General features: G+C 58.6%; 44 protein-coding genes and 1 tRNA gene (1 of these 45 running past the window's edge). 12 read left to right on the top strand and 33 right to left on the bottom strand.

Going from position 1 to position 57,671, the window contains the following annotated elements:
• The 11 genes from VIM98_RS01470 to nfi all read right to left on the bottom strand — a co-directional run.
• Positions 1 to 1,470, bottom strand: partial view of a protease pro-enzyme activation domain-containing protein gene (locus VIM98_RS01470; protein ID WP_331991313.1) — the 5' portion only. The gene continues 1,131 nt to the left of window position 1, outside the view; 1,470 of the gene's 2,601 nt are visible here — the first part of the coding sequence; the start codon lies at positions 1,468 to 1,470; its stop codon lies beyond the left edge, outside the window.
• Positions 1,471 to 1,764: 294 nt separating this feature from the next.
• A complete protein-coding gene (locus VIM98_RS01465) occupies positions 1,765 to 2,775 on the bottom strand; it encodes a FecR family protein (protein WP_331991312.1) in 1,011 nt (336 codons plus the stop codon).
• Positions 2,776 to 2,777: 2 nt separating this feature from the next.
• The gene (locus VIM98_RS01460; protein ID WP_331991311.1) at positions 2,778 to 3,362 is read right to left on the bottom strand and encodes an RNA polymerase sigma factor; all 585 of its coding nucleotides are present in this window, start codon (positions 3,360 to 3,362) and stop codon (positions 2,778 to 2,780) included.
• A gap of 161 nt (positions 3,363 to 3,523) precedes the next feature.
• Positions 3,524 to 4,450, bottom strand: coding sequence for a multidrug resistance efflux transporter family protein (locus VIM98_RS01455; protein WP_331991310.1), 927 nt, complete (start codon positions 4,448 to 4,450; stop codon positions 3,524 to 3,526).
• A gap of 102 nt (positions 4,451 to 4,552) precedes the next feature.
• A complete protein-coding gene (locus VIM98_RS01450) occupies positions 4,553 to 4,714 on the bottom strand; it encodes a hypothetical protein (protein ID WP_331991309.1) in 162 nt (53 codons plus the stop codon).
• 130 nt (positions 4,715 to 4,844) lie between these two features.
• A complete protein-coding gene (locus VIM98_RS01445) occupies positions 4,845 to 6,227 on the bottom strand; it encodes an FAD-containing oxidoreductase (RefSeq protein ID WP_331991308.1) in 1,383 nt (460 codons plus the stop codon).
• Positions 6,224 to 6,688, bottom strand: a complete 465-nt coding sequence (locus VIM98_RS01440; protein WP_331991307.1) for a DUF4126 domain-containing protein — start codon at positions 6,686 to 6,688, stop codon at positions 6,224 to 6,226. The genes VIM98_RS01445 and VIM98_RS01440 overlap by 4 nt, the downstream gene beginning before the upstream one ends.
• Positions 6,689 to 6,858: 170 nt before the next feature.
• The gene (locus VIM98_RS01435) at positions 6,859 to 7,371 is read right to left on the bottom strand and encodes a DUF6496 domain-containing protein (protein ID WP_331991306.1); all 513 of its coding nucleotides are present in this window, start codon (positions 7,369 to 7,371) and stop codon (positions 6,859 to 6,861) included.
• 167 nt (positions 7,372 to 7,538) lie between these two features.
• Complete coding sequence (locus VIM98_RS01430; protein ID WP_331991305.1) at positions 7,539 to 9,173, bottom strand: N-acetylmuramoyl-L-alanine amidase; 1,635 nt, start codon at positions 9,171 to 9,173, stop codon at positions 7,539 to 7,541.
• 152 nt (positions 9,174 to 9,325) lie between these two features.
• Positions 9,326 to 11,170, bottom strand: a complete 1,845-nt coding sequence (locus tag VIM98_RS01425; RefSeq protein ID WP_331991327.1) for an ABC transporter ATP-binding protein — start codon at positions 11,168 to 11,170, stop codon at positions 9,326 to 9,328.
• A gap of 49 nt (positions 11,171 to 11,219) precedes the next feature.
• Entirely contained in the window at positions 11,220 to 11,906 is a 687-nt protein-coding gene (gene nfi / locus VIM98_RS01420) for a deoxyribonuclease V (protein WP_331991304.1), read from the bottom strand.
• Positions 11,907 to 12,002: 96 nt separating this feature from the next.
• Between nfi and VIM98_RS01415 the strand changes: the two genes are divergently transcribed.
• Both VIM98_RS01415 and VIM98_RS01410 read left to right on the top strand, forming a co-directional pair.
• Positions 12,003 to 14,447: a mechanosensitive ion channel family protein gene (locus VIM98_RS01415; protein ID WP_331991303.1), complete on the top strand. Its 2,445-nt coding sequence runs from the start codon at positions 12,003 to 12,005 to the stop codon at positions 14,445 to 14,447.
• A gap of 25 nt (positions 14,448 to 14,472) precedes the next feature.
• Complete coding sequence (locus tag VIM98_RS01410; RefSeq protein ID WP_331991302.1) at positions 14,473 to 14,889, top strand: VOC family protein; 417 nt, start codon at positions 14,473 to 14,475, stop codon at positions 14,887 to 14,889.
• An 86-nt stretch (positions 14,890 to 14,975) separates the two neighbouring features.
• Here the strand turns inward: VIM98_RS01410 and VIM98_RS01405 are convergent, their stop codons facing one another.
• Both VIM98_RS01405 and VIM98_RS01400 read right to left on the bottom strand, forming a co-directional pair.
• On the bottom strand, positions 14,976 to 16,634 hold the full coding sequence (locus tag VIM98_RS01405; RefSeq protein ID WP_331991301.1) for a serine hydrolase: 1,659 nt from the start codon (positions 16,632 to 16,634) through the stop codon (positions 14,976 to 14,978).
• A gap of 78 nt (positions 16,635 to 16,712) precedes the next feature.
• Entirely contained in the window at positions 16,713 to 17,696 is a 984-nt protein-coding gene (locus tag VIM98_RS01400) for a hypothetical protein (RefSeq protein ID WP_331991300.1), read from the bottom strand.
• A gap of 122 nt (positions 17,697 to 17,818) precedes the next feature.
• On the opposite strand from VIM98_RS01400, the gene VIM98_RS01395 reads away from it, so the two are divergent.
• The 5 genes from VIM98_RS01395 to msrA are packed head-to-tail and all read left to right on the top strand — an operon-like array spanning position 17,819 to position 20,513.
• A complete protein-coding gene (locus tag VIM98_RS01395; RefSeq protein WP_331991299.1) occupies positions 17,819 to 18,670 on the top strand; it encodes a DUF72 domain-containing protein in 852 nt (283 codons plus the stop codon).
• A gap of 17 nt (positions 18,671 to 18,687) precedes the next feature.
• A complete protein-coding gene (locus VIM98_RS01390) occupies positions 18,688 to 19,113 on the top strand; it encodes a ribonuclease domain-containing protein (RefSeq protein WP_331991298.1) in 426 nt (141 codons plus the stop codon).
• Positions 19,110 to 19,544 (top strand): barstar family protein, encoded by a 435-nt coding sequence (locus VIM98_RS01385; protein WP_331991297.1) that lies wholly within the window; start codon positions 19,110 to 19,112, stop codon positions 19,542 to 19,544. The genes VIM98_RS01390 and VIM98_RS01385 overlap by 4 nt, the downstream gene beginning before the upstream one ends.
• Positions 19,541 to 19,762: an RNA-binding S4 domain-containing protein gene (locus VIM98_RS01380; protein WP_331991296.1), complete on the top strand. Its 222-nt coding sequence runs from the start codon at positions 19,541 to 19,543 to the stop codon at positions 19,760 to 19,762. Before VIM98_RS01385 ends, VIM98_RS01380 begins: the two co-directional genes overlap by 4 nt.
• A gap of 52 nt (positions 19,763 to 19,814) precedes the next feature.
• Positions 19,815 to 20,513, top strand: a complete 699-nt coding sequence (gene msrA / locus VIM98_RS01375; protein ID WP_331991295.1) for a peptide-methionine (S)-S-oxide reductase MsrA — start codon at positions 19,815 to 19,817, stop codon at positions 20,511 to 20,513.
• An 85-nt stretch (positions 20,514 to 20,598) separates the two neighbouring features.
• On the opposite strand, the gene VIM98_RS01370 is transcribed toward msrA, so the two are convergent.
• Complete coding sequence (locus tag VIM98_RS01370) at positions 20,599 to 21,759, bottom strand: acyl-CoA dehydrogenase family protein (RefSeq protein WP_331991294.1); 1,161 nt, start codon at positions 21,757 to 21,759, stop codon at positions 20,599 to 20,601.
• A gap of 141 nt (positions 21,760 to 21,900) precedes the next feature.
• On the opposite strand from VIM98_RS01370, the gene VIM98_RS01365 reads away from it, so the two are divergent.
• The 3 genes from VIM98_RS01365 to metH all read left to right on the top strand — a co-directional run bounded on the left by VIM98_RS01365 (position 21,901) and on the right by metH (position 26,788).
• A complete protein-coding gene (locus tag VIM98_RS01365) occupies positions 21,901 to 22,836 on the top strand; it encodes a metalloregulator ArsR/SmtB family transcription factor (protein WP_331991293.1) in 936 nt (311 codons plus the stop codon).
• A gap of 3 nt (positions 22,837 to 22,839) precedes the next feature.
• Positions 22,840 to 23,913 carry a homocysteine S-methyltransferase family protein gene (locus VIM98_RS01360; RefSeq protein ID WP_331991292.1) on the top strand — a complete coding sequence of 358 codons (1,074 nt, stop codon included), beginning with the start codon at positions 22,840 to 22,842 and terminating at the stop codon, positions 23,911 to 23,913.
• A gap of 190 nt (positions 23,914 to 24,103) precedes the next feature.
• Positions 24,104 to 26,788 carry a methionine synthase gene (gene metH, locus VIM98_RS01355; protein WP_331991291.1) on the top strand — a complete coding sequence of 895 codons (2,685 nt, stop codon included), beginning with the start codon at positions 24,104 to 24,106 and terminating at the stop codon, positions 26,786 to 26,788.
• A gap of 7 nt (positions 26,789 to 26,795) precedes the next feature.
• Here metH and VIM98_RS01350 read toward each other — a convergent pair whose 3' ends face one another.
• Positions 26,796 to 27,140: a lipid-A-disaccharide synthase N-terminal domain-containing protein gene (locus VIM98_RS01350; RefSeq protein ID WP_331991290.1), complete on the bottom strand. Its 345-nt coding sequence runs from the start codon at positions 27,138 to 27,140 to the stop codon at positions 26,796 to 26,798.
• Between the two features lie 136 nt (positions 27,141 to 27,276).
• Here VIM98_RS01350 and VIM98_RS01345 point away from each other — a divergent pair.
• Positions 27,277 to 27,351 (top strand) — tRNA-Val (locus VIM98_RS01345).
• Between the two features lie 812 nt (positions 27,352 to 28,163).
• Here the strand turns inward: VIM98_RS01345 and VIM98_RS01340 are convergent.
• Positions 28,164 to 28,400, bottom strand: a complete 237-nt coding sequence (locus VIM98_RS01340) for a helix-turn-helix transcriptional regulator (RefSeq protein ID WP_331991289.1) — start codon at positions 28,398 to 28,400, stop codon at positions 28,164 to 28,166.
• 234 nt (positions 28,401 to 28,634) lie between these two features.
• Between VIM98_RS01340 and VIM98_RS01335 the strand changes: the two genes are divergently transcribed.
• On the top strand, positions 28,635 to 29,069 hold the full coding sequence (locus VIM98_RS01335; protein ID WP_331991288.1) for a hypothetical protein: 435 nt from the start codon (positions 28,635 to 28,637) through the stop codon (positions 29,067 to 29,069).
• Positions 29,070 to 29,125: 56 nt separating this feature from the next.
• Here VIM98_RS01335 and VIM98_RS01330 read toward each other — a convergent pair whose 3' ends face one another.
• From VIM98_RS01330 to VIM98_RS01250, 17 genes are all read right to left on the bottom strand, one after another.
• On the bottom strand, positions 29,126 to 29,473 hold the full coding sequence (locus VIM98_RS01330) for a hypothetical protein (RefSeq protein WP_331991287.1): 348 nt from the start codon (positions 29,471 to 29,473) through the stop codon (positions 29,126 to 29,128).
• Between the two features lie 345 nt (positions 29,474 to 29,818).
• Positions 29,819 to 31,294, bottom strand: a complete 1,476-nt coding sequence (locus tag VIM98_RS01325) for a DEAD/DEAH box helicase (protein WP_331991286.1) — start codon at positions 31,292 to 31,294, stop codon at positions 29,819 to 29,821.
• A gap of 41 nt (positions 31,295 to 31,335) precedes the next feature.
• Positions 31,336 to 31,611: a hypothetical protein gene (locus VIM98_RS01320; RefSeq protein ID WP_331991285.1), complete on the bottom strand. Its 276-nt coding sequence runs from the start codon at positions 31,609 to 31,611 to the stop codon at positions 31,336 to 31,338.
• Between the two features lie 5 nt (positions 31,612 to 31,616).
• Positions 31,617 to 31,982, bottom strand: coding sequence for a hypothetical protein (locus tag VIM98_RS01315; protein WP_331991284.1), 366 nt, complete (start codon positions 31,980 to 31,982; stop codon positions 31,617 to 31,619).
• Between the two features lie 620 nt (positions 31,983 to 32,602).
• Entirely contained in the window at positions 32,603 to 33,577 is a 975-nt protein-coding gene (locus VIM98_RS01310; RefSeq protein ID WP_331991283.1) for a site-specific integrase, read from the bottom strand.
• 559 nt (positions 33,578 to 34,136) lie between these two features.
• On the bottom strand, positions 34,137 to 35,486 hold the full coding sequence (locus VIM98_RS01305) for an alpha-L-fucosidase (protein WP_331991282.1): 1,350 nt from the start codon (positions 35,484 to 35,486) through the stop codon (positions 34,137 to 34,139).
• A 303-nt stretch (positions 35,487 to 35,789) separates the two neighbouring features.
• Positions 35,790 to 37,379, bottom strand: coding sequence for a hypothetical protein (locus VIM98_RS01300; protein WP_331991281.1), 1,590 nt, complete (start codon positions 37,377 to 37,379; stop codon positions 35,790 to 35,792).
• Between the two features lie 35 nt (positions 37,380 to 37,414).
• Positions 37,415 to 37,900: a DUF3574 domain-containing protein gene (locus VIM98_RS01295; protein ID WP_331991280.1), complete on the bottom strand. Its 486-nt coding sequence runs from the start codon at positions 37,898 to 37,900 to the stop codon at positions 37,415 to 37,417.
• Positions 37,901 to 38,030: 130 nt separating this feature from the next.
• Complete coding sequence (locus tag VIM98_RS01290) at positions 38,031 to 39,047, bottom strand: PstS family phosphate ABC transporter substrate-binding protein (protein WP_331991279.1); 1,017 nt, start codon at positions 39,045 to 39,047, stop codon at positions 38,031 to 38,033.
• Positions 39,048 to 39,289: 242 nt separating this feature from the next.
• On the bottom strand, positions 39,290 to 40,615 hold the full coding sequence (locus VIM98_RS01285; RefSeq protein WP_331991278.1) for a PstS family phosphate ABC transporter substrate-binding protein: 1,326 nt from the start codon (positions 40,613 to 40,615) through the stop codon (positions 39,290 to 39,292).
• 242 nt (positions 40,616 to 40,857) lie between these two features.
• Positions 40,858 to 41,232: a hypothetical protein gene (locus tag VIM98_RS01280; RefSeq protein WP_331991277.1), complete on the bottom strand. Its 375-nt coding sequence runs from the start codon at positions 41,230 to 41,232 to the stop codon at positions 40,858 to 40,860.
• 169 nt (positions 41,233 to 41,401) lie between these two features.
• Complete coding sequence (locus VIM98_RS01275) at positions 41,402 to 53,527, bottom strand: filamentous haemagglutinin family protein (protein WP_331991276.1); 12,126 nt, start codon at positions 53,525 to 53,527, stop codon at positions 41,402 to 41,404.
• A 226-nt stretch (positions 53,528 to 53,753) separates the two neighbouring features.
• Positions 53,754 to 54,086: a hypothetical protein gene (locus VIM98_RS01270; protein ID WP_331991275.1), complete on the bottom strand. Its 333-nt coding sequence runs from the start codon at positions 54,084 to 54,086 to the stop codon at positions 53,754 to 53,756.
• Positions 54,087 to 54,115: 29 nt separating this feature from the next.
• On the bottom strand, positions 54,116 to 54,736 hold the full coding sequence (locus tag VIM98_RS01265; protein WP_331991274.1) for an OmpH family outer membrane protein: 621 nt from the start codon (positions 54,734 to 54,736) through the stop codon (positions 54,116 to 54,118).
• Positions 54,733 to 55,341, bottom strand: a complete 609-nt coding sequence (locus tag VIM98_RS01260) for a hypothetical protein (protein ID WP_331991273.1) — start codon at positions 55,339 to 55,341, stop codon at positions 54,733 to 54,735. Before VIM98_RS01260 ends, VIM98_RS01265 begins: the two co-directional genes overlap by 4 nt.
• A gap of 11 nt (positions 55,342 to 55,352) precedes the next feature.
• The gene (locus tag VIM98_RS01255) at positions 55,353 to 57,104 is read right to left on the bottom strand and encodes a putative porin (RefSeq protein ID WP_331991272.1); all 1,752 of its coding nucleotides are present in this window, start codon (positions 57,102 to 57,104) and stop codon (positions 55,353 to 55,355) included.
• 54 nt (positions 57,105 to 57,158) lie between these two features.
• On the bottom strand, positions 57,159 to 57,671 hold a 513-nt coding region (locus tag VIM98_RS01250), incomplete at its 5' end, for a TonB C-terminal domain-containing protein (protein ID WP_331991271.1).

The following is a 57,671-nucleotide window of genomic DNA, read 5'->3' as shown; positions in this document are numbered from 1 at the left end:
CTGCCAGGCCGGAGCGGTTTCGAACAAGCTAAGACCACCGCCCGTCGCCCATAGACGCTCGTTCGAGCTCGAGCTCGATGTGATATGCGCCAAGCCCTCGTTCCACACCGTCTCGCCCGACCATGTGGTGGTACCGGTCGTCGAGAGCGTGGTGCCACCCACCGAGATCACGTTGGGCGACGAAGCCGGCTCGCTGACGCTGTAATGAGTCAGATCGATCTTCACCGTGCCGCTGGAATTGGCGATATAGCCAGGCGAGCCCGTCGAAGCATCGGTCGACCACTGGTAGACGCCTGCGTCGCCCGAGGCGATCGAGAAGGTCTGCCCCTGGGCGACGGCCTGGGCAAAGACCTGGTCGTCGGAGGACTGGATACCCGAATTGTGTGCTGCCGTTTCATCTTCGCCGAGCGAAACGTTGATCACCTTGGCGACATTGTCGGTCACCGCCTTGTTGTAGGCGGCGGTGATATTGGCGTCCGTCAGGCCGCTGTCGCTGCTGTTGCCGTTGATGGCAGCGTAGAAAATCAGCTGCTTGACGCCACCGGAAACACCGATGATGTCCTGGCTGTCCAGAGCCCATTCACCATCGTCGCCATCGTTGGCGAGCGTGCCGGTGCTGCCTTTGACCGTCAGCGTATTGACGGTGGGCAGGCCATGCGCGGTGGTGAACGTTTTCAGATCGGCAATGGTCTGGGTCATGTCACCCCAGGTAATAATGCCGACCACGGTATTCGACGCGGTCGGCGTACTGCCTGCATTGTAGATCGACGCGAAATCGGTCGGCTGATGGCCGACCTGTCCGGCCGCGGCAAAGGTCTTGACCTCATCCGGGTTCAGGCGATGCGACATGACGTGCGGGCGGTTGTAATCCTGCAGGCCCAACACCGCATTGACGACGCCGCCCAGCGAAGCAGGCACCATCGCCTCGGCGTCATTGGCAAAATGCTGCTCGCCCTTGAACTGGAACGTCTTCAGCGTGGTGTTGAACGCGGCGCTCGCGCTCATCGCCGTGCCATCGGCCGAAACGAACAGGTTGTTCGGCGAGACTTCGATATTCGTAAAGCCGTACTTCTGCAAATGCGCGACCACCGCCTGCACCTGCGCGTCCGTCGGGGCATACTTCGCCTTGAACTGCTCAGGGGTCAGGAACTTGTGATAGTTCGCGCTGCCGGGCATGTTCACGTCCTGCAGGAAATTCTGCAGGTCCTCGACATTGCGCTGGTTCAAGCTGACGCTTACATGCAGCTGGCGGCTTGCCTCGAGGGGCATGATCTGCGTGGCATCGATCGTCGGATGCCCGGTCATGACCAGCGTGGAAACATTCGTGTTGCTGTTCTTTTGCAAACCCGCATGGGTATGGGTCTGCACCCACGAATCGGCGGCGTGCGCCGAAGCGGCGAACATGGCCAGCGACAGCGCCGCCGGCAGTAACGCCTTGCGATACCCCGACTTACGAAGACTGCTCGACATCAGTGAACTCCTGTTTGGATTTTTTTGAGACGAACAAGACCATTGCAACCCTCGAAGGGCCACATGCGTCGGTCGTTTTTTGTCGCAGCCAGTGCGACCCCTCCACTCGCAAAAGATCTGCGACGCCCTCACCCATTCATCGCTTCATGCCTGCGTCCCCTGCCCTCCCTGGCCGCAAGCACAATCAGCTGTCGCCATGGGTAAGACGGTTTCGCGAGGGAAACACCTACCCGTGAAAACAAAAAAGGCGGCACATCGGCCGCCTTACGCGAAAATTGCGAAGCAATGCAGGTTTTACCTGCTGCTACGCAGCACTATACGACCGTCTTTTTGACGTTCGGCACGAATCTGCCAACCGGCCTGCAAAGCCAGAATCAGATTCTCTTGATCGCCCGTGCGAAAGGCACCGCTGATGCGCACGCTGCGCAAGGAGGGATCGCCAATACTCACTTGCGTGGCGCTATAGCGATTCATTTCCGCCAATAGATCCGGCAAGCGCCAATCGTGCGCATACAACTTGCCTTCGGTCCACCCCTTTGCCAATTCGTTATCCGCAGGCTGTACCGCGGCGATGCGCCCGGTGCGATCATAGGCCACCTGCTGCCCGGCGATGAGCGACACGGTCTGCGGCGCGGTATCGGGCACTTGAGTCGCCACATCCACCTTGCCCTTGAGCAGAATCACGCCTGTGGTTTCGCCGTCGACTCGCACCTGGAACTGGGTGCCCACAGCGGTCACCGTCCCCTCTCCGGCATGCACCACGAACGGCCAGGCTTTATTACCCTGCACCTGGAACTGAGCCTGGCCATGCAGCAGGTCGATACGGCGCGTATGAGTGTCGTAGCGCTCGACGATTTCGGTATCGGTATTGAGCAGAATGCTGGAGCCATCGCTTAGCTGCACGGTACGTTGCTGGCCTGCCAGCGCAGCATAGTGCGTGCCCACAGGCGACGACGGTGTGGAAAAGCGTGGCAACGCCACCACCGCCAGCACCGCCGCCAGGCCGAGTGCCGCGGCCGGGAACAACCAGCGGCGGCGCAAGAACCAAGGCTCGGCCGGTGTGCGCTGCAAGGCACGGCGCGCGGCTTCGGCGACCGCGGCGTCCTTGACCGCTTCGCCGCTTTGCGTCCATAGGTATTCGACCTCGCGGTAGGCGGCGGCATGGGCCGGATCGGCGGCCCGCCAGCGCTCGAAATCCTCACGCACCACGCGAGGGCAGTCCGGTTCCAGCAGACGCACGAACCAGCGCTCGGCGTCGTCCTGCGCGCCTGAGCCGGGATGCTGGTCGAAAATTCGCTCTGCCATGTTCACTCAAACGTGCGCGCTGGGGAATCGCCTACCTTCCGCTTCAGCAGAACCAGTGCGGTAGCGAGATGCTTTTCGACCATTTTGACCGAAATACCGCAACGTTCGGCGATTTGCGCGCGGCTCAAGCCATGTACACGCTTGAGCAGATAAACCCGCTGGCATTTGGGCGGCAATTCCAGGATGGCCTGGCTCAGCCGCGCCACCTGCTGTTCGTAAGCGACGCGCTCCTCCGGAGAAAGCTCGGTATCGACGATATCCTGACCGTCGAGCGTGACATGATCTTTGCTGTAATGCGTAAGCGAGACGCGGAACTGGTCATGAGCCACGTTGACCGCGATCCGATACAGGAGTTGCTTCCACGCCGAGGCGGGTTCGGACTCCCGGTAACGCAGCAGCTTGGTCATGCTTTCCTGCGCCGCGTCCTCGGCATCTTGCTCGTTAGCGGTCCGGCGGCGTAGGAAGGTCACCAAGTTATGGTATTGATCCCGCAGGAAGCCGTCAAAGCCGCGAATGTCTGCGCGCGGCTCGGCTGTCGCCAACTGCGGCAACCGAAGATTGGATGCGCTATCACGCTTGCTAGTCATGCCCCGAACGACACCCCATACCCCAAGGTTCAGCCGCCGCATCATGGCACAAAACCCATAGATTCCGGCAAGGTAGGCGGCAATCGCCAGTTTAAAACATTGTGCGATATCGATATGCCGGGAAGCTTGAGGAAGCTCATCCGCCGCTTACTTACCTCGATTCAAGCACCGCGATCGCTGCGCAGCTCGCTTACTTCACGCTCGTGTCCCGCCGCCTCGCGACCGCTGATCCAGCCGAACAACGCAATGCCTACGACGATCGCCGCCGCACCGACGAGCGCCAGGCCATGCGGCCACGCCTCGCCCAAAAAGGTCGCGCCGATTATTGTGGCGAACAGCAGCTCGGCCGCCTGCATCGCCTCGACCCCGGCCAGCGCCGTAGGCTGGTTGCGCACCATATCGGTGGCGGCAAAGAACAGCACCGTGGCAATCGTGCCCGAGAACAGGGCTACGCCGCCCGCCAGCCATACCTCACGCCAACTGGGCGGCCCTAACGTGCACCACGCGATGACCGCAAACAGCAACCACAACGGCCAACTACACAGCGTCATGCCGAAAACCCGCTGCACAGCGTTGAGGTGCGTACCCGTACGCTCCAGGTGCAGGAGCAGCATGCGATTGCCCAGGGGATAAGCGAACGCCGAGAGCACCACCGCTCCGACTGCCAGCCAGTCGCTGGCACGCAGGACACCGCCGGCATGCGCCCATTGCAAGGCAAATACCCCGACAACGATCAGTGCGCCAATGGCCAAGCTTGGCCAAGCGAGATAGCGCCGCTCGTCGCTATAGATCAGCGGCGCCAATAGCGGACCGGCAAGCACAGTGGTCTGGAAACTGCCGGCAATCAGCCATGAGGGACCGCTTTGCGCGGCCCAGGTCAATGGCACACCGAACAGCACGAAACCGACCGAACTCCAGAGCAGCCAGCTACGCGGATGATGCTTCAGCTCGCGCGGCAGTTCGCCCAGGCCACCGCGCCAGGGCAGTACGACCGCCAGCAAGGGCAACGTGATCAGGTAACGCAAGATGCCCGCCCAGGCCCAATGACCGCCGCCACTTACCAGGCTGCGGTTGAACACATAGGTCATGGTGAAGAACAATGCGGCGCAAAGCGCCAGGCCAACGGCAACAGTCGCACGACCGGCTGGCGGCGCCGCGCGCCGCGAATCGACGGGAAAGATGGTTCGTCCTCAACGCGGTACGCGCAGTACCGAATCGCGCAAGGCGGCGTCGTGCAGTACTTCGTCGAGTTCGGCCGTCTCGATGGTGTCCAGCACATGGTGCTGGTTATGTGCAGGGACGGCGGGAACGATTTCGGTCGGGGCAGATTTGTTGTTCTCGGTGTTGCTCATACTCAACTCCTTGATAACTTTTTTATTCTACCCCGTTTTTTTCTTGAAGACTGGTCTGCCCGGCAAAGCCGGTATCCAAGCCGACTGCAGGAAAATGGTCAGCTCTGGCGCTGGGTAGGCAGGCGACGACCTACGCGCCCGTTGGCTTCAAGTCGTTGCCCACCGTGGGCCATAACTCCGAGACGGTTGGATGAATCGGCACAGCCCAACGCAAGGTATCGATGGGCTGATCGGCATTCATCAAATTGAGCACGCCGTGGATGGCCTCATCTCCTTCGACGCCGAGGATGGCCGCTCCGAGAATATGCTTGCTCTCGGCATCGGCAATGAGCTTCATGAAGCCAGCGGTTTCACCACGTTCCACAGCGCGCCCAACGCGCGTCATCGGCCGTTTGGACACCAGTAGAGGGCGACCGCTGTCACGAGCCTGCTTTTCAGTCATGCCGACGCGGCCCAAAGGCGGATCGACATACAGCGCATAACCAAGGATACGTTGCGACAATCGACGCTGTGCTCCATCAAGTACATTGGCAGCAATGATCTCGAAGTCGTTGTAAGCCGTATGAGTAAAGGCACCGCGCCCGTTGCAATCGCCCATGGCCCAGATGCCGGAGACATTGGTGCGCAGGCTGTCGTCCACTTCGATATAACCCCGGGCATCCGTCTTGACGCCGGCGCGATCCAGGCCGAGGTCGTCGGTATTCGGCCGCCTCCCCATCGCCAGCAGCACGCGATCGGCAACCACTTCGGGAGCGCCCTGCGTGCAATCGACTCGCACTGCCACGCCATCCGGATGCGTGGCAAAAGCGATGCAATTGGCGCTGGTGCGTAGCTGTATTCCCTCTCCTTGCAGGATCTCGCCGATAGCGAGGGATATATCCTCGTCTTCACGCGAAATCAGGCGCGACTCACGCTCAATCACTGTCACTTCGGCACCGAAGCGCCGAAACATCTGCGCGAACTCCAGCCCGATATAGCTGCCCCCGACGACGGCCAGATGCTTGGGAAGTCGGTCGAGTTGAAGAATCGAGGTGTTGGTCAGGTAATCGATCTCATGTATGCCCGGCATGTCCGGCACCGCGGCGCGGCCACCGACATTGAGAAAGATCCGCGGCGCGCTCAATTGCTCCTCGCCGACGCGCAAGGTGTCCGCGCTCTCGAAGCGCGCATGACCGCGCACCACAGTCAACCCTTCCATGCCGCCCAACCACCGCTCAATGTTGCCGCGCGCGTTGTCCGTGACCGTATGTGCACGCGACATCACACGTTGGAAATCGATGCCGATCTCACCGTCGATCAACACGCCGTAGTCGGCGCTATGTCGCGCGACATGCGCGGCACGTGCGCAAGCGACCAGGGCCTTGGTCGGCATGCACCCGGTATTGACACAGGTACCCCCGACCCAGTGCCGCTCGACCAGGGCGACCTTCATTCCAGAAGCAGTGAGGCGTCCGGCCAGAGAAGGCCCCGCCTGGCCGGCGCCGATAACGATGGCATCGAAACGGCGACTCATACCGGCCACGCAACGATCGCCAGGCCGCCGCCAATTGCCAGGATGTCCTCCATAAACGCCGCCGGGAAATCCTTGTGGAATATCGCCGCCAGACGTCCCCGCGCCCATGCTCCGCCGTAGGTGCCGACGACCGCGCCGACCGCGCCAGCCACCAAGCCCCCGATCATGACATCGCCGGCAGCACCCACCGTCGCTCCGCATAGCGCCCCGGAAAGTAATCGTGTACCGAATTGCACGGGTACTTTGCGGCTGGCAGTGGAAGGAAGCTTGTCGGTGACAAGCTCAGCCACTGCTAACCCCGAGAAAATCCACGGCGTGTAATGCCAGCCCATAAACGCGGTCCAACTCGTTCCGGGCGAAAACCAGCCCAGACGCACGGCCCAACTGACAATGGCGGGTGCTGCCATGGCACGCAGCCCGGCGACGATGCCGATAAGTAACGCGGCTACCAGAAATGCCATCGGTCGTTCTCCTTGGAAAGGGTTGGCGAACGCTACCGACCGCGATCGAAGCGATCGCCGGTCCCCGCGATCATACCCGTATCGGGCTCGACCGCATCGTAAGCCATTCGGCTGACCTTTCCCTCGCCCTGACAGCCCGACCGTGGCCGCCAAGACTTATCGCTCCCGCCTCAGGAAGCACGCCTGGCACGCGTACGCGCGGCCTTCTTTGCCGCCGCAGAACGACCGCTCGCACCTTTGGTGCGCACGGCCTTCTTCGCTGCCGCGGAGCGACTCGATGCGCTACGCTTGCGAGCGGCACCGTGAGCCTGCCGCGACAGCGCCGTTTTCGAAGCACTGCCCGACCCTTCGCGCTTCAACGCACGTGTAGCGGCCCGCTTACGTGTGGCCGTGGTCTCGGAAGAGGCCTTGCGTGACGCGGCCTTTTTGGTCGCTGGACGTTTACGCGCTGCACTCTTTGCCGCACTCTTTTTTTTGGCAACCCCCTTTTTGGGAACCTTTACGCCTGCACGACGCGCCTTGGACAGGCCAATGGCGATGGCCTGCTTGGCCGAACGCGCGCCATGCTTGCCTTCGCGCACATGCTCGATCTCTTCATGCACGAACTCACCGGCTTGTGTGCTGGCCGACTTGCCGGCGCGCTTGTCGGCCTGGGCGCGACGAATGGTTTTCTTCTCGGGCATGACAGTTCTCCGCGATGTTCGGACGTAGCGCGAGACTGCGCGGCGCGGCGTGAAGCGTGGGACAAGGAAAGCTCAAAAGTGTGCGATTAGCGGCGCCGCGGCTTAAGTCGTACGGCGGGCTGTCTGGTAGATCAGATCATAGCCAGCTCATTCGAGACAAACGGATTTCAGGACGCACTCCCAACCCATTGAGCGCTTGCCAGGATAAGACCGGAAGGACCATCAGGCACTCCACTTCCCGAAGGATCTCCACAAGTCACGCGATGCTCGACTGGCGTCGTCTCAACGCCATCCGAATCGATCAAGGTCGTCCTGATAAGAAACGACGCCATCGGTATCGGCCCTCCCATGTGACACTGAAATCCATAGCTCGCGATCTTTTCTTTCACATCCAGCAAGCGAATCAATCCGCGACGTCCATCGCAGTACCAGTTCACCGGACATTCAAGAAATTCGACTTTGGCCTCGACATTCCCGTGCGGATAGCCGGCGTAGTTCATCTTTATCGGAAAACTGACAAGCTTTCCAAAATCTCCGTCGATATACGATGCAAGGTCGTCAACTTTATCGACACCGAAGTGATGACACTCTTCCCTTTGCACAAAGGCTCTATAGCCTTTTGCCACTCCCTTCATAGCTGCCTTCATGAAATCCGGATCTTGAAGGGCGACAGCGTCATTCGGATTAGAGTGATATCCAACTTCGACAACTACAGAAGGCATAGAGGCCAATCTATTCAACGCAAGGTCCGTCCTTGGAATGGGATATCTCTTCACCTTGAAATCTTTATATTTTGTGGATTTTATGAGCTCATCCATATAGCACAAAATACTTTGCGCCATTTTCTCATCCACAATCCTACCCCCATGAAATACCGCCTCCGCCCCACTCCCACCCCCGGCATTAGTGTGCAAATGTATAAGCGCGTTGACGCCAAGGACATTAGCATGGATTGCCCTACTATTAATGTCATCCTTTAATTCACGATCATCTCTCACAGACTCTTTATTCGTATTCCATATATCCGGCCTGTTAGGATAGTTGTTCTCCAAGTAGTATCGTGCCGCCATCTCTCTCCAAGGAAATCCGTCATCGCGAACCCCAGACATGGCTCTCGAAAAAAAGGCATAATCACCCGCATGAGTCGCCAAAGCCGCCTGTAGTGCCTCCGCGTAATCTTGAGTGATCAAATCCTCTTGAATTCCATTTCCTTGCTTAGCATCCCTTTGAAATACCCATCCCCACTTGTAATGATGATATCGTCCGTGCCCTGCCGAAATAGCCACCCCTCCTAAACCTCTAGAATCGCTCTTGTCTCGATAGCTCCCATCTAACGGCCTGACTTGTGCCGGCTTACCATAGTCAGGAAACCAGAAGCTGGGATCCTTGCCGCCATAAGTAAAATATAGGTTCTCAAATTCAACGTCACGACGTAACAGCCACACCGCCTTATTATCAAGGAGCCTCCGAAGATCCCCCAGTTCCGGCGAATCCTCCAAGGGACCATATTTCTCGTCCATATCGATGACGACAGCGTCTCTTATCGGATCGATCGAGACTCTCAGGTTGAAACTAGTAAGATCTTCATCGAGATACGATTTTCCGTTAGCCAACGCATTCAACTCGACATTCAAGAGCCTTTCAAGCCGGGATATTTCACCCGCGCTGAGTTCGGCCAGCGAGGTCGCGGGCTTGGGGTCCTGATCGTCTGTCGACGATGCAGCCGTGGCTTCGCACGTACCGATGAACAAAAAAACAAATAGCGTAAGGCAAGCTCGAAAAAAACGTTTCGTTGCATCCATGCAGATCTACCTCTTCCCCATCGCCCGTAGCGGACCGCACGAATTTAGTTCGTGCCGTTTTATGGAACTATCCGCCACATCCTGGATTCAAGCAGGAGATCATCCGCTCCTTCCATGAGACTTCCTCAGAACCTCGTGTCAGCCTAACCAAATCACGCTGTCACGCGATCCTCTTCGGCAACGAAACCGCCTGTCTGGTGCGCCCACAGCCGCGCATACAGACCGCCGTGCTCGATCAACTGCGCATGCGTGCCGCTCTCGACCACGATGCCCTTATCCATCACCACCAGTCGATCCATACGCGCAATCGTCGAAAGGCGATGTGCGATGGCTATGACCGTCTTGCCCTGCATCAGGAGCTCGAGGCTATCCTGAATCGCCGCTTCCGATTCCGAATCCAGGGCCGAAGTGGCTTCGTCCAGAATCAGGATCGGCGCATCCTTCAGCAAGACACGCGCGATAGCGATGCGCTGGCGCTGGCCGCCGCTGAGCTTGACGCCCCGCTCGCCCACATGTGCGTCGAACCCTACCCGCCCTTCGCCATCGACCAGCTCCGGGATGAATTCATCCGCCCGCGCCTTGCGCACGGCCTCTGCGATTTCTGCCTCGCTGGCATCCGGTCGCCCGTAGAGCAGGTTATCGCGGATCGAGCGATGCAGCAGCGATGTGTCCTGAGTCACCACACCGATTTGCGAACGCAGGCTTTCCTGGCTCACACCGGCGATATCCTGGCCGTCGATGAGAATGCGGCCATCGGCCAGGTCGTACAGGCGCAGCAGCACATTGACCAAGGTCGACTTGCCCGCGCCCGAAGGCCCGACCACACCGATCTTTTCGCCAGGGTGCACGGTGAGGTCGAGCCCGGCCATGACGCCGCCTGCCTTCCCGTAGTGGAAATGGATATCTTCGAAACGCACGCCGCCTTCGCGCACCACCAGCGGCACTGCGTCCGGGCGGTCTTGTACCGTGCGCGGCTGCGAGATCGTCTCCAGCCCGTCCTGCACGGTGCCGACGTTTTCGAAAATGCCGTTGACCACCCACATGATCCAGCCGGACATGTTGTTGATGCGAATCACCAGACCCGTGGAAAGCGCGATCGCCCCCACCGTCACCTTGCCTTCGCTCCATAGCCACAATGCCAGGGCGGAAGTGCCGACGATCAAGAAGCCATTGATGATCGTGATTGTGGTATCCATCGCCGTCGTCAGGCGAGTCATGAGGCGCAGCTTGCCGGTCTGCTCGCGCATGGCGTCGGCCACATAGTTCTCTTCGCGATGGGTATGCGCGAACAGTTTCAGCGTGAGGATATTGCTATAGCCGTCGACAATGCGGCCCATCAGCTTGGAACGCGCTTCGGACTGTTTCCAGGAACGTTCTTTGGTGCGCGGCACGAAATATGCCAGGGTGCCGACATAGGCAAACAGCCAGACGAACAACGGCAGCGCCAGCCACATATCGGCCTGCGCGAACATGATCAGCGCACTGCCGGTATAGATCGCCACATACCAGATCGCATCGACGATCTGCACGGCCGATTCGCGCAGCGACGCCCCGGTCTGCATGATGCGATTGGCGATGCGGCCTGCGTAATCGTTCTGAAAGAAGCCCAGGCTTTGCCGGATGACGTAGCGATGATTCTGCCAGCGAATGCGATTGGTCAGGTGCGGAAGGATGGCTTGGTTGACGAGCAGATCGTGCAGGGCCAGCAAGATCGGACGCGCGATCAACGCGACAAAACCCATCCACAAGAGCTCGTTAGCGTGCAGATGGAAAAAATCTTTGCCCGGCACACCCTTCGCCATGTCGACGATGCTACCGACAAAGCCGAATAGCGATACCTCGACGAGCGCCACGCCGAACCCTACCACCAGAGCAGCACCGAACACGGGCCAGACCTGACGCAAATAGAACACGTAGAAGCGCCACACCGATTTGGGCGGCATGCTGTCGACCGGCTCCTTGAAGGCGTCGATCAGCGACTCGAACCAGCGGAAAATCATGGGCGTGCCTGGGCAGGATGGACGGCTATTGTAAGGGCGCGAGCGTTCAGCGTCGCGAGGCCAGCTTATCGGCCCAGCGCGTGGGCTCGGGCAACCGATAGCGCGAGCAGCAGCGCAGCACCAGGTCGGCCGCGGTAGTCATGTCAACGCGATGGCCCGGCGACACGATCAAAGGCTTGACCTTGTCCTTGCTGCGCAACGCAATACCCACCACCCGGCCGCGATAGATGAGCTCGGCCCGCGCGCCGCGCCGCTCATCCAAGTCGGCATGCCGGCCCACCAGGATGCTCTTGGCCACGCCGATAGCGGGGATGTCCAAGGTGACGCCCAGGTGGGCGGCAATGCCTAGTCCACGAGGATGCGCGATGCCTTGGCCATCGACAAAAACCAGGTCAGGACGTTCCGGCAGCCCGGCCAAAGCTTCCAGCACCGCCGGCAATTCACGGAACGACAACAAGCCAGGGATATATGGCATGCGCGTAGGCAGCCGCGCCAACGCATCGGCGACGGGAATCAGTGTCTGCGCATCCAGCAATACCGCAGCCGCGCGCGTTACCGCACCACCGGCCTCGAACCCCACATCCACGCCGGCAACCCTGTGCAGCGGCGGGAAATCGTCCTGGATTCGCACCAGGGCGGCCAGTTGGGTCTGCAGGGCGCGGGCCTTGGCGATGTCGCCGTCCCATGCTGGCCAAGAGCCCGCCAGTCCGGAAATTGAGGGAGATGTCGTCACGCCATGACTTCGTAGCCTGAACGTTGCATCGTACACGACCGATATAAATCGCTTGTGACGATTGACCCTGTCCACCGACGCCGGGATCATCCCCGAATGCCCCTATTGCAACGACTCCTCATCGCCCTTCCGCTGCTGCTGGTTGCGGCCAGCTCTCCAGCGCAGGACCTGCCCGCGCCAGCCTCCAGCGCCTCCGCGCCGCCCACGGTCGATCAGCTGCAGGACCAGCTCACCGGCATCGAGCAGACCATCAACGACAAGGACACCAAGCTGGGCGACAGCCAGTTCGGCGAGTTGCGCGGCAAGGCGCTCGCGGTCCAGCAGGAGGCAGGACAACTGGCGGACAACCTCAAGCCGCAAAGCGAAGGCATCAAGGCCAAGCTCGACGTTCTTGGCCCGCCGCCGGCCAAAGGTGCACCGCCGGAACCGGCGGACCTGGCCCAGCAGCGCAAGGAGCTGACTCGGGCACAGTCGGATATCGATGGTCAGATCAAGCAGGCCATTGTGCTGGCGCAAACGGGGGGCCAGGTTGCCAATCGCATCGCTGGCCTGCAGCGCGATGCGTTCGAAGCGGAACTATCCCAACGCATCGCAACACCGTTTAGCCGCAGCTTCTGGTCGACGCTATCGACCGACCTGCCCAGCGATATGCGCGAGCTGCGCCTGCTCGGCGCGGATATTGGCAGCTCGCTTCAACAGGCCTGGCAGGCTCCCAACCGGCTTCCTTTCGTGCTGTTCCTGCTGCTGGCCGTGGCACTGGTGATCGGTCGCCGTTATATCGAGGCCTTCGTATTGAAGGTAGCCAGCACCCGATTGCCTAATGGCCACTTGCGCCGCAGCGCGCTGGCCACGCTGATCGTGCTGATTACCACGTTGTGCGCAGGCTTTGCCGCCTACTGCATTTTCCAGTCGCTGAACTGGAATGGCCTGCTCGACGACGATGTCGCCAATTTCCTCCATTCGCTGGTGCGCCTGACCTGCTTTGCCGCCTATGTCACTGGGCTTGGCCGTGCGCTGCTCAGCGTCAAGCGGCCTTCCTGGCGCATGCCGACGCTATCGGACGACACGGCGCAGCATCTATCGCCCTTTCCTTGGCTGCTTGCCGCGGTAGGCTTCCTGCTCGGCACAGTCAACCGCATCAATCAGGACATCGGTGCCGGACTGGCTGCGGTCGTCACCACCAACGGCATCCTGTCGCTGATCATCAGTACGTTGATCGCCGCCGTCCTGCTGCGACTGGGCCAGGCGCGCCGGGCGATGCTCGCCGCCGGCGATACGCCGGCACGGCGGCCGCTGTGGGTCGGCCTGATGATCGCGGCCGCCTTTGCTGGCGTAGTGCTGTGCTGGCTGGCGGTGGCAACCGGCTATTTCGCCCTGTCCCTGGCGATCGCGAGGCAAATGCTCTGGACGGCCGTCATCGTCACCTCGCTCTATCTGTTCTCGCACCTGATCAATGATTTGTTCGAAACGCTGTTCGCCCCGCATGAGCGAAGCGGCCAACGCATGCAGGAGGCCTTCGGCGTACCCAGCGAACGGTTGGAACAGACCGCCACCATCCTCTCGGGTGTCGCGCGCGCGTTCTTGCTGCTGTTCGCCATCTCGTTGCTGTTCTCGCGTTACGGTGCCGGCCCCGGCGAGCTGATGGCCCGGGTCAACCAGTTGTTCACCGGCGCCTCGCTTGGATCGCTGCCGATCGTGCCAAGCGATATCTTCGAAGCGCTACTGGTGGTGCTGGTCGGCATGATCGCGGTGCGCACGATCAAGCAGTGGCTGAGCGGCCAGTTGCTGCCTAAGACAACGCTCGAACTGGGCATGCAGAATTCGATCGTCACGCTGCTCGGCTATGTCGGCGGTATCGTGGTCTTCGTGCTCGCATTGGCCGCGCTGAAGGTCAACCTGCAGAGTATCGCCTGGGTTGCCAGCGCCCTGTCGGTAGGTATCGGCTTCGGCCTGCAGGCCATCGTGCAGAATTTCATTTCCGGATTGATTCTGCTGGCCGAACGTCCAGTCAAAGTCGGCGATTGGGTCAGCCTGGGCGGCGGCGTGGAGGGCGATATCCGGCGCATCAACGTGCGTGCGACCGAGATCCAGATGGGCGACCGCTCGACCATGATCGTGCCTAATTCGCAATTCATCAGCCAGAACGTGCGCAACGTGACCCTGGGCCATGCTCAAGGACGTGTTCAGCTGCAGCTGTCGCTGCCGCTTAGCACCGATGCCGACAATGCACGCAAGATCGTCCTGGATGTATTCCGCAACCACCCGTCGACTCTGGAAACTCCCGCGCCGAGCGTGACCCTGGACAATCTGGACGGTGGCACGATGACCTTCGTCTGCACCGGTTACGTCAAGAGCCCACGCGATGCCGGCGGGGTCAAGAGCGATATTCTATTCGAACTGCTGCGAAAGCTGCGCGCGGCCGACATGCCCCTGAGCAGTCCGCAGGATATGGTGATCCATACTGTCCGCCAGACCGTTGCCAAAGCCGATGTGCCCACGGTAGTCAGCGACGGCAACGAGGGCGACGACAAGAAACCTTGAGCATCATCCACGGGAGGGCGGCACGATGAACAGCGGCAGCACCATCATCCCTTGCCTGCGCTATCGCGATGCGCGCAGCATGATCGACTGGCTATGCAAGGGATTCGGTTTCGAGAAACAGGCGGTCTACGAAGAGGATGGCAAGATCGTGCATGCGCAGCTTACATATGGCGCGGGCATGCTGATGTTGAGCGAGGCTCGCAGCGATGGGAATTTCAGCCGGCACATGGTGCAGCCGGACGAAATTGCCGGGCGCGAAACGCAATGCGCCTGTGTGATCGTCAAGGATTGCAAAGCGCATTACGAAATGGCCAAGGCGGCCGGCGCGGTAATTCTGGACGATTATTCCGAGCAGGACTATGGCGGTGCCGGATACAGCTGTGCCGACCCGGAGGGGCATTTGTGGTGGTTTGGGAGCTATGACCCCTGGCAAGGAGCCTGAGTATCTTTCCCAATCCCTGAGTGCTTTACTCCTCCCCCTGCTTGCAGGGGGAGGCCGGAAAGGGGTGAACCTTGCGATAAACCCCGTCAATCGCCCTTCTTGGCCACCGGCTCCAGGCGCAGATCCTGGAAGTCGAAACTGAAATCGGTCAGCGGCGAAATCGGCTCCATCCGAACATCGCGAATCTTGCCGTCGGCATCCAGCGAATACGTCACGAACGCGTCGGCATTGAGCGAACGATCGTCCCAGCGCACGATGAAGCTATCGTGCTGCCATGGCGTCATCGTACCGACCAGTTGCGCCGTCTTGGAAAAACGCATGCGCAGCTTGCCGCCTTCCTGGCTGACGATGACATCGCCGTACCAACGATCGCGATAGGTACCGGCGTAGCCCGCTATCGGCAATGACGGCTTGCCGCTCTTGTCGCGTGATGTCTCGTGCTTCTTCCAGCTATCGTCCGCATTGCCTTCGGCCTTCTTCACCGCCTTGTCATATGCGGCAACCCAATCGGTCTTGTTGTGGCCGAGATACGCATCGAGCACACGATAGGTCACCGCATTGAAAGCGGCGCCGGATTCCTGGTTCGTCAGCACCACGATACCCAGGTGCTGTTCGGGCACCAGGGTCAGGCGCGAGACCATGCCCGGCCAACCGCCCGTGTGCCAGACCAGCCGCTCGCCACGGTAGTCGGACAAGAACCAACCCTCACCGTAACCGGCGAAATTCGACTTGGTGCTTGCCAGTTCCGGCACCGACGGCTTGCCGATCTTCATCGGGGTGAGCATCGACCACATCTGATCCTGGCTGTTCTGCGTGAACAGACGCTTCTCCTTGCCATCGGACGAGGGCAACGCGCCCCCGGCCAGTTGCACGTTCATCCATTTGGCCAAGTCGTGCACGCTGGCATAAATACCGCCAGCACCGGGATTGTTGGACCACGCCATCGGCGGCACCGGCTTCAAATCTTTGAAGTCGAATTTCGCATGACCCACAGCCACGTCCATACCGGGCTTGAGATACGTCATGTCGACCAGCGTTTCATCCATGCCTACAGGCTTGAAGATGTTGTTGCGCAGGAAATCCGCGTAGCTCTGGCCCGATGTGTTTTCGATGACCAGCGTGGCAACGGCAAACAGGATGTTGTCGTAGGCATAGGCACTACGGAAACTCGTCGCCAGGGGCACATTGCGCAACCGCTCGACCACTTCCTTGGTCGAATACGAGGTGGGCGGCCAATACAGCAAATCGCCTGCACCCAGGCCCAGGCCACTGCGGTGCGCCAGCAGATCGCGGACGCGCATTTCGCGCGTGACATAAGGATCGGACATCTGGAACCACGGCAGATGATCGATCACCGGATCGTCCATCTTCAGCTTGCCCTGCTCGGCAAGCATCTGCAGCGAAGCGGCGGTAAAGGCCTTGGTGTTCGATGCGATAGCGAACAACGTATGCGCATCGACCGGCTCCGGCTTGCCGATCTCGCGCAGGCCGAAGCCCTGCTCCATCACCACCTTGCCGTCTTTGACGATCGCCACGGCGATGCCCGGTACGTCGAACGTCTTGCGCACGCTGTCCATGTACGCAGGGAAATCGGCCAGTTGTGCCGGCAGGGTAGCCGACGCGTTGGCATCGATAGGCGCGGGTACGACTGGCGCGGTGGGCGTCTGCGCCCAGGCACCGGTGGCGAGCACGAACAGGGCACAACAACATCCAGCCAGGCGCGGAGACAGGTTCCGGTGACGCATTGCAGGCTTCCTCGAGTCAAACGCAAAGCGACACTATCGCGACAATTGCCTCCTCGCGCCAGAGCCGGACTGCCTCCCTCAACCGTTCTGGCGGTGCGCATCCAGCCAGGGTACGAGAGACACCGACCAGAGGTTGTCGTTGCCGTTATCCCAGCTCTGCATCCGCACCAGATCCTGCTGTGCCTGCCCAGGTGCACGGGGATAGGCCGTACGGGTGCCGCGGGTGCTGCTGAAGTAGAGTGTGTGGCCATCCGGCCCCAGATGCGATCCCCACGGCTGCCCGCGATTGACCTCATCCCCCAGGTCGACCGGCTTGCTCCAGCCGTCGCCCTCGCGAAAAGCAATGTACAAACGATCCGGCCCGTCCTTGCCGGCATCATTGGCGTCGAACACGATAAACGACTGGTCCGGTGCAATTGCCGGATCGAGTTCATGGGATTCGGCAGTACCCAGCTTGAGCGGCTCGGCCTCCTGGTAGGCACCGTTGCGATAGACCGATCGGTACAGCTTGAATGCTCCCTGCCCGCCGCCGGCCACAGGCCGCTGGAAATACAACGTGCCATCGGCCGCAATACTCGGTGAATACGTCCGCGTCCCCTGATTGACGGTTACCGGCAGTAATACGGGGTCGCCCCAGCGGTCACCGTGGCGCTCGACCTTCCATAAGCGACCGCCCCAGCCCGGCGATACCTTGCCGTTGTCCAACTGTGCATCCAGTGCTTTGCCGTCGGCAGTGTCGGGACGATTCGAGCTAAAGACTACAAAGCGCCCGTCCGGCGACATCGCCGGGTCATGATCGAGCCAGCGTCCGGAGAAGGGCGCGATCTGTGCGGCCTGCCACTGACCGCCCACACGATGCGCCACCAGAATCAGCTGGTTTTGACCGCTGCTTCGATCGAAAACGAGCGTATTGCCATCGGGCGAAAAAGCCGCCGAATCTTCTCCCGCCGGCCCGGAAATCGTCCCCGGTGCGAACACTTGCGGAGACGACTCGGACTGCGCGAACGCATTGATGCCCCAGCAAGCCAGCATAGCCAACAACACACCCCCGATGCGCTGCATGATCGATCCCTTCGCGGTATGGAACGCAGAATCTGCGCGCGCCGAGGCACTGCTGGCGCGTGCATGAAGTCACGCCGCCCTGGTCGTGGCATCATGGAGCGCCATCGCTTCGATCCGTAGCCATGCCCACCCATGCCACCAGCAATGACCTGTTCACCGCTCCCGTAGCGCAGCATGCAATCCGTGCCGGCATCGGCGGCTGGACGTATGCGCCCTGGCGCAAGAACTTCTATCCGGATGGACTGGCGCAGAAGCGCGAGCTGGAATACGCCAGTCGCCACCTTCGCGCGATCGAAATCAATGGCACTTTTTACGGTGCGCAGAAACCAGCCACTTATGCGCGCTGGGCAGCCGAAACGCCCGAAGGCTTCGTGTTCTCGCTCAAAGCTCCGCGCTATATCACCGAGGGCAAACGCCTGGCCGATACTGACAAAGGCATTCGGGGGTTTATCGAAGGCGGACTCGATCAGATGGGCAATCGCCTGGGACCGATCCTATGGCAGTTACCGCCGTCCCGTCGCTTCGATGCTGACGATCTGGATGCATTCCTGGGTCTGTTGCCGACCACGCTGGCTGGGCGTCCGCTGCGGCACGTACTGGAAGTACGGCATTCCAGTTTTCTCAGCGTCGAATATGTAGCGCTGGCCCGCTCGCATCGCATACCCACCGTTTTCACCGATTCGCCGGAGTATCCGTCGCTCGCCGATATCACGGGCGATTTCACCTATGCCCGATTGATGCGCAGCGAAGATGGCGTTGCCACAGGTTACGGCGCGCAAGATCTGGATGCCTGGTCGGCACGCGCGCACCGTTGGGCGGATGGCCGGGACAATCCCGAACTTCCGCATGTAGCTGCCACACTGCCCGACAGCGAAGCGCGCGATGTCTTTATCTTCTTCATCAGCGCCGCCAAGCACCGCAACCCAGCCGCGGCGATGGCCTTGCAAGCACGTGTCGACGCGCCCCACCGGTGAACGTCCGAGGATCCCACATGCGCGCCAATCGCATTCTTCCGATATTGATTCTGGTCGCACTAGTAGGCTGGCTCTACTTCAAGCCCGCACCGCAGCGCCAGGTAGATACTCCACAACGCCAGGCCGATACGCCGGCCGGCAGCCGGGCCCAGGGAGGGTGCCCGGTATTGCCTGCCTTCCTGCCGCCGGAAGCCTCGCAGACCATCAACCTGATCGAAAGCGGCGGTCCGTTCCCGCATCGCCAGGACGGCACGGTATTTGGCAATCGCGAAGGCCTGCTGCCGTCCCAGGCGAATGGCTACTACCACGAATACACCGTCGAAACGCCAGGTAGCGGCGATCGCGGTGCACGACGCATCATCACCGGCGGCACGCCACCGACGGTGTACTACTACACAGCCGATCACTACAGCAGCTTCCGCTGCTTCCGGGTACATCCATGAATTCCCTGCTCGACATCGACCTGAATGACGCGGCCAGCAATGGCGTCTTCTTCGTCACCCAGGACGATATCGCCGCGCTCGACCGCGCGGCCCAATCCACTTCGCTGCGCACGCTATCGATCGACCTGCACGATTGCACCGATAAGGCCTCGCTGCTGCGCCACCTGGACGATGCACTGCACTTTCCGGCCGGCTTCGGCGGCAACTGGGATGCGCTCTCGGACAGCTTGCGCGACCTGTCGTGGCTGCGCGCCAAGGGTTATCTGCTCCTGATCGTGCACGCCGAAACGCTGCGCGACGCCGACGAGGCGGAGTTCGATATTTTCCTGGACATCCTCGACGAGGCCGCCGAAAGCTGGCACGCCGCCAGCGTACCGTTCTTCGCCTGTGTCGCATTGCCCGAAAGCGCTGCCGACGAGGCCGATGCATGACCGAGCTGGAATTCGAACTGGACCGCGACTACGTGGAGCTGAATCAATTGCTCAAGCTCAGCGGCTTGTGCGATAGCGGCGGCGCGGGCAAGGCTATCGTCGCCAGTGGCGCGGTCATGGTCGACGGCGTCCAGGAGCTGCGCAAGACGTGCAAGATCCACTCGGGCCAGAAGGTCCAATTGGACGACATCGTCATTCATGTGATCGACGTGAGGTAACCGGCTGGGACCGAGCGGCGAATTGCCGAGTGTCCCCCGATGGAGCGCACTCATGTCCCTGCCTCTGAAACCTCTCGCCGCCCTGTTCATCGCCGCCGGAGTAGCTGCCTGCAGCGCCCCGGCGATCAGCCGCGACGCCGCCCTGCCCTCACCGCAAACCGACACCCCGCTGGCCACGACCCATAGCGAAGAAGTCGCCGTCCTGGCCGGAGGTTGCTTCTGGGGCGTCGAAGCCGTGTTCGAACACGTCAAGGGCGTGAAGAAGGTCTGGTCGGGCTATTCCGGCGGTAGCGCCGCGACGGCGACATACGACCAGGTGAGCGACGGCGACACCGGCCACGCCGAGTCGGTCAAGATCCTGTACGACCCGGCGCAGATCAGCTACGGCGAGCTGCTGCGCGTGTTCTTCACGGTGGCCACCGACCCTACCTTGCTCAATCGGCAGGGACCGGATGTCGGTACACAGTATCGCTCGGCGATTTTTTACAGCTCACCGGAACAGGAGCGCGTTGCCAAAGCGTATATCGCGCAATTGGGCGCGGCCAAGGCATTCGGCGATCCGATCATGACACAGGTGGTGCCGCTGAAAGCTTTCTATCCAGCGGAGGCATATCACCAGGACTACGCACGCCTGCATCCGGACGACCGCTATATCGTGGTCAACGACGCGCCGAAGGTAGTTAACTTGCAGCGATATTTTCCGCAGCTTTATCGGGCGCAAGAGCAAGTGGTAAGCGTGCAACTGCGCTGAGGCTTCCTCACCCCACGCCTCTCCCACGGCAACGCCGGGAGAGAGGCGGCTCGGCTGGGGCAAGCCTCGGCATTCCGTACTAGCGTCAGCGCAGACCGGTTTCGGAACGCGCAATCACCAAACGCTGGATTTCGCTGGTGCCCTCATAGATCTCGGTGATCTTGGCATCGCGGAAATAACGCTCAAGCGGCATTTCCTTCGAGTAGCCCATACCGCCATGGATCTGCACCGCCTGGTGGGAGATCCACATGGCCGCTTCCGACGCCACCAGCTTGGCCACCGAAGCCTCCGTGCCGAAGCGACCGCCATTCTGCTCCGCCTGCCCCTTGGCCCAGGCCGCACGCAGCGTGAGCAAGGTGGCCGCATCGAGCTTGCACTTCATGTCGGCGATCTTGGCCTGGGTCATCTGGAAGGTACCGATCGGCTGGCCGAAAGCCTTGCGATCGCGCGACCATTGAAGCGTTGCCTCATAAGCGGCACGCGCGATACCGACCGACTGCGACGCGATACCGATGCGACCGGCATCGAGCACGCCCATGGCGATGGAGAAGCCTTTGCCCTCTTCGCCCAGCAGGTTTTCCTTCGGCAGAACATAGTCGGAAAATTCGATTTCGCAGGTGGCCGAGGCACGGATGCCGAGCTTCGGCTCGGTCTTGCCCGCATGAAAGCCCGGCAACTGGGTATCGACGATGAAAGCCGATACGCCCTTGGCGCCGATGCCCGGCGTAGTGATGGCGAACAGCACGATATAACGGGCCACGGGGCCGGAGGTGATCCAGCTCTTCTTGCCGTTGATCACCCAATCGCCCTTGGCGTTCTTCGTGGCGCGTGTATGCATCGCCGACGCATCGGAACCGGACTGCGGCTCGGTCAGCGCATAGGCGCCGATGGCCTCGCCCGAAGCGATCGCACGCACGTACTTCTGTTTCTGGTCCTCGTTGCCGTGCTTGAGAATGCCATTGCAGAACAGCGAATTGTTTACCGACATGACGGTGGACGTGGCCGCGTCTGCGGCGGCAATTTCGATCATCGCCAATACATAGGCGATCGGATCCATGCCGGCGCCGCCGTATTCCTCCGGCACCTCGATGCCCATCAGACCGAGCTGGCCCATTTCGCGAATGTTATCGAGCGGGAACTCGCCCTTGGCATCCAGCTCAGCCGCCACCGGCGCGATGCGCTTCTGCGCAAAATCGCGGGCAATGGACTGAATCGACAGCTGGTCTTCGGTAAAGCTGAAATCCATGGGGGTACTCCGGCGGAAACGGGGAAAGCTCTCTAGTTTAGCGGGAGGGGGCCTTTTTGCCGTGTGCACCCGCAGCATGCTCTTGACGGATGCCCCTGGCAGCCCTAGCCTTTATCCCTCTATCGCGATACAAGGATGCCTATGGATCTGGCCACCGCTTCCGGCGTGCTACGCCTGCTGGCGGACCCGACCCGCGTGCGTCTGCTCGCCCTCCTTGAGCGCGAGGAACTGACCGTCGCGGAGCTGGCTGCCGTACTGCACCTCGCCCAGCCGCGGGTGTCCACGCATCTGGCCAAGCTCAAGGAGGCCGATCTGGTGCGCGACCGCCGCGCCGGCGTCTCGGCGTACTACCGCGCCAATAGCGAAGGCGACGAGAAGCAGCACGAGCTGCTCAAATCGCTGCGCGAGAGCATCGACGATGCCTTGCTGCGCGAAGATGCCGAACGGCTGCCCAGCGTGCTGGCGCAGCGCGCACGCGACCAGGGTTGGGCCGATACTGTGGCGGGCGATATGGAGCGCCACTATTCCCCGGGCCGCACCTGGGAAACTGTGGCGCGCGCCCTGCTCCAACTGCTGGAAACCGGCGACGTGCTCGACATCGCCTCCGGCGATGGTTTGACCGCCGAACTGCTCGCACCGCATGCCCGCTCCATCGTCTGCGTCGACAGTAGCGAGCGCGTCGTCGAGGCCGCGCAAACGCGTCTGAAGCCGTTCGGACACGTGCGCGTCGAACAGGGCGATATGCAGCAACTCGCGCTGAGCGATGCCAGCTTCGATCTTGTTTTGATGCTGCATGCCCTCACTTACGCTCAGCAACCTGCCTTAGCGGTTACCGAAGCGGCGCGCGTGCTGCGGCCCGGCGGCAAGCTACTGGCCGTGACGTTAGGCAAACACGACCATCGTGCCGTGGTGGAGCCATTCGATCATCGCAATCTGGGCTTCACCAGCCTTGAGCTGGAAGGCTTCGCAAAGACGGCCAAGCTCGAAGTCGTCAGTTGTTCGCGTCTGAGCCGCGAGCGCAAAGCGCCGCATTTCGAAGTCATCAGCCTGCTGGCGCGCAAGCCGGCGAGGAGTTGAAGCATGAGTCAGTTGCCCTGGTATCGTCCCGAGCGCATTGGCAAGTTAGAAGCTGCGCTGCGCGAACGTATCCTGATTCTCGACGGCGGCATGGGCACCATGCTGCAAGGCCATCAGCTGGACGAGGCCAGCTTCCGCGGAGAGCGTTTCGAGCACGGGCACGATAGCAAACACGCGCACGAACATCCGGGTAGTTGCGACCTCATGGGTAACAATGACCTGCTTACGCTCACCAAGCCCGACATTATTCGCGGTGTGCACGAAGCCTATCTGCGCGCCGGCGCCGACCTGGTGGAAACGAATACGTTCAACTCCACGCGCATCAGTCAGGCCGACTACCATCTAGAACACCTGGCTTATGAGCTCAATCGCGAAGGCGCGGCGCTGGCACGCGCAGCTTGCGATGCCGTCGAAACGCCAGAGCGCCCGCGTTTTGTGATCGGCGTGCTTGGTCCGACCAGCCGCACTGCTTCGCTGTCGCCGGACGTCAACGACCCGGGCTTTCGCAACGTCACGTTTGAAGAACTGGTGCTCAATTACACGGAAGCGACACGGGGCCTGATCGACGGCGGCGCCGATGTGCTGATGGTCGAGACCATTTTCGACACGCTCAATGCCAAAGCTGCGCTGTTTGCGATCAGCGAAGTATTTGCCGAGCGGGGCTATCGGTTGCCGGTGATGATCTCCGGCACCATCACCGACCGTTCCGGCCGCACCCTGTCGGGCCAGACCGCCGAGGCATTCTACTACTCGGTGCGCCATGCGCGCCCCTTGTCGGTAGGTCTCAATTGCGCGCTCGGTGCGGCGGACCTGCGACCGCATGTGCAGACGTTGGCCAATATCGCTGGGTGCTTCGTCAGTACCCATCCGAACGCCGGTTTGCCCAATGCTTTTGGCGAGTACGACGAAACGCCCGAACAGATGGCCGCAGTGATCGGCGGCTTCGCGCGCGATGGCTTGCTTAATCTGGTGGGTGGCTGTTGTGGCACGACGCCTGCGCATATCCAGGCGATCGCCGAAGCAGTGGCTTCGTGCGCGCCGCGAGCTTTGCCGAACGACGCATTACAGGCTGCCTGAAAGCTGTGCTCCGTATTGACGCCAGAGCTCCCCTCACCCCAGCCCTCTCCCCCGGCATAGCCGAGGGAGAGGGAGCAACTATCTGCGCCTCGTCCGCATCTGCCTCAGCCCGCCCCCTCTCTCCTGGCTATGCCGGGGGAGAGGGCTGGGGTGAGGGGGCGCTCTTCGCACGGACTCCATTTCCCCGCTCATGACCGATCTACGCCACACTCGTCTCTCCGGCCTCGAACCGCTGGTCATTACCCCAGACCTGCTCTTCGTCAATGTCGGCGAGCGCACCAATGTCACCGGCTCGGCCCAGTTCAAGAAGCTCATCAAGGAAGAGCGCTACGAGGAGGCAGTCGACGTAGCGCGCCAACAGGTTGCCAACGGCGCGCAGATCATCGACGTCAACATGGACGAAGGCCTGATCGATTCGGAAGCGGCGATGACACGCTTCCTCAACCTGATCGCGGCCGAGCCAGATATCGCTCGCGTACCGGTGATGGTCGACTCGTCCAAGTGGACGGTCATCGAAGCCGGCCTGCGCTGCCTGCAAGGCAAAGGTATCGTCAACTCCATCTCGATGAAGGAAGGCGAAGCGATCTTTCTCGAGCACGCGCGCAAGGTGCAGCAGTACGGCGCCGCCGTGGTGGTCATGGCCTTCGACGAGCAAGGCCAGGCCGACACCTGTATGCGCAAGGTGGAAATCTGCTCGCGTGCCTACGAGCTGTTGACGCGCGAACTGGATTTTCCGCCCGAAGACATCATCTTCGACCCGAACATCTTCGCCATTGCCACCGGTATCGAGGAACACAACAACTACGCCGTGGACTTCATCGAAGCCACGCGCGAACTCAAGCGCCGGTTCCCGCACAGCCATATATCCGGCGGCGTTTCCAATGTTTCCTTTTCGTTCCGCGGCAACAACACCGTGCGCGAAGCGATCCACTCCGTGTTCCTCTACCACGCGATTCGCGCCGGGATGGACATGGGCATCGTCAACGCCGGCGCACTGATGATCTACGACGACGTGCCCGAGGAACTGCGCGAGCGCGTCGAAGATGTGGTGCTCAACCGCCGGGCCGATGCCACCGAACGCCTGCTCGAGATCGCCGAAAACTATAAGGCCAGAAAAGGCGAAGTCGTCGTCGAAAATCTCGCTTGGCGCGAGAAACACGTGCACGAGCGACTGAGCCATGCCCTGGTGCACGGTATCGATCAATACGTGGTCGAAGATACCGAAGAAGCGCGACAGCTTTCCACGCGCCCGCTGGATGTCATCGAAGGCCCGCTGATGGCCGGCATGAACGTGGTCGGCGACCTGTTCGGTGCCGGCAAGATGTTTCTGCCGCAGGTGGTCAAATCCGCACGCGTCATGAAGCGCGCGGTGGCGCACCTGATTCCCTTCATCGAGGAAGAAAAGCTGCGCAGCGGCGATGCCGGCAAGAACAACGGCAAGATCGTCATGGCCACGGTCAAAGGCGATGTGCACGACATCGGCAAGAACATCGTCGGAGTGGTGCTGCAATGTAACAACTTCGAGGTCATCGACCTGGGCGTCATGGTGCCTGCGCAGAAAATCCTCGATACCGCCCGTGCCGAGAACGCCGACTTGATCGGCCTGTCTGGCCTGATTACTCCTTCCCTGGAGGAAATGAGCCAGGTCGCACGCGAAATGCAGCGGCAGGACTTCCGGATTCCGCTGTTGATCGGCGGCGCCACGACCTCACGCGCGCATACCGCGCTGAAGATCGAGCCGCATTACAAGGCGCCCACGGTCTGGGTGAAAGACGCTTCGCGCGCCGTGGGCGTGGCGCAGTCGCTGGTCAGTAAGGAACTGGTCGATAACTTCATGGCCAAGATCCGCAGCGAATACGCCGAGATCCGCGACCGGCACAAACAGCGCGGCCCGGGCAAGCAGCTGGTACCGCTGGACAAAGCGCGCGCGCAGCGCTGGCGCTGCGACTGGGCATCCTATGAACCGCCGCAACCGAACGCACCCGGCCTGACCGTCTTCGATAACTACGACTTGGCCGAGCTGCGCCGGTACATCGACTGGACGCCCTTTTTCTCGGCCTGGGAGCTCGCCGGCCGTTATCCGGCGATCCTCACGGACGAGGTCGTCGGCAAGCAAGCCAGCGAGCTATTTGCCGATGCCCAGGCCATGCTCGACAAGATCGTCGCCGAACACTGGCTTACCGCGCGCGGCGTGATCGGTTTCTGGCCAGCGCATGGCGTCGATGATGATGTCGTGATCGAATACGCTGGGCACCCCGTACGCCTGCATCATCTGCGCCAGCAAGCGGACAAGCCGGTCGAGCGCCCCGATTTCTGCCTGAGCGACTTCGTTGCTCCCAAAGAGGCCGGCAAGCGCGACTGGATCGGCGGCTTTACCGTTACCGCCGGCATCGGTATCGAAGAGCACGTGGCACGCTTCGAGGCCGCGCACGACGACTACTCCGCCATCCTGCTCAAAGCCCTGGCCGATCGCCTGGCCGAGGCCTTCGCCGAGAGGATGCATGAGCGCGTGCGAGGCGAATTCTGGGGCTATGCCACTGATGAGGCCTTGGACAACGAGGCACTGATCGACGAAAAGTACCGCGGCATCCGACCTGCTCCGGGCTACCCCGCCTGCCCCGATCACACCGAGAAAGCCACGTTGTTCCGGTTACTGGAAGCCGAAACCAACGCTGGCGTCGTGCTGACCGACGGCTTTGCCATGTACCCCACTGCCGCAGTTGCCGGCTGGTACTTCTCCCATCCGGAAAGCCAATATTTCGTTGTGGGGCGGCTGACGCGCGAACAAGTCGACGACTATGCCCGTCGCAAGGGCTGGACCCGGGAAGAAGCCGAGCGCTGGCTGGCGCCTAATCTCGACTACGACCCGGAATAAGCGGCCTTCAGACCTCGCTCTCCACCAGCGCCTTGCGCCGCTTGACCTCGCGAAGGTGGACGACGAGGTTGTAGACGGAGACGAAGGTCGGGAAAAAGTTGGAGAGAATACCGACCGAGTCATTCTTGCCGATGATGAAATAAGCCAGCAGCAGGATGCTGCCGCAGACCGACAGCCACCAGAAGGACAGCGGCATCACCACTCGCTTGAGTTTGCGCGTGTAGTACAACTGCACGAACCAGCGACTGGTGAACATGACCGAGCCGGCGTAACCGACCGCCTTCCAGGGTGTCAACTGAAAGCGGTGGATGGCCTCTACGATGTGGTTGAGTTCGTGCTGGAGGAAGTCCATGGACGTGGAAGCCAAGCGATGGGAACAGGCTATTCTAGCAAGGCTCCAAGCCCCCTTCCCCGGCCTTCCGGCCCCGCCGTTTGGCTGACGGCCATTGACGCCGCCCGGGAACTCCCTATAATGGCGCGTTCTCGGCGGGCGGTTAGCTCAGCGGTAGAGCACTGCCTTCACACGGCAGGTGTCACAAGTTCGATCCTTGTACCGCCCACCACGTGATATTTCCTTGATCCAAGGGACTTGGAAGGCTCCAGAGATGGGGCCTTTTTTATTGTCCACGCTGAGGAACGTGCACACTCTAGCCCTCTCGTGCACACCGTTCAATGTGAACCTCTGAGAGCGTGCACACTCGCCTACTGTGCACGTCTTGGCCTAAGCCCTTGTCCCGCCTTGTGTGATGCCTGCCTAGTTGAGGCAGTAGTTCGCTTCGCTCCCTCTACCGCTGAGCTAACCGCCCATTCCTTTCCAAGCCTGCCCAGCAGATGCTTCAGGAGGGCCGCAAGGGGGGGGCGGGGGTGTTTCATATATGCAAATTGCAGCTACAAAATTTCTGGGGAAAAGTCTGAGTCGAAGCCCTTAACAGAACACTTGGCAAATGGCAATAGCTGATGTACGCTCATCAGGTTAAATGGCAAACGTGCCAAGGCTTCATGCCTGAAATGTGCCTAGCCAAGGCTAGGGTGTTGTTTCCGAACGTGGCGAGACGTCAGATGTTGTGATGGTTTCCACCAATAGGTGCGATGACATGCCAGTGACGGCCTAGCGTCATGCACGAGCCGGAGTGTAAAGCCGGAAGAGTCGCGTAGCAGGCATCGATGGGTGCTACCGGTTACCAGTGCCGAATACTGGACATAGCTGGCACGCAATGTGTCCCTACGACTAGAGCTTACCTCACCAGCAGGGGAGCGGATGGCAATGCTTGGTCCAGAGAATGTGGACGAGCAAAGTATCAGCGTCATGCCGCTAGTTACTGCTGCACAGCGAGATACTCATCCTACTGACCGGAACCCGCGACCTCGAACACGACTAATGGCCGGGCGGCTCTAGCAGTGTTGCAGGCGAAACTTTCAGCGCCTCTGCAAGCCGGTAGATGTTCAACAACGCGATGTTGCGTTGCCCACGCTCAACCCCGCCGAGGTAGCTCCGAGCTATGCCGCTTTCCAAGGCTAGGCCTTCTTGAGAGAAACCCTTAGCCTTTCTGATTTCAGCGAGGCGCAGTCCAAAGAGGACGCGTGGATCGGTGGGCTTCGTTTCCTTTGGCATGGGGAAACGATGTATGTTTGGCCCTTATCGGGCCACGCTCTATGAGGACACCCTCTATGAGTGACATTTTTTGTCAATGCACATAACATCATGTGCCGGGAGAGGAGTTGCGCCCTGGCCTAATAGCTTCGGACACTGCCATCGGCCGAAGTGCTGGCTCACTTATCGGCAATGAACACAGGCAAGCAATGAATCCAAGGGGCAAGGCCAGCCCAGCCAAAACAGGGGAAGGTAATGAAAGGTAGGCACATCTTTGCCGGCGCGGTCGTCCTGACTTCTGCTTTGGTGGCTGGGTATGCCTTTTATGGGGTGAGGGCTGAAGCTACCGTGCAACTAGCAGGCAACTCCTGCCCTCCCGATCAGCCAATTATGGTTTCCTTCCATAATAACACCCTCCGCTCCATTGACGGTGGCTATCTGATCCTTGAAGCGCTAAGGGATGGCAGTGGTCCAAACCTCTTTGCTGAGCCTGACAAAAGCTTCTTCTTTCATATGGAGCCGCTTGAAAGTGCCGTGGAGTGTTTGAGTGATAGCAACTTCTACTTCTCTGGAATGCCTTCGAGTTATGGCAGGTACGACATGTCAGAAATAACTCGGGAGATACGAGTATGGCAGGACAAGGCAAGGGGCGTAAATGTTTACACAAGATATGTACACGTGGACCATTGAGGTTCCTGCTGAAGGCTCAGGCTACAGGCCTATTGCACCACGTGTCTCAAAATTAATTAATCATTAGCCACAAGCCTAAGCCTGTTGATATCGTCCTCAAACTCCTTGGCAATCCTTGCTTCAATGGCAATGTGCCTCTGGACCTCCGCTTTCGGGGGTCTGCCTACAGGGCGACTAATACCCGTGGCCTTAAGAAGCTCCTTGATGGCGGACACTTCCTGTTCCTCAACCTTCATCTTCAAGGCTTCTAGGGCAACGTCCTGCCAATAGAGCTTATGCTCTACATCCCAAGCGTTCTTTTGGGCATATTCCTGAAGGCTGCTGAGATTCATATCCCAAGCCTTAGCTAGCTTCCTATGGGAATAGGCTTTCACATACTGTTCTTTACCATCTGATGGAATCATAATTATCTGTCCTTTTCTTATAGTACAAAAACCACTCCGCAAGGCTCAGGGGCTTTGCCCTTAAGAACCCCAAGAGCAAGAGCATGCTATAAAAGTCAAGATCAAGAGCTAAAAGCTATAATCCTTATATGTAAGGAACTATCGTTCTTTGCTCTTGATTTTGAGCATGCTTTTGCTCTTCTCACCCAAGAGCCAAGCTTCGCTTGGGTCGAGTGGTCTTACTTGTTCTTCTAAGAGTTAATGTCTAAGGGTTAGCTACCCACGGATAGCTGTACTATCCATAGGGAGCCATCCTAAAGTTTATTCAGTTTCTACTAGATAATACTTAGTAGGTTTTGAATAAAACTATTCGTCCTTAAGGAGCCTGCTAACCTTGGGCTGGCTGATCCCAAGCCTGACGGCTATCTGCATTTGCCCCATTCCCTGAGCCCTGAGCGCCCTAGCTTTCTCCGAAAGGTCTATGCGCTCCTTGCTTCTTTTATCCTGACCTTCTGTGGGCTTTCTCTCAGGTGGATCAACCATGAGCGCTTCAGACAGCACCCTAGCCCCACCAAGAGCATCTACCAGCCTCCTAGCCTGAGTAAGGCTGGTGACAATGTGGACAGTATCTTCAGTATTAGCTTCATCTCTAATGGATGTTCTATGGGCATGCTGAATTACTAAATCTTCTTCTCTAGCCCACCGGAGAGCTTCTTTTCCTTCATCCAGGGGAATGTCCATTTGTTGAAGAATATTCTTAATGGGCCTTAGCTCATCAGGAGATGGATTACCGTGCAGTATATGAATGGAGATCCCCCTGTCTCGCCACTCGTTCAAGCCTCTACTGTCATAAGGGATACGTTCCACATTCTCAGGGAGAACAGGCTTACACCATTCATGACTGGCAAAGATTGCCTTCTTGTTTCCAATATAAGCCAAAGCTTGATTTAGAGCTTTCTGACCGAAACAATCAGGGTTCCAATCTTTAGCCACACTGCCATCAGGCATGGTTAAAAGCATAGTTTTAGAGACGTAAGCTCCTTCATTATCCCTAACCAAAGGCAGAATGTAAGGTAGCCCTTTTCTAGGATTTATCTTCTTATCAACCTCAAGGGAGAATCCTTTCTTTCTGGCATGAGTTATTAGCAGACTCTTCTCTATGTTTGCCCCCATGAGCGTCACAGAATTTGCATAGTCAAAAGGTTTAGTGAAATCCACAAAACCTTCAACGCTAATCCTCACTACGCCCTTACCCTTATCATTCCTGCCGGAAGTGGCGATGACATTCTTAGTCGGGGTGAGCATGGCACCAAGCACAAGCACTAGCGTCCTATTGCTTACCCTCTTACGTTTCGCATCCTCTATGCCTTGAGCATATATCTCCCAAGCATCTTCTAGCCTTGCATCATTAATGATTAGATGACCATTGGCATCACAGTCTCCCACATAAGGGGCAATGACTTGCTCCCATTCCTTGGCAAGGATGGATGTACTTTCGATCTGTTCCACTTTGGGAGCCTCATCTATACATAGCTCCCAGCCTCTTAGAAGTTCGGGCTTAACAGAGGCGAGGCACTTATGCGTGATGATTAGAATGGACGCTTTCTGAGTCGCTAGGGCTTGGTTGGCTTGATGAATGACAGACCTAACTTCATTTATCTGACTGGTGAAGATGGCAAGATAAGACTTGTTAATCCCTTCCAACCTCTTCATAACCTCTAAAGCTAAGACTCTGGTGGGCGCCACGTAGACATACCGCTTATTAGGCTCAAGGCTTTCTATGAATTGCTGAGTTTTGCCCACTCCCGGATTACCCGAGAGCACCTTAATAGTCTTTCTCATAACCTCTCCCTTGCTAGTCTATCGCTAGCTTTGATATATGATTACAGTTTAATCTCGCCAGCTTTTTCCATATCATCCACAAGCTTCTTAATGGCCTGTGGCGAAGAAAACAAACCTGCCAACTTGCCATTCTGTGACGCATTGAGGCATACATACATGCCATTCTGCTTCATCTGATAGATAATGCCGTTATATTCCTTGGGGTAGCCAACAAGGCTGGCGTTCTTTTCAGCAATGACCCTATCAAGGGCGTCTTTACTTCTCTTGTTTTCTTCCAGCCTGTACTTCTCTGCCTCAGAGATATAATTGTGAGCCATAGTCATCACTCTTTGATACCATGACGCTTATAGGTATCTGCCCTCAAAGCCTTGAGCAAGTCCGCCTGATTCTTAACCGTGGCATGAATACCATTAATCACAGAATGCTTGAGGCCAGAATAGTTACCTTGCTCATCCTTTATAATGTTGCTTTCTTTTTCCTTGACTTTGATGGGCTTGGCAACGGCATCAGGGTTATCTACTAAAGCCTTAAGCTTGAGTAGCTGGAAATACTCATAACGATCTTTATCGTTTCCCATATTGAACTTACGAGGTGGAATCTTAGGCTCTTGATGGTCAGGAGTAAGCTTGGTTTCTTCCTTACTATTTGCAGCAAAAATATTCTCAGGGTCTTTCCAGAAATCTTGCATATTGTTCTCCTTATAGGGTGATGGCTCTATATTTGTTCTTGGTATCATGGGAACTGTGGTCATATTGTTTCTCAATGAGTTCACATTCCTGCATACGATTTAGGATATTGACCACACCCCTGCGGGTGAGGCAGGCAGCGCTAGCCAGCTCGGATAGACTGATAGTTGCCCATCCATTACGATCCGCATTGTTACGAATGGTCAAATAGATGATCTTTGAGCCAATGGTTCTCAAGTTGTCATTCTGAACCTTTACTATATCCTTTAGGGACAATGATGTATTACGGGGCATCCTTAAGCCTCCTTGTTGTAGTTGGTGAATTTTTACCCCTATACTTATATATACCGGAGTTTTGGTTGTTTTAGGACAATCCATTAGAAATATTTTTCTTCCGGTGAGCTATTTCATGTCCTTACATATGCTAGTACCGGGTTTTTTTGGCATTTTCCTTGAAATTTTTTGAAAATATTTTCAACAAATAATCGCCAGCTTGCCACACTGCATTACACTCATATGGGCAATAAAAAGCCCCTCAGAGCGCATCCAAAGGTTTATGGCTAGTGACGCTAGCATAATTCAAGGAATGCCTTGAGGGGCTTACGGGAGCTTCTAGAGGGTGTTAGTCAATGAGATGTAGAACATCCTTGGCCTGTAGATGCGTATATCTCGCTACTGACCTAGGATCACGATGCCCACTCACCACCATAATTTGAGCGTTGTTCAAGCCTTTCCTAGCAACATTGGTGATCCTTGTATGTCGCAACTGGTGGATACGTACAGAAGCATCTAGCCCTAGCTTTTCTCTCGCCCGTTTAACCGCATTGGTGGCACTGTGTGGCCTGACATTGAACAACCTTGTATCGGGTCTGTTCCTGTTCGGACACTGATCTAACGCCATCTTGAGCAGTTCTACAGCCCTCTTGGTAAGTGGTACGTTCCTCGTTCCCGTCTTGCCGTCTATGACGTCTGCTATCCGTTCTTCAAGGTGCAGACACGAGGGCGTTAGCTTGACTATCTCTGATCTACGCATGGCTGTTTCGTAGGCAAGTTCGACAATGAGGGCCATTGTTGGCTTTAGCTGTCCTAGCAGGAGGTCTAGTTCTTCCTTGCTCACCACCTTGTCACTTGGCTTACTGGCGGCAGGCATCACGATGCGAGAGACAGGATTGTCAATCTCTAGGAGCAGTTCCCTTTTGGCGTATCTGTAGAACCTCGACAGGAATGCTAGCTGTCCCCTACAGGTTTCACTCCTCACCTCAGCTAGCCGCTTGAGCTTGAAGTCATTGACCATCTTGGGGGTTAGCTCATTGATGGGAACCGGGAATACTTTCCCTAGCTGCCTAGCGATCATCTGAGCCTTCCAATAGCTTTCTCTGTCCTTTAGCTTTGCCTCGGCATAGGCCATGCCTAGTTCCTTCACCGTGGGCCACTGAGCGGCTTCTGTAAGCTTGGAGAGCCTATGTAAGGATTCCTCTTGATTTGCCCAGGCTTCCGCCTGTTCTCTTGTGGGGAGGGTCTTGGACTTGGGAGCCTGTCCCTTGATGCGTACCTGTACGTTCCAGCTACCGCTAGGAAGGCAACGTATGGTGGCCATGTGTGAACTCCTGAAGTGAACGGGAGTTCCTCAGCAAGCCTTACAGGGCAACGCATCCCACGGATTCAAAGATCACCTTCACACGGCAGGTGTCACAAGTTCGATCCTTGTACCGCCCACCACCGATTCAGAAACCAGCCTTTATGGCTGGTTTCGTCGTTTCAGGGTTAGCAAAATACATCCGCACCGCTCGGAAGCACGGCTAGCTTGTGGGAGCCACTTCAGGGAGCCTCTAAAAACCTGTCAATGACTTGGACACAGCGAAAACGGGTCCTATCGTTGTGGGAGCGACTTCAGTCGCGACAAGGACTTGCGATAAGGCACGATCGTTGCGACGAAAGTCGCTCCCACAGAAGAGCCAGTTCTTAGAGGTTCCCTGAAGGAAGTCTCTAGAAAATCCTTTCCTACTCGTCATCCCAACGGATGGTGGGATCCAGTGCCTTGACGCTTCAACGTGTTAGAGGCGCGGGCCCCGGCGTCCGCCGGGGCGATCATGAAAACTGAGGTTTTTCGAGGTTCCCCAAAGTCGCTCCCGCAAACTAGGACAATTGTCCTGCCGTCACGAAACGGGCTCGAAGTAAAGTCCAAACTCGCTTATCCCCGGCGAGCGCCCTCGTCCTTCCAGTTGCAAGCGTACCCGGCGCGCCGTGACAGCATCGATCCGCTGCAAAGCTACCGACTGCGGCATCGTGCCCTGGGCAATATTCCGCCATTCTCCGGACTGCTCATATTGCACTGTGAAATGCACGATCCTCGCTTCGCCATAATCGCCCATATGCCTGGGCTCGATGATGGAAACCGTATTGAACGTCACCGGCTTCTCTAATCGAACTTCGAGCCAAGCCGTAGCCTGACCGGCATCCGCCTCCCAGTACGTGGCGATCTTGTCGTCGAATGCCAGATCGGGACCGGAGCCATCGGCGATACTGCTGGCGAACGAGGGTTGGCGCTTGGCAAGGTTTTCAGTAGTGATCGCTAAAGCTGGAGCTAGCTTTGGCGCCGCCCCCGGATGCTGCCAAAGCTTTCCGATCTCCGCCAGACGCTCGATCACGTTCTCATCGAACAACCCATCGCGATTGGGCGCGCAATTAAGAATCAGATTGCAATGGTTGTCGTTGAACGGGCGCAACCACTCATCGACGATCTGCTTGGCCGGACGAAGCGCCTGCTTCGGATAGTCTTCCTTCCAGAACCAATCGCTCTGCAGCGTCGTCCCCGACTGTGAAGGAATTGCGCTACCAGCTGGAATAACCTGACCTGCGTGCTGCTCATATTCCTTGATGTCGGTGTAGTAAAGCGCCGGCACCGGATAACGCCCAGCGTTGTGCTCTGCCACCAGGCAATCGGGCTGAAGGCGTTTGATGTGATCGTAGATGTCCCGGAACGGCAACTGCTCATAATCGATCCGCGACCAGGACGCATTCCAGCCGTCGAAGATCAGGGCCGGGATCGGACCGTATTGGGTCAATAGTTCCGTAAGCTGCGCTTTAATCAACGCGACCTTATCAGCGGTGATCACATCCGGGCGAATATCGGCCCGCAGATCCAGCATGGAAAAATACAAGCAAGGCTGCAGCCCCTCTGCCCGGAACGCGTCGACGTAAGCGCGAACAATGTCTCGCGGATAAGAAGACTGCATGACATTGGCGCTGCCTGTCTTCGTCGGCCACAGACAGAAGCCATCGTGGTGCTTGGTCGTCAGGCAGCCATAGCGCATGTTTGCCGAACGTGCGGCACGCGCCCACTGCCTGGCATCCAGATGCTTGGGATTGAACAATTTCAGCGAAGCATGTGGATCGCCCCACTCGCGTTGCTCAAACGATGCCATGTTCAAATGAATGAACATGCCGAAGCGAAGATCCATGAAGGCTTGCTGCGCTAGCAACAGGCGATTGCCGGAAGCTGGCATGCCGGCTTCTTTGGGCTGCGCTGGAGAAATGAAGGCAGCCAAGGGCGTACTGGCCATTGCACCCACAACACCAAGATACTTGATGAACTCTCGCCTATGCATAGCTGTGCACCGTCGTAATTAGTCTGACAAACCTAGCACAGCAGGCTTGTAACGGCGAATCGTAGAAGGCGGCTATTTCGTTAATAGCTTCTCGAATAGGTCGTGTAGCTTTTGCCTGCGGTCCGAGCAATGGAACAGTGGCACAACTCATTGGGAAAGTGTCAGGCATGCCATGCTTTGTTTTATGGCATTAGCTCCTCTTCAAACAGACTTTTTTGCATTATCCAAACGCTGCAATGACAGCAACAGCAATATCAAAGCCAACGCAAGATACGCCCCAGCAAACTGCCACACCATCGCTTGCGCGCCGGCATCGAGCTGCCACGGCAAATAGACACTGCCAGCCAGCGTCGCCGAATGCATCAAACCCACCGACGTCAACAGCGCGCCCAACAAGACAATACCGGCAGCACGCGCGACACGTCCATCGATCAGCGCCACCACGAAGCTGGCCCAGAGCATCGACGTGATGATGAAGCCATTACCCAGCACCGCGATGACCGCCAATTCGGACAAACCATGCGATCGATCGTTATATAGCGCAGCAAAATGCTCGAACGATACATACGTCGGATCGCCCAGTTTAATCGTTACCATCCGCGCAATCGCAGGAAAGAAACTAAACACCACCGCCGCCGCATAACGCATCGGCGTCGCCTCGAATGCCTGCACCGTCATACCGATCGCCACAAAAACCAGGATCGGTGCCAACACCGACAGCGGCAACAGCTCGACCAGATTGGACACGTAGCCCAGCACGCCGCCGAGACCGATCACCACACCGGTGAGCAACGTATAACCGCTGCGTGCACCCATCGCCTTGTACGACGGCTGCCCGATATACGGCGTCGTCTGCGCCACGCCACCGCAGAAGCCGGCCGCCAGAGTCGCCAACGCCTCGACCAGCAAGATGTCTCGTGTCGAATAGTCGTCGCCTGCGGCGCGAGCACTTTCAGTGACATTGATACCGCCGACCACCATCAGCAAACCGAATGGCAGGATCAACGGCAGGTAAGGCATCGCATAAGCCATACCGTGGGTCCATTCCAGCGTCGGCCAAGGAAGCGCGAAACGCCATTGCCAAACCGGCGGTGCACGGTATCCCGATCCCAGCAAACCCAACGGTCCGAGTACGTAATAAAGCAGCGCAGCGAGCAAAAAAGCGACCAACACGCCTGGCAAACCGAACGGCAACCGACCTTTCGCCACCAGCGCATAAAGCACGATGCCAAGCCCGGCAAAACCAACCACCGGCTGCTTCAGAATCTCTATCAGCGGTAGAAAACCCATCAGCACCAACGCGATGCCGGCGATCGAACCCAGCAACCCCGCCCGCGGCACATGCCGCTGCACCGAGGCACCAAAGAACGACAACACCGTCTTCAACACCCCCATGATGACCAGCGAAGCCATCCCCAGCTGCCAGGTCGCCATGCCCGCCGCGTGTGGATCCATCCCCGCCTGTTTGAAGCCGACGAAAGCCGGCCCTAGCACCAGCAAGGAAAGCCCGATACTGGTCGGCGCATCCAGCCCCAACGGCATCGCTGTCACATCCTCCCTGCCCGTAAGCCGCGCCAACCGGCGCGCCATCGCGGTGTAGGCCAGGTTGCCCAGCAACACACCCAGGGCAGTGCCGGGGAACATGCGCAGGAATACGATATCGGCGGGGAAGCCGAAGATGCCGATCAGCGCGGTGGAGAGAAAGGCCAGGATGGACAGGTTATCCACAACCAGGCCCAAAAAACCATTGAGATCGCCCGGCGTCAGCCAGCGGCGGAAAATTGTCTGCACGAAAAAGCCCCGGCTTTGAAACGTCAGGCCCAACTTTAGAACGAAACGTCTGCCGACTGGGTCACCCGTAGCACAGATTCATCCCCTGTCTGCCGCTTCCAGGCAGCTCGAATGGCTTCGATCTTGGCGCGGTTATCGGGAGTATCGGGGTAATCGACCATCAATATCTTGGAGCGTAGCCGCTCAGGCATGGATTGTTGTTTACCTTGCCATTGGCCGTAGGCATCGACAACGGTGAGGCCTTCGGGAAAGCGTGGAGTGACTTCACGGTCCAGGAATTCGCGCCATGACTGCTCGCTGATACCACCACCTAAGTTGTCGGCAGGTCCGAGTCCAAAATAAAGTCGGGTATCCAGCCAATCTGCCGACCCGGCTGAATGAGCCCTATTGCCATGTGGAGGCGGCTGTATCGTGACCGGTTGCAAGCCACAAGCCAGCAATGGCAACAACAAAGCAGAGAACATAAATGTACGGCATAAAATCTTACAAATAGACACTTGGACGTCCAGTTGCTTGATCAAAACAAAGTATCGGCAACATCACGCCTCAATGCAACAAGTAAGCAATAGTCGCGATGCCGCCAAAAGAAGAACGGCATCGACGCCCCTGATCACGGCAAGCAGTTGAGAACGGTATCCATCGTATTCTGTTTCAAACTCGACGATGACGAGGCAGACCACCATACGTGACAGGAACATCGCTCACCGGATCGAAATTATCGACCTTTGCGTAGCGAGCATTGCTTCCCCCGGAATTGAGCAAGTCGGCCGCCCCTCCATAACCGATTGCGCCATCGTTGACATTCACTGCCGCAATGACGACTGGGTCTCCATCGGCCGCCAACTTGGTCGTGGATAGTGATGAGAGCGGCAAACCGCTAACACCCTTCGTGAATAATTGATCGACAATGAAATGCGACCCACTCGGAATAAAAGCATTACAAACCGCGTTCAAATGATTCATCAGGTTGAACGTAGCGCCACTACCGTCACTTCTATAGACAACCGTGATTGGCTTAGGCAAGAATGACGAGTCGATCTGATTCCAGTTGGTAATCACGCCAGAAAAAACTCGACAGACCTGTGCAGTTGTGAGGTTGAGCTGCGAAGGCAAAGCCGGATCACTGTTGTGGTAAATCAGCGCGACCGACCCAACTGCTATCGGAAACTGGATCGGCTCGCCCTTGATGGCACCATTATTGGTTACAAAGGTGCCGTATTCGGTATCGCTCAAAGGTGCATCGGAAACTACAAAATCCGGCAAATCACTCGATGCCAGTGTAGGGATCTGAAATCCGCTGGGAGAAGTACCGAAGACACGGCATAAACCCGTCGGTGTCAACGACGACGTAGTGTCCCCAATGAGCACCTGCTTGCCGCGGCCACTGCCCGTCTGGCAATACTGTACGGCATTCGCCGTACCAGCCCATGTACCGAACAACGAAGATGGCGCAAGCGTAGCCACAGGCGTCTGAGCGCTATCGGGAACTAGCCGCGTACCACTACTTACCCAACTCCAACCGACATACGCACCGGCCGGCAGATTGGAGCCGCCTCCATACAGCGTCGTTCCTGCTGCGGCGGAGGCCATTCCAATACCGACAAAGAATAGAACAATGCTCGAAATTCTTGCTGCGTGGATACGCTTCGAGTTCATCTCGATACTCATGATGTATCTCCTCATGCGTCTATAAATCCGCCTAATTGCTGGCGTTAGCACCGCTCGCATGACCGAGCCAGGGAGAAAATCGTTTAAATATCCAAATCATCACTCTAAGCAAGTTACACGGTTCAGTCATGCCCCCAAACAGAACTCTCCGGGAGTCCGTTGAGTTCCATTAGAAAGTCATAAAGCGGGCCATCCTGGCCCGCTTTACTCGCATCATTCATCAAGCAGGATTACACGCTGACTTACGAAGCCGTGCAGCTCGTAACCTTCAGCGAGTTGATGCCGGCGTTGCCGATAAAGGCGTAGCCGGTACCGGTACCGATCGTCGTCACACCAGCGTGCGTGTACAGGAAGTTGATGAAGCTGCGCAGCGAGGTCAGACGCGTGCTGTTGCCCTTCTGGTTGGCCAGGATGTACGACACGGCCACCAGCGGATAGGTGCCGCTGAGGTTGTTGATCTGGTTCGGATCGACAACGGCCAGGCAGTTTGCTGTCGTATTGGGGGAACGCGCGGCCAGCGTGGCGGCACCGGTCGACGAGTCGACGCCAGTGGTCTTGTCAAACACCACCGAGCCCGAGGGCAGGTTGAACGTTGCCGGCAGATCGTTCACCGGATCGAACCCATTGATCGTGGCCATCTGAACGCTGGCACCGCCGCCATTCTTGACGTTAGCCGCTTCGGCGTAACCGATGGCGCCATCGCTGCCGGCCACGGCGCTGACAACAGCCGGGTTGCCGTTGGCGGGGGTCTTGATGCCCGGCCAGGTCGACTGGCCGATCGGCAGAACGTGACCGGCAAATGCAACGTCGCTAGCGAACGTCTGGTCAACCGCGAAGAACGTACCCGTCGGGACGATCGCGCTGCACAGATGGTTGAGGTTGTTCATCAGGTTGTAGGTGGTACCGCTACCGTCAGAACGGAACACAACGTTGATCGGCTTGGAGGCAAAAGACGGGTTGATATCCGTCCAGTTGGTGAACTCGCCGTCGAAGATTTTGCAGACCTGGGTGGTCGTCAGGTTAAGCGGCGCGGACAGCGAATCATTGCGATAGATGACCGCAATGGAGCCGGCCACTGCCGGGAACTGGATCGGCTCGCCCTTCGCAGTACCATTGTTGGTGACAAACGTGCCGTATTCGCTGCTGGAGATCGGAGCGTCGGAGCCCACGAAATCGGGGAAACTGCTCGAAGCGGTCGACGGAATCTGGAAGCCCGCGTTCGCGACGCCACCGGTCAGAAAGTCGCCGCAGGTGCCGGTCGGGGTCAACGAAGGTGCGGTCACGGTGTCGCCATCGAGCACGCGCTTACCGCCGCCGCTACCCGTCTGGCAATACTGCACGGCATTCGTCGAGCCTGCCCAGGCGCCGAACATGGAGGCCGGGTCGACCGTGACGGCCGGAGTCTTGCTCGCATCGGGCGTCAGGCGGGTCTGGGAAGCAACCCAGTTCCAACCAACATAACCGCCAGCCGGCAGCGTCGCGCCACCACCGTAAAGCGTCGTGCTCATCGCGCTGGTAGCCAGCGAGGCGCCAGCAAGAAACATAACAGCGCCCGCGAGAAGTTTCATGCGGGTATTTCCCATCTTCATTCCAGACATGGTGTATCCCCATTGCATAGTAACCTCCGAAATTGGAGGCCACGCATTTATAATCCACCGCAATGACACGGCAATGAAGAAATAATGTCCCACAATATGCAGCACTTATTACAAAGTTAAAGATAGATCAAAATCAGAACTTAATATGGACGTATATGCGGCAATAATCATTAACACTAAATGCGATGGACATCACATTGAAAAGGAGACACTCATATGCGAAATTCGTAAAGCATCGAGGCTACTTCTGGGTCCAGGTCGGAGCGTCGCGCAAGCGCATCGATCTCGAGGCCGTCCAACTCACACAGCACCTGGCGCACGGCGCTTCGTCGCCCCTCCCGGCACCACATATTCAGTACGTAAGGAAGTGCGTCGACGATATCCGCCGCCAGTTCACCGCCCGTTCGGCGCTGCAAGCGCTTCTTTACAACGTAGTCGATACGCAATGTAATCGGGGCGCCAGGGGTCTCGACTAGTTCTTCCAATTGATGCCGCCCGCAATGATCGATAAACCAGTCGGCGACCCGATACTGCCCAGCGTCAAAAAGCTGACGCAATGTTTCAGCCATGACATAAACACTGCTCATTGCGATGCCTCCGCGAAATCAAGGCATGCAAAACCCCAGACCGCCCACAGCGGACTTGTCTCTATCATCGCGATACTCCGATCCTTCCTTGATAAAACCTTGCTCCGCAGATTGCGGTCGAATGAAGCGCGCCCCTGCTTTCAATGCAAGGGCGCTTTCTGCCGAAAACCTATTCGGAAAGACGCTGCTGCTCTGCCGCCGTCAAGGTCTTGCGCTTGGCGCTGGTCAACTTACCTGCGCCAAGCACCTGAACCGGGCTTCCCGCGTCGTAACCGTTGTCGCTCGACGCGCCCTGCAGGTTGCTGCTTTCCTGGCCGAAACCGATCACATGAACAGAAATTACCGAAGGCTGCTGATCACGCGCATCGTCACGTTGCTTATTGACCATATCTTCGACGACGTGACTGACAGCATTAGCCGCGGCACTGGCCGCACTCAAAGCGCCAATATTCACCGACTGAGTAATTGGCACGCCGATCTTGTCGCCCTGTACCTGGATGTTATCGGCATTAGCCACTTGGGCTGCCGCGACGACCAGATTACCCGATACGCGAATACCCGCATCGCCGGCGTCAACAGTTCCTCGCGGCGCCATCAAGAACGCATTGCCTTCCGGCGCGCCAGCGACAGTCTGAAGCGTCGCTATACCCGCACCGCTCACTGTTCCGGAAGGGTTAACCAAACAGTAAGCATCCAGGTCGCAAATAAAGCTTATCGGAGGGATCTCCGAAGTGGTCTTGGCGCCCTTGCCCGCATTGATATCGCCATTGGAGCTCCAGGCGACAATATCGCCCCCCTGCTCCGTAAAGATGCGGCTCTGCGCTAATAGCACGCTGCGGTCGGTGAAAATGTCGATATCGCCGCTGCGCAGTGTCAGCAGACCCATGGTGTTGGGCCCCGCCACAACCTGTCCTTGGCTATTGGTCAAGACCGGCGGTGCCGATGAACTGCCAAGCAGCGCCTGGCCACCTGGCGCGAGAATGGCAATATCTCCACCCTGTTGGGTCTGGATTGTCGAATTACGGATATCGAGGTCGCCCGTGTCGACGGTATGCGAAGCACCGTTTATACCGCCTTGCCCGCTTCCGTTATCGGTATAGCCAAGCGAGGCAGGGAACAACGTAGACAGTGCCGCATAGCCACGGGCGTATTGCCCATGGAAGGGGCTCGCCGCGTCGTTGTAGTCGTTACCCACTTCCGCAAGTATCTTGAACAATGCTTTCTGCACGAAAATTTGCTGCACGTAAGTTGGCAGCGCCTGGAACTGCGCCCAAGCCTGGTCGGGCGTAAGGTCGACCGGCGGTACATCCTTCACCAAGCCCGTATCGACAGCCTGACCGGCCACATAGGCATTCATGAAGGAAACCAAGTCAGGTGTCAGGCTGGGTATCCCTTCGACGCCCGCAGCCGGATTGATGTACTGCGCAATAAAGGCCGCTTGATCCATGCCAGGTGCTACGCCATACAAGACTTGTATGCCGGCGCCCTGGTTCGGCAGATAGGGGTTCAGAGCGTTGCCAACGGTATTAATGCCGGTAAGGGAGTCGCCACCGAGAACCAAGGGCAGCTTGTTCACGGTTACCGAGATATTCGTCAGGTCGACTTGATTGGCCAAGGGGCCGATATCTCTTCCCGCCTGCACCTCCAGCGTACCGGTACCTCCCAAGACAATGACCGGTATAGTGACTTGAGCTTCTGTCCCGTTGTTCAGCGTCGGAGATGTGTCAGCGATATCGCGGCCGGCAACGATACGCGTCACATCCGAATCGTGCGTCTGCTGACCGATAAACGCCAGATCGACGATATCGCGACCGGCCTGGATACTCGCCGGCTTGTTAGGCACCAGGAACACGCCGTTTCGGCCACCACCCTCGCCATCGACAATATCGCCATTGAGCGCATAAATACGCACAGGTTGGTTGTCGGCGCCATGGAGAGGTTGCGGCTGGTGGACAAACGGCTCCACCACACTCCAGATGCCGCCGCCGAAGAGATATCCCTGGCTGCGCACGATACTCGTAATGCCGGTATTCGATATCAGCGCGTTCGCATTCAATGGAGACGGCAGCAACGATGCGGGCGCATCGATCAAGCCCCAGGCAGCCTGATAGTTCTGCTGCGCCTCCTTCGAATGATCGAACAAAATCGAATCGTTCGCGAGCAAGGTCAAATTACCGTCTGCCGACGGATAAAGCTCCCCGGTAGAAGATAAATTCAAACTCCCGTTGGGAGCATTCAACTCGACCGTCGCCGGCAAGATAAACCCTGCCGGCCCAGGGGAATTGGTGAGATTCGTATCGGGCACAAAAAGCGCCAACGCATTGCTCAGCGTGCCAAAGTCGATATCGCCGCCCGAAGCGGTGACCGACAGAGACGAGGCCGAACTGTAGCTCTGACCGTCGAAGTGACCTGCCGGAAGCTGGGAATCCAGCTTCGAATTCAAAGTCATATCGAGCCACGACGGATTATAGACACCGCCGATGTCCACGCTTCCCCCGGCAGAAACATTCAGTTGCGCATCCTGCAAGGCGAACAATGTAGACACCGGCTCATCGACCGTGCCGCGCGATCCGTTGACGATGCTTGCGAGCTTGTAGCTGAAATCGCTGCCTATGTTCCCGGCTGCGCTGATATCGCCGGTTCCGTGCGCAACGAAATAGCTCCCGCTCAGGATATCCCCGCCTGCCGTGACACGCAGATTTCCGCCACCGACTGTGTTGACGACCTGAGATCCATCGGCTGCCGTGCTCAAGTACCACGTCGTTGGCAACGAAACAGATAACTGCCGAATATCGCCGCCTGCGGCAATATCCACATCTCCCGATGTCGCCATCACGCCCTGATCGAATGCGCCGAAGTTGATCGATGAACGGCTGCCGTTCGCGGCGTTCCCCGTCTGCATCCAGGGCCACCAATATTGGGCAACGGACGCGCCCGGCGTACCTGTCACGCTGCCATCCGTATCGACCACCGACTGAATACCGACGATATCGCCACCGGCGTGAATCGCTATATTGCCGCCATCGACGGGGTTGACCTGATTGGTCACAACCAGTTCCGGCTCATTGGCGAGCGACAATAGCGATACGCTTGGCTTGACCGTAGGATCGAGCGGCACACCTGCCGAGTAAATCGCAGCCGGAGCGGTGCTGTCCAACCAGCGCACATCACCTGCGGCGGCAATATCGATATCGCCGTTGCCTGTACGCACCAGAGTCGGCGTGTAGATCGTGCTTCCTGTATTCGGATCGAGGTAGTCCGTATGTCCGTCGAAGCTAACCTGCCCCAAAGCACTCCCGCTGCCTTGCACAGCTGCGATCGCTTGCACCGCCAATGGATCGACGCTCCTCGTGTCCGCACCCGCGACAAGCCGGTAGGAGCTGCTGTTCCCCTGAACAAGGCTTGCGCTAAGCAGTGGCAAGCCGTTTATTGCGCTGGGCTCTGGCGAGGGGCTGTTGTCGGTTGCCGGCGGCGGAGGGGTAATGCGATCGAGCGTGGTCGGCGGAGCGACCAAGGGGACGAAATTGTCCGGCATGGCTCCCGGGAAGCCACCATCGATCGCCGACTGCTCGAGATAATCCTTGAAGCTCGCCAGATACGCGGGGTATGCGTTCAAGTTCGCTGGCTGTGCCGGAGCCACTGCCTTGGGATCGGCCACCGTAGTGACAATCCCAAAAGCAAAATAGGCTTCCGGCGTCAGTGGGCTGGAGCCGCTTAGAACAACGTCGTTGACGGGCGTACTGAGATAATCCGCATATGCCACATACTGACCATAATACTCACCGATGGCTGTCGCATCGGATCCGGACAACTCGGTCGGCGCCGAAAACAGACCGGGCACATCATCGACCGTAATCCCGTCTTCTGCAGTTAACTGGTTCTGCAGTGCCACCCAGGCTGCGCTTGCTTCATCGTACGAAGCGGTAGGCACCGTACCCGAACCGAGGATATTACTGCTCTGGAAGAAGCCATCGGTGATGCTGGCGCGTATATCCAGATTGTTTTCCGCACGCAAGCTCACAATAGGAGCCTGCCCATTGTAGCGATATGCAAGTGCAAGCGTGCCATCGGCGTTCTCTACGCCGGCACCAAGATTCCAATTGCTTAGTACGGAGATGTTTCCATCGTTGTTCGTCGTATCTGGATTGATCAGATCGACGCCTGGACGAACACTGAAGTTCTTGACCGAGGCGAAACGCGACTCGAACGCAAAACCGGGGGCTTCGACGAAGCCCATAAGCGCACCCGGACCGTTCGATGGGTCGCCGTTGATATAGCCGTAAAAACTCTGATGCGCCGCATCGATTGCGCCGGCATCGGGCTGGAAATAGTACTTGGCGAAATATTCCGCCAATTGGGTGTCGTTGGTGAAATCCGGATCTGGCTGCTGATTGCCATCGGCATCGAAGAAATGGCCGGCGACCAGTGTGGGTTTGCCAGTAACAGCATCGGGAACATACCAACCCGCTGGATCGACCAGCCCATCGAAGTGCTTGGAAAGGTCGTTCGAATCATCCGTAGCGCTCCAAGTCGCATAGGCCTCGAGGACAACATTCTTTGCACCGATAATTTGCGCATTGTCGGCGATAGTGACATTTACGTCACCGTCAACGAGCACTGGCGCACGCAGCGAGAAGGTACCATCGCCACCGTCGCCATCCATCTTTACATAAGCATGGGGACCGATAACGATCGACCCGGAGTCGGTCGCCTGTACATTCTCGTAGCCATAGCTCGCGTTGAGCGTGCCATCGCCCGTGCCGCTGGTGCCAATGGATATATCTCCACCTTTGCGCCCTTGCGCGGTAGCGAAGCTCAGAAGCGAACCTTCGACATCCACGCCATCCTTGCCGTAAAGGTCGATCGCACCACCGAATGTACCGGACGCATCCACCGTTCCATCGACATGCACCCAGCCGCCGTCGCCATTTGCGGTCAGACTCACTTCGTGTGCGGTAAGCGTATGGCCGGCGTTCAAATCCAGGTCGCCAGCGCCTGTGCGCACCAGGATAGAGCCATTGACACCGCCGGAAGCAGCTAACTGGGCAAATGTGTCGAGATCGAACGCGCCACCGGTGTCGACGATCACGCTGCCGCCCAGATAGCCTTTCGACGCCGCACCGAGCAATTGCCCCTGGACCAGGGCTTGTCCGCCAGCCTGCAGCGTCAAGAAGCCCGCGTTGCCACCGTCCTTGTCGCCAGAAATATCCAGGACGGCTCCGCCGGCCACCGATATATCGCCTGCATCCGCATCGAGAGTCAGCGAGCCGCTCGGGATAAACGACTGCACATCATTGAATGTCTTGGAAAGACCCGCCACGCTTAGCTTAGCGTTATTGCCTATGGTCAAATCGCCAGCGGTCGCATCGATGTCGAGGGTTCCGGCAGGTGCGGAGAATGCGGTATCCAGCAACACCGCGCCGCCGGCAAGACTCAACTTGCCAGCTTGTACGGTCGAATCCAGCGCCGGACCATCAAGATGGTCGATAACCAATGAACCCGTGGTATGCACACTCGTGGTTGCCCCAGCCGATACGATCACGGCGGGCGTATGCATCGCAACATTCAGCGAACCGAAATCGAAGTCACCGTTACCTTGCGCGACAATGCCCTGTGTCGCAGTGGCGTCGACATCCCCGAACCCGCGCAACGTGAAGTCGCCGTCGCCGAAATCCATTTCACCGGCATGGATCTGCAAATGACCCTGGCCGGCCGCAAACGTGTCTGCACCGCCCACGTCGTTACCCAAGGTCAGCTTGGCAGCAGCGATATCGACTGTGCCGCCATCGCTGGTAAGTGACGGGCCATCCAACTCCAGGTTGTGCTGCAGGTTTATACCGATATCGCCCAAGAAATCGATCGTGCCGCGACTACGAAGAACAATATTGTCGGCGTTATCCAACTGGCCGAGCGTCGCCGCACCGATAAGCATGCCCGACGTATCCTCCGGGGCGGTATCCCCAACGAAGGCGATCCGATTCGCGGTAATGTCGATATTCTTCGCACTGAGCAAGGCATCCACGCCAACGTGCGTGTTCCCTGTCGCATCCAGGCTCAACGCGTTACCGCCATCGATGGTGGCACCGTCGGCAATGCTTAGAGCACCGCCTGCCACACCGGCGGCGCCGTCGATTCCCGTCACGTTATGACGTATCACCGGGCTCGCGGCACCGCTCGATACCCGCAGCAGAGCACCATCGCCGCTGACTGCCGGCCCTGAACTGTCAGCCAGCTTGCCGATAACCAGCGGCGTCCCGGTCACCCCCGTCGAGTCGCCGGCACCGCGCAAAACGCTGCCTGCATCCACTTCAATGCCAGCGCCCGTTCCATTGGTCACCAAAATGACCTCTGGCCCCGTCAGGGGATGCGCAGCATCGTTGGACAACACGATGCTTTGCGCTTGCGCATCGACAACATCACCATTATCGCTGGCGCTGCGCGAACCACCGATCAACAAGCTCGACGCACCAAGTGCCGTCAGTCCATCGGCGTCGACCGTCAGATACCCCTCGAGCGCTTGTTCGCCAACGCCAAGAATCTGGATGGCCTGACCCGCGATATCCACTTGGGCGCCACGGCCACCTTCACCGGTGCTCGCGGTCAAGCTTGCTCCGAGATCGAGCTCATGCCCGGCATCCAGCAATAGATGCCCGGCGTCTTGAGGCAACGGCGGTGCACTATTGCCCGCGTGCTCGGCCAGCGACGCAAAGAACTGATTGGCGCCAGTCAGGGTGTAGCCCGAGTACTGCTGCCAAACCTGATCGGACTGAAGCTCGAATGTCGTCGTGCGGGCGCTGCGAGCTCCGGTCAGAGCGTCGACGAAATATCCCGTGACCATCTGCGTACCGTCGGGCAACGTCGTGTTGCGTCCAAGTACTGCATCTTGCGACGAGGTATCCTGGACGACACGATACGCACCGGGCAATGTCGCGTAACGCGCTGGCAGCAAGGTGTAGATCCCAGGTGGCAAGCCAGGAATGCCCGAAAGGTAAACCGCCTGCCCTACCGCAGGCCCCGTGCCAGCCCCCTTTTCCAACGCCGCATCATGCGCGGCGACCGGAGCGTTATAACCTGGAATGATGGCGTAGATGGCTCGCCCATCCGGGTATTGTGGCTGCTGAACACCCGCGCCACCGTTCGCGAAGCTGGTTTGCGTCTGCGCCAGCACATCGCGAGACCCACCCGTCCCCGGCACCCACTCGAAAGCCTGCAGATCGCCGCCGCCGGAAACGTCAACGGTAGCACCTTGCTGCAGCGACACCTGGTCGCCATGAATAGCAATCTGCTTGGCCGGCGGAGCCTCGATATCCGTGCCATCGGTCTCCGGGTCGCCATCGTAGCGCCATTCTTTTCCATCGACTGTGTTGCCGAATGGCAAGACCGCGCCGCCAAGCGACACGGAGGTTACGCTGGTCGGCGTGAGGTCCACGCTTTGTGTGTCGGGCAACGCAAACGACGAAGAAAGACCTAATGCAGATCGCGTCGCAGCAGCATCGGATACACCCAGCGTAATACTGCCGGATGGGACCCACAGCACGCCATCCTGCACGATATGACTGGCGGCTACGGTCAAGCTACCGCCTGCCGACAGTGGTGTGGCACTGTTGCTGTTTCCATTGCCATGGAAAGTGACAGTAGCGTCCTTGCCCGATGCGCCTACAGCATCGATAAGGAAACTGTAGTCACTGACGGGGTAGATACGCGTTGCAGAGAAATCAAGGTTGCCGGTGCTGAACAGCCAGCCGGTGCGCGGCACGTTGCTGACGTATGTGTCCAGCGGCGGCAAGTAGAAACGCAGATCGCCGCTCGAATTGAAGGAGGCATCCTGGAAGCCTTCCAACGACAACTGGCCACCTATATCGATAAAGCCGGCCTTCACATTGAGCGTGCCGTCACCTTGCACCGAACTCGGCGTACCGGCGGCGCCATTGGCCAGGAAAACATAGGGGGCATCGATGGATACATTGCCGGCTCCATCGACCTCACCCGCAGGCATCGCCGATGTGCCAGCGGGTACAGCAACCAGTGCAGGCGCATTGATGACCACGCTATGCGACAGGTCCAATGCAACGTCACCGCTGAAAAGCACGGGAACCGGGCGATAACTTGTCTCTGAGTCGTTATCGCCAGCGACCGGGCCGATGGAGAAATCGGCAATGCCCGAATCCTTGAGTCGATCCACGGCAAAATGCAGTTCTCCCGTAGAGGCGTCAATACCCGATAAATCGTCGCCTGGCTCAAGGCCGACTGGCAGCAAGTTACCGCTCTGCTGCAATACGATGGCACGTGCGTTTGGCTGCACTGAGCCTGAAGGAATCAAGGCACGAATCGACAAACTGCCACCGAGACCTTCGGCTGCGCCTGGCTGAGCGGAAAGGTTCGCGTCGAAGTACATGCCGGCGCCGGCCGAAAGATTGATGCTTCCACCGTCACTCCACACAGGCGTCTGTGTAGCCGCGCCAACGGGAGCGCCAAGCAATGTGGTAGCAGCCGGCAGCTGGTAGATATCGTTAGCACCCGAGACGTCGATCCGAGCCCCATCCTGCACGACAAGATATTGATCGGCAGACAGGTCGACTTCGCCGCCGTCAAGCACGGTACCGGTCCGCGGGATAAAACCCGCGCCGAGTCCGCTCGTAGTCGGGGTCGCTATGGGATTGATAAGCGAAACACCGCTGGCATCGAGCAAGCTGTCGGCACCTAGCCATAAGGCGCGGTTTGGAGCCACAAAACGATCTGCCCCATCGCCACGGCTAGACAGGTCGATGACGCCACCGGGAGCAACAATGGAGCCCAGAACATTCAGGTTGTGATATGCCTGCAACTGCACGGTAGCACCGGCGTCGACTTGCAGTGTGGCGCCCTCGCCAAGATTGATCGACTGACTCACGCCGTCATAGACAGGCAGCGGACCGGATGACACCCAGTTGTCGACCAAGCCCGCCGTTATGAACAGGCCAGCGGGCTGATTGCTTCCAGCGGAAGTCAGCCAACGATGATAGTCATCGAGATAGCCAATCTGGGTAAGCCCGGAATCATAGATGTTCGAACCCGTCGGTGCCGCCGCAAGCGCCAAATAGTTTGGCAATAGATTCGCTGGTTTTACTTGCACATGGCTGCCAGCGGCAATATTCGTATCGGTTTCCGATTTCAAGTAATAGCTGGCAAAACCCTGTCCAGAAAAAAACGACTCCGGAAGATAAAGCAGGGAAACATTTGCCGAAGGATCGGGCGTACCGCCAATCTGGATCTGTGCAGCTTCAAGAGTGAGGCTTCCACCGCCCGAAAATCCATAACCCAGCAGCGTGCCATCCAGAAGCAACCTTCCGCCGCTTATATCCGCATACTGCTGCCCGAGATTGCCGGAGTTGGGCGCCTGGACGTGCGTCGCAAGCGTAATATCTCCTCCGCGTCCCAACGGCACATCGTCAGCAATATCCACCAGACCATTCTGCTGTACATGACCGCCACTGGAAACATCCAGCACACTGCCCTGCTCAAGTATGATGTCGCCGGTCATATCTCCGGCGGCCGAACCGGCTAACAACGCCGTCAGATTGATCGATCCGCCGTTAATGTACTGCGAGCCGACAATACTGTCGGCCGTTTTACCCGCATCGTTGCTCCAAAGACCGCTGGCATCCAGCTCAGCCCCAGCTCCGATCAAGATATCTCCTTGACCGACCGTCGTCAGGTTGATGGCTCCGCTCGTTGCCTGGATCAGACCGGCGACCTTGATTCCCACAGCAGTGAAATCGACTTCGCCGCCGGGCTGCAATTTCAGGTGTGAAGCTTCATCGTCGATTGCACCGCTGGTGCTGATCTTGAGCTTCGAAAATCCACCCCGCTCTATCATCTGGGCAGAGATAAGAAAGCGATTGGAGTTCGGATCGTCCGGCTGACCAGGATCGCCTAGCGGAGTCGTATCATCGAATACTGGATTGATCGTTTCGATCGGCGTTGTCGCATCGACAATTTCAAAATTGACGGGATGACTGTCAATGGCAGTCAGCACGTCGCCGCTGATAATCGCCAAAATACCGCCACTTGGGGCGCCCCCCTGTGCGACCTGATTGCGTCCCCGATAAGCCTGCGCCGACACATCGCCGTCGAGCACGACACCTGCTTGGACATTCGCGCCGCCAACCGTCAGAGTTCCGGCATCGGCTCCCTGAATAAAGCCAGGGTCATAGCGCACCATGCCGCTTAGCAGAGGATTGGCATAGACGTCGCTGACACCCCAGCGAGCATGATTGTCGTTGAACTGCCCGGCGAAGCCCACATAATCCATATTCGGGTCTGCAGAGGCTATGTTGTATATACGCCCATCCGCACCCAGCAAGTTCGGCGTCGTGATCCAACCCGGAAGATAGTTGAGATAGCCGCCATCAAGGCGAAGCTGAGATCCAGTACGTGCAATCACCTCATCGGCTGCGAGCGTGATCGTGCCGCCCTTGAGCATCAACTGATCGATCGTCCGTGGAATATTTTCCACGTAGCCAGCAGCATTGAGCACCGGGCTACCGACCCAATCGAGTCCATCCGCGCGCGTACCGCTTTGTGTGCTGTCAACAACGACGTTGCTTTGCGTGTATAGAAAGCTGTTGCGGAGAAGTGGAGAATCGGCCAGCTCGTTCTGGCCAATACGGGGAATGCTGACGAGTAGTGCCGACATCGGCAATTCGACATCTGTCAGGCCTGAAACATCAATAATGGCACCGTGATCCAGATAGATACGGCTACCGCTCGAGCCGAAACCAGAAGATACAATTTGGAGATTTACGTTGCCGCTTGGCGCCTCAATCAGTGCCCCTTGATCGAGAACAATGCTCTGGCTCGCCGTAAGCGTCACCGAGCTTGTATGAAATGCCTGGTCGGCAGCCTGGCTCGAAGACGTTGTCTCACCGTCTTTCTCAGGCAGCACGGTCGTTACCGAACCGGCCCCCAACTCAATGGTCGAATCCGTATTACCAATCGTAATGCCACTTAAAATCAATTGGCCGGGCTGGCTCAGGGTTGTAGAAGCAACAAGCACCCCGTTTTGAACCAACGTAGTACCGACCCACTGAACCTCACCACGCCTGGCTTCCACCAGGCCATCATTTTCGATGAGGCCGGACCAACCGTTGTTCTGGGCACCGGTATCGCCGCGGGCAACAGAGAACATCCCGTTTCCGCCCGATACAGGTGCGACGTATTTCAAGCTATCGGCGGAGGCCAGAATAGCTGCGCCGCCATCGGCGACGATCGAGCCGCTTTGCTGAATCACTGGCGCAGCGATCAACGTGTAGCCTTGGGGCTGGGTCTGGATCGACGCGCCCTTTTCGATCGTAATGCTTCCGCTGGTAGTTAGCTTGCCTGTCTGACTGTCTACCGTTGCACCGTCGACAAGGAACGCGTTAACCACGCCGTTGTCGCCGAGCACATGATTAGGATCACTCAGCTGGGCAATACCATTCTGTAAAAAGAACGCATTACTCGTATCCACATCGCTGCTAAACAAATTCATCGATGTCGCCAGCAGCGAATGCGTATTCACCTGGCTGCCGGCGCCGAACAGGATGCCGTTACGGTTGATCAGATAGACCGTACCTTCGGCTTTGATCTGGCCAAGGATCTGACTGGGACGGCCCGTCGGATCGTTGATGCGGTTGAGCGCGATCCAGTTGTTGCTGCCATCGGTCTGGGTTCCGCCGGTCTGATCGAAATGCAGCGTCGTATGGCGGCCGACGTTGAAGCTATCCCAGGTCAGGATGGCTTTTTGCGCGGTCTGCTTGACCTCGACATCGGTTTGGCCGTTGCTCACGCTTTGCGTGGGCTGGTTGGCATTCTGCCATAGGGAAGGGTTGCTGCCGATGCCGGCGGACACTTGCAGGCCGCCGGCGGCGATGCCGTCGGGGACCGGCGAACCGGCCTGCCCTTGGGCGGCCTGTTGGGCGGCCTGTTGAGCGGCTTGCTGCGCGCTGAGCTGCGCGGCAACCGCCTGCGCGGCGCTATTAAGATTTTTCAGCGCCTGCTGCACGCTTTGCTGTTGCTGCAGTTGCGCGGCGGTCTGCGGCGATAAGCCGGGAATGCCAGCCGAACCCGGAGTACCGGTCTGCTGGCTGCCCGAGGCGCCCTGACGTTGCGAGGCCAGCCATGATTGGCTTAGCGGGGGGCCGCCGGCGTGCGCGTGCATCGCGCTCATCGCCAGAGCTGTGGCAATCCATTGCGCCAACGGACGCCGGTGCACCGGCGGCTTCAGGCTGGCGGCGCGCTGCGCCTTGTTTCCACTCGTATGCAATGGCTTGATCACGCGAAACCTCATTCCCCTGGAATTCTTTAATGTCGATATGCGCACAACGACCGCCGCGAGCCGCTTGGCCGCATGCGATCGTTTCGCCAGGGCCTCCCTGCCCCGTCTTCTGTCCCTATTCACTTAACTAGACCGGCGGTTCGATGGCCGACTGAACTGCTGTCACGGAAATTTCATCCACCTTGTGACCGGCACCGCGTATGCACCGATCATTGCAACGTAACCGTCATCGTCCGGGCGCAAGCAAAGGGGGCGTTGCCACCAAAGGCGGCGGTCGCTGCGGGTGCACGGACTTGCCCAGCTGATTGCCCATGCGGTTGCTGAAAGCGGAGTAATTGAATTGCCCGACCTGGCGATTGGACGGGTCATGCGCGACGCCTGCCGTCAGGTTGGGCGTAAATGGCGCAGACATCGACGGTGCCAACTGCCGGTTGAGGCATGCGTAAGCCAAGACAGGGCGATCGTTGATACTTACGTCGACACAGGTATCTGCATGCTGTGCGGCCGGCTTGCCAGCGTCGCCGGCGTGCGCGGCGACGAGGCAAATCCATGCCGTCATCGCTATGCATGCGCTCGCGCAAGAGAGCTTCATGGCATTCCCGCGGCCCCGCCAGCGGATACTTTCTCGCGCTCGATGGCGATGGTCGTTACGCGTGCGTCGAGACCCTGAACCACCACCGCGGTCAGATCGTTACCCAGGTTGCCGCCCAGTACCGCATTGCGGTCGAGCAACAAGCCACAGCCCTTGCTCTTATACGCATCGGCAATGATCGGCTGAGCCAGTTCCGCGATGCGCGCTGTAGTCTTCAGGCGGGTGGCTTCGATTTCCTTGGCACGCTGCGCCTGCAGCTGCTGCACCTGCTGTGCGCGAACGGTCAGTGCCTGTTCCTGCTTGCCGCGCTCCGCCGGCGTCAACGAAGCTGCCTGCGCGCGAAGCTTCTCGACATCGGCTTCGACAGGCTTGCGCGCGGCGTCGACTTCCGCCTGCGCCTGTTGCGCCAACTGATTGATACGCGTCGACGCCGCCATGCCGACCTTGGCATGCACGACGATCGCCTCGCGTGAGAGCAGGCAGACACCGGGGACCAGTGGGCCCTGCAAAGGCTCGGCCTTGGGCGGTGTCGGCGGTTGCGCCGCCGACACCGCAGCCGTGCCGAGTGCCACGGCGACGCCAAGCACGACCCGTTTCATTCCGTTATGCCTGCTCATGGCTGCTTCGCCGGTACGTAACGCTGTTCGTACATGCGATCGCCATATGCCTGTGCGGCGTTATCCAGCTTGACGCGTGCGGAGGTGGCGAACGGCTGGCGCGAGGACATGAGCGTGCCCATGTCCATGTGCACGTAGGCGTCGAGAATCTCTTGCCCGACCTTGTACAGCTGTTCGTTTTTGGCCGAGCAGGCTTCGATCTGCTTTTGCGTCCCGGCCAGTTGAGTATTAAGCGCCGCGTTGCGCGATTCTTGCTGCTTGGCCTGCCCGGCGACCTGGGCATACGCCGACTGCGCCTGGCGCGTTTCCTCTTCCGCCTTCTGACGCCCGGCCTTTTCTGCAGCCAAGGCCGGCGAGGCGCCGCGTGCTTTGGCCAATTCGGCTTGCGCCTGCTCCAGTGCTTTCTTGGCTTGATCGCGCTCCTGCTCCAGCGCGGCCTTCTGCGACTGCCACTGCGCCTGCTGGCCCTGCAGATCCTGCAGCTGGCCGCGGGTATCGCGCAATTGAGAGCGCAACTGCTCCTCCAGGCTGCCTTGCTGGGCCTGCGCACCCAGACTCGCCACCGCAAGACCCATGCTTATCGCTACCGCGAGTATGCGTTTCATGCCGCGTCTCCTTAGAACTTGCTGCTGACTTCGAATTGCACGACGTCAAGTGCGAACGGCGGGCCATAGACCTCCTTCGCGTTGTAGTAGCGCGCGGAGACCCACGTGTTCGGTGCAATGCCGTAGTCGGCGGTCAGGATGAAACCCTTGGCGTTGGTACCGCCCAGGTGGAAGTTCTGGTCAGTCAGGCTGTCAAGTTCGGCATCGGGCTGCAGGTATTTGTAGCCCAGCGAAACATTCCATTCGTTCGCCGCCGAGACCTGCGGCGTACCGACAATGCCACGCAGCATCCAGCCGACCGGACCGCTCTTGTACTGGCCGGTGACGCTCGGATCGCTGCTGCTCTGGTAGTTATTGACCGGCTGACCCAGACCGTTGGGATAACGGAATGCGTCCTTCTCGTGGTAGGCCATGTTGCGTACATAATCCGCCTGCAAGCGGACCGGCGTTTGGCCCACCTTGAAGTCGAACTGACTGGTCGCGTTCGCCAGGCGATAGTTATACGCCAGGCCCACCAACTGCGGCTGTGCATAGTTGCTGGGGTTGGTCGGATCGGGAATGATGTCGCGCAGAAGGAAGACCGTATTGCCCTTCTGCATATACTGCGGTGCGGTGTCGTCCGTGCTGCAGAAATTGATGCCTGTATATAGCGGGCACGGGGCGGAGAGCTGGCCGCGCATGCGGTTGAAGTAGTAATACGCCAGCGCCACCTTCCACTGCGTGTCTTCGTCGAACTTCCAGGTCGCACCGATCTGCGCCGCCGTCAGCCACTTGTCGTAGCTGCGGTTCTTTTCGGTGCCCAGGCCCTGGGACGGCGTGTCGTTGCCGGTGAATTCGATCGGGAACGCGCCCACCGTGGCAAAGGTGTCGATATCGTTCCGGAACGGCACCTTGAACTGGCCGGCAATACCGTCGAAGTTCAATTCATTCGAATAAATCAGGTCGGTCGCGAAGAACGGATTGGCAAAGCGGCCAGCCGACATCTTGGACCAGTCGTTGGGCTTCCAGGCGATCCAGGCGCGATCGAGCCACAAGTTCTTCTTGATCAGGCCACCGCCCAGGGTCTGGGTGGTCGATACCGGGTTGTTGTCGTTGCCGGAACCAATGCGGATACCGGCGGTAACGGTGTCGCCAAGCTTCACGTCCATGCCCATATGCGCCTGCAGGCGAAGCATGTTCAAGCGATTCTGCTGGCTGTTGAAGATCGGCGGCGTAACGCCTTGGGTGATCTTGCTGAGGTCGAACGGACCGGTGCGATTGAGCGTGCCGTAATCGATGAAGAATGGCGAATTGCTGCGGCTGAAGAGCCACGATTCGTCACGCACGTGGATGTCGCCCGACCAACTGATACGGTCCAGCCACTCGGGCAACGCATTGGGTTCGGCCCAATGCTCGCTCTTGGCCTGCGCGATGACCTCTTCCTTGACCTGATCGCGGATCTGGTTGCGCACACTCTGCGGCACGTAAGGCACGCGCACATCGCCCGGCTGCGCTCCGTCGTTGAGTGGCGCGGCCTGCGCGGTCTGGCGCGCGGCTTGTTCTGCCTCAGACTTGGCCTGGGCCAGCAGGCCATCGGCGTCGGCCTGGGTAATCAGGCCCTTCTTCACCATCAGGCGAATCAGGTTGATCGTCGCGTTCGTCGACGGGGCAGCATCCTGCGCCAGCGCGTGAAGGCTGGCGCTGCCCAGCAGCAGGCTGACGGCCAGGCAGAGCGCGCGGCGGTGCGGCCGCGTAGAACCTGGTTTTGCGATCGATGACTTCATGGGTTTCTCCGCTGCGGCGCGATGCCGTGGCTTATGGAAAGGGAAAAGAAATATTCAGCTCGGCCTGCGTCCGCGCATGGATGCGCGTATCGGCATGGCCAATTTCGGTGGCGGTGGGGTATCGAGGTGCAGGCCCTGCAAGGCATCGATCAACGCCTGGTCGATGCTCGACGAACCGCTGCTGCCATCCAGCACGATGCGAGTGATCGTGCCGTCCGCGCCGATCCACAGGTTCGCGCGCACATCGAACACCAATCGGCGCGTGCGCTCGTCGCGCTGGATCGCCTGTTGCAAGGTGTACCCCAGATACTGTTCGTAGGAGCCGCCACCGAGCCCGGTGCCGCTGCCCGAACCGACCATGCCGCCGCCATCGCCGGCTCCGATGTTGAACGAGTCGTTGCCGGCCTGTGCCGGCCCGTCGATGGTGATCGGCCTGGGGGCGTCGGGAGCCTGCTTGGGCGCCTCGACCGGCTTGACCGGTTCGTTCGGCTTGGCGATTTCCTGCTTGGTCTCCTCGACTTTCCTTGGTTCCGGCGGCTTTTCTTTCGGTGGCGGGGGCGGCGGCGG

It is taken from the genome of Dyella sp. (assembly GCF_036568765.1).
Taxonomy (GTDB): Bacteria; Pseudomonadota; Gammaproteobacteria; order Xanthomonadales; family Rhodanobacteraceae; genus GSA-30.
The sequence above is the reverse complement of the archived record's forward strand: the minus strand, read 5'-3'. Positions and strand labels throughout refer to the sequence as shown.

Coding starts and splice junctions, on each gene's coding strand:
- VIM98_RS01465 (WP_331991312.1), bottom strand. CDS start 2,775: ATGGCAGAGCGAATTTTCGACCAGCATCCCGGCTCAGGCGCGCAGGAC.
- VIM98_RS01460 (WP_331991311.1), bottom strand. CDS start 3,362: ATGACTAGCAAGCGTGATAGCGCATCCAATCTTCGGTTGCCGCAGTTG.
- VIM98_RS01455 (WP_331991310.1), bottom strand. CDS start 4,450: ATGACCTATGTGTTCAACCGCAGCCTGGTAAGTGGCGGCGGTCATTGG.
- VIM98_RS01450 (WP_331991309.1), bottom strand. CDS start 4,714: ATGAGCAACACCGAGAACAACAAATCTGCCCCGACCGAAATCGTTCCC.
- VIM98_RS01445 (WP_331991308.1), bottom strand. CDS start 6,227: ATGAGTCGCCGTTTCGATGCCATCGTTATCGGCGCCGGCCAGGCGGGG.
- VIM98_RS01440 (WP_331991307.1), bottom strand. CDS start 6,688: ATGGCATTTCTGGTAGCCGCGTTACTTATCGGCATCGTCGCCGGGCTG.
- VIM98_RS01435 (WP_331991306.1), bottom strand. CDS start 7,371: ATGCCCGAGAAGAAAACCATTCGTCGCGCCCAGGCCGACAAGCGCGCC.
- VIM98_RS01430 (WP_331991305.1), bottom strand. CDS start 9,173: ATGGATGCAACGAAACGTTTTTTTCGAGCTTGCCTTACGCTATTTGTT.
- VIM98_RS01415 (WP_331991303.1), top strand. CDS start 12,003: ATGCCCCTATTGCAACGACTCCTCATCGCCCTTCCGCTGCTGCTGGTT.
- VIM98_RS01410 (WP_331991302.1), top strand. CDS start 14,473: ATGAACAGCGGCAGCACCATCATCCCTTGCCTGCGCTATCGCGATGCG.
- VIM98_RS01405 (WP_331991301.1), bottom strand. CDS start 16,634: ATGCGTCACCGGAACCTGTCTCCGCGCCTGGCTGGATGTTGTTGTGCC.
- VIM98_RS01400 (WP_331991300.1), bottom strand. CDS start 17,696: ATGCAGCGCATCGGGGGTGTGTTGTTGGCTATGCTGGCTTGCTGGGGC.
- VIM98_RS01395 (WP_331991299.1), top strand. CDS start 17,819: ATGCCCACCCATGCCACCAGCAATGACCTGTTCACCGCTCCCGTAGCG.
- VIM98_RS01390 (WP_331991298.1), top strand. CDS start 18,688: ATGCGCGCCAATCGCATTCTTCCGATATTGATTCTGGTCGCACTAGTA.
- VIM98_RS01385 (WP_331991297.1), top strand. CDS start 19,110: ATGAATTCCCTGCTCGACATCGACCTGAATGACGCGGCCAGCAATGGC.
- VIM98_RS01380 (WP_331991296.1), top strand. CDS start 19,541: ATGACCGAGCTGGAATTCGAACTGGACCGCGACTACGTGGAGCTGAAT.
- msrA (WP_331991295.1), top strand. CDS start 19,815: ATGTCCCTGCCTCTGAAACCTCTCGCCGCCCTGTTCATCGCCGCCGGA.
- VIM98_RS01370 (WP_331991294.1), bottom strand. CDS start 21,759: ATGGATTTCAGCTTTACCGAAGACCAGCTGTCGATTCAGTCCATTGCC.
- VIM98_RS01365 (WP_331991293.1), top strand. CDS start 21,901: ATGGATCTGGCCACCGCTTCCGGCGTGCTACGCCTGCTGGCGGACCCG.
- VIM98_RS01360 (WP_331991292.1), top strand. CDS start 22,840: ATGAGTCAGTTGCCCTGGTATCGTCCCGAGCGCATTGGCAAGTTAGAA.
- metH (WP_331991291.1), top strand. CDS start 24,104: ATGACCGATCTACGCCACACTCGTCTCTCCGGCCTCGAACCGCTGGTC.
- VIM98_RS01350 (WP_331991290.1), bottom strand. CDS start 27,140: ATGGACTTCCTCCAGCACGAACTCAACCACATCGTAGAGGCCATCCAC.
- VIM98_RS01340 (WP_331991289.1), bottom strand. CDS start 28,400: ATGCCAAAGGAAACGAAGCCCACCGATCCACGCGTCCTCTTTGGACTG.
- VIM98_RS01335 (WP_331991288.1), top strand. CDS start 28,635: ATGAAAGGTAGGCACATCTTTGCCGGCGCGGTCGTCCTGACTTCTGCT.
- VIM98_RS01330 (WP_331991287.1), bottom strand. CDS start 29,473: ATGATTCCATCAGATGGTAAAGAACAGTATGTGAAAGCCTATTCCCAT.
- VIM98_RS01325 (WP_331991286.1), bottom strand. CDS start 31,294: ATGAGAAAGACTATTAAGGTGCTCTCGGGTAATCCGGGAGTGGGCAAA.
- VIM98_RS01320 (WP_331991285.1), bottom strand. CDS start 31,611: ATGGCTCACAATTATATCTCTGAGGCAGAGAAGTACAGGCTGGAAGAA.
- VIM98_RS01315 (WP_331991284.1), bottom strand. CDS start 31,982: ATGCAAGATTTCTGGAAAGACCCTGAGAATATTTTTGCTGCAAATAGT.
- VIM98_RS01310 (WP_331991283.1), bottom strand. CDS start 33,577: ATGGCCACCATACGTTGCCTTCCTAGCGGTAGCTGGAACGTACAGGTA.
- VIM98_RS01305 (WP_331991282.1), bottom strand. CDS start 35,486: ATGCCAGCTTCCGGCAATCGCCTGTTGCTAGCGCAGCAAGCCTTCATG.
- VIM98_RS01290 (WP_331991279.1), bottom strand. CDS start 39,047: ATGAGTATCGAGATGAACTCGAAGCGTATCCACGCAGCAAGAATTTCG.
- VIM98_RS01285 (WP_331991278.1), bottom strand. CDS start 40,615: ATGAAACTTCTCGCGGGCGCTGTTATGTTTCTTGCTGGCGCCTCGCTG.
- VIM98_RS01280 (WP_331991277.1), bottom strand. CDS start 41,232: ATGAGCAGTGTTTATGTCATGGCTGAAACATTGCGTCAGCTTTTTGAC.
- VIM98_RS01270 (WP_331991275.1), bottom strand. CDS start 54,086: ATGACGGCATGGATTTGCCTCGTCGCCGCGCACGCCGGCGACGCTGGC.
- VIM98_RS01265 (WP_331991274.1), bottom strand. CDS start 54,736: ATGAGCAGGCATAACGGAATGAAACGGGTCGTGCTTGGCGTCGCCGTG.
- VIM98_RS01260 (WP_331991273.1), bottom strand. CDS start 55,341: ATGAAACGCATACTCGCGGTAGCGATAAGCATGGGTCTTGCGGTGGCG.
- VIM98_RS01255 (WP_331991272.1), bottom strand. CDS start 57,104: ATGAAGTCATCGATCGCAAAACCAGGTTCTACGCGGCCGCACCGCCGC.